The organism is Nostoc sp. PCC 9305 (assembly GCF_963920915.1).
In the GTDB taxonomy this organism is placed as follows: domain Bacteria; phylum Cyanobacteriota; class Cyanobacteriia; order Cyanobacteriales; family Nostocaceae; genus Nostoc.
This window is the reverse complement of record NZ_CAWUDN010000040.1, coordinates 1-57671: the sequence shown is the minus strand read 5'-3', so window position 1 is coordinate 57671 and position 57671 is coordinate 1. Positions and strand designations below refer to the sequence as shown.

Here is a 57671-nt window from a genome sequence, read left to right as displayed (position 1 = left end):
CGTTTAAATTTCAACCCTCAATTCATCACAATTTTAGACCAAACTGTACTAACTCCCATAGTGTTAAATTATAGATATTATTTCTCAATTAATCTAGAGAAAGCACTCATACTTCAGCGTCAAAGCCACCAGTAATTATTAATTTCCCATGAACATTTTCAGTAACTTACTTTCTCAAGCTACTCAACCAGCACCAGCGAAAAAACAGCGCCGAGGAATTGAAATTAAATCGCCGCGTGAAATTGAAATTATGCGGCAATCATCGGCAATTGTCGCAACTGTCTTAAAAGAAATTGCCGAGCTTGTAAAGCCAGGAATGACCACGGCTGATTTGGATGCTTATGCAGAAAAACGTATCCGCGAAATGGGTGCAACCCCAAGTTTTAAAGGATATCACGGTTTTCCAGGTTCTATTTGCTCCAGCATTAATAATGAAGCAGTACATGGCATTCCTAGCCCCAAAAAAGTGATTCGCGTTGGGGATGTATTAAAAGTAGATACAGGCGCTTATTACCAAGGTTTTCATGGTGATTCTTGCATTTCAATTGCTGTCGGTGAAGTGACGCAAGAAGCTGCTAAATTAATTCGTGTAGCAGAAGAAGCTTTATATAAAGGCATTGAGCAAGTAAAGGCTGGTGTATACCTCCTTGACTTAGCTGGAGCAATTGAAGATCATGTAAAATCTAACGGCTTTAGTATAGTCGAAGAATTTACTGGACACGGTGTCGGTCGTAACCTGCATGAAGAACCTTCAGTATTCAACTATCGTACTCGTGAGATGCCAAATGTTAAACTCCGGGCGGGGATGACGCTAGCAATTGAACCAATTTTAAACGCAGGTTCTAGACACACGCGGACATTATCTGACCGTTGGACAGCAGTCACTATGGATAATTCTTTATCTGCTCAGTTTGAGCATACAGTTTTGGTAACGGAGACTGGTTATGAGATTTTGACTGACCGTTCTAAGGTGTAATTGTCAGTTGTAATTATCTGTTGTTGAGAGAGGTAAAGCGTTGAAAAAGGACGATTTACCTCTTTACTTTTTTAACGCATAGGCGCTTCTCTAAGAGACGCTACGCGAACGCTTTTTTGTAGTTTAGGTTTGCAGAGGTAAGCACAGAAAATATTAATACCGACGCAGATTCAAATCCTATCTTCTTTGCCTAATGAAGTTAGGTAAAATTATGCTGGACGATGAAATTTATAACGGATAAGCTAGAAAACAACACTTATATTTACTCAAAGATGGCAAGTTTTTTTGAACCCATACCTCAAATTTATTGTGCTGTATTTTATCTGTGGGTTTTTACTCTGAATTTGTTACCAATAGCAAGCGCTGTAACTCCTAAAAGTGCTAACAGACAAGTGACTTGTCAAGCCAAGAAACTAGGATATGATGAAGCACTTTTTTTATACCTCAGAAAACCGCAAGGAGAATTTGAAGATGGAGGCGCAATTAATTTATATGAAGATGCAAAGTTACAAATACTAGCTAAAGGTATTGAAAACTGGATTTACGTTAGCGTTATCGATGCAGATAATCCTAAAGAAAAAGGCTTAGAAGGTTGGATACGTAGTAACAGCTTAAAATGTAGCGGCAATGTCGCTCAGGTTAAGCCTGCACTCTGTGAAGTAACTGGGTTGCAATCGGGGCAATTAGCTTTACGTGCTACAGCTGGCGGAAAGCCAACAGCAGGTTTAGACAATGGCAACAATATCACATTACTCAAGCCCGATATTGTATCACTTCAAAGTCGCCCAACACCTTGGGTTAACGTGCGTGTTACTAATAGCCCAAACAACAGAATTGTCGGAAGGGAGGGGTGGATTAATTCTCAATATATAGATTGCTATAGTAAAGAAAGCAATGATGCAATAAATTATCCATAAAAATACTCTTTCACAAATGATTTAGGACTGCTGATTAGTTGCCGCATAATTAGTTTTATAAATAGAAAGCATCTCTTTAGCCTGTATAGACACAGACGTACTCTCTGGAATAGCTTCTAATAAATTAATTGCTTGCTGCCATTTATCATGTGCTTGCTTTCGACTTAGTTGTGAATGAGGTGAATTTTGGACAAATAAATTAGCTTCTGTTGCTAGATTGTGGGCTGATTCTAAGTTTCCTACAGCTTTCTTTTCAATTAGCACTCTTTGGCTGATAGATTTATAGTTAATTTGATAGTAAGCTAATTTCTTCTTTGCCCGGTCATACACTGATGTTTTAGCAGGAATTTTATCTAATAAAATTATTGCCTGATACCATTTATTTTCTGCTTGTTGCCAGACTTTTAGAGGATGCGGTGGCTTTTGAACTAGAGAAGCAGCTTCCATACCGAGTTTTTGAGCAGATTTAAAGTTGGCGATAGCTCCGCCATCGTCTGCGACAAACGCACTTCCTTCTTGAGTTAAACTTAGACTTTGTTCTCGAATTTTCAAACTAAAAAAAGTTAAGATTAATAAACTTGAGGCGATAATCAAAGCTGAACGTACTATTTTTGGTGTTGAAAACTTTGTTAATATTCCTACTTCCTGGCTATTAATTGCTTCTCTACTACTTTCCTGTTCAATCTTTTTTAGGGCTTCTTCTCCCTGTTGAGTTAAAGTATTAGCCTTAATAATTAAAGCAGCAATTTCCTCTTGGAAATAATCACAATCATTGAGAATATTTGTCAATTCTTGAAATTTTCCCTCACTCGATATAATTAATTCGTGGTCATCATCTAACCACTCTAAAGCGAAACTAGATTTTCCATAAAAAGCTGAGACACCTAATAAAATATTTAATAAACTGCGACTATTTTTAATAGTATCAAAAATATAATTTAATTTTTGCTGTAACTGTAATAGTTGTTTTTGAGAATCGCTAATTTTTTCAATTTGATGTCTTAAAATATTAGATTTAGCCAAGGCTAAGTCAATTTGTAAGCTGTCATTCAATATTTGAAATTCATTCGATATACTTAAATTAAGAATATCAGAATTTAGTTGATTTACTAATTGAACATCACTAAGAATATCAGCGGCGATCGCTTGCAAAAAATAACCCCATTCAATCCAATCATCAATTTTTGATTCTAAATCAATCAATGAAATTTTAGTTTCTGAGTTTCCAAACTTTTCTGCGATCGCTGGATCGACTAATCCCAAATTAGGTATAAATAAAGTAGCTGCTGCGTTCAATCGAGGAAGTGTAGCGATCGCAGAATTATTGATCCGATCAAATCTCAATTCTTGAGCGATTAATTTTTTAATATTTCGTAGCTGTTCTTGAGCATTATTAATTAAGATAATTTGTTCCATGATTTGATTAGAATCGCCAATAGTCAGTTTTAAACTCTGAATTAGTGTTGGCAATTCACTAACAAGTATTTCTAGGTTAGCCATAAATACCCCTTAGGGATTTGTCGAAAGTTTATGCGGAACAATTAAAATGGCTTGAGTAAGAATACAACCACGCCTATACATCTGAGCATCCTAAACAAGTCACAAATCTTAGGAGCTATAAAATGTATAATTCCCGGAAATCCTGCTAAAGTAACAATTTCAGTTTAAAAATCCCAGAGAAAGACAAAATTACCCATTCACTAACCTATGAATGAAGTTGATTTAGCATTTACCCCAGCACTAGAGTTGGCGCAATTAATTCGTCGCCGGGAAATATCACCGCTAGAGTTGGTAGAAGTATATTTAGAACGAATTGGGCAATTAAATCCCCAATTAGGAAGTTATTTTACAGTGACGGCAGAATTAGCGATCGCAGATGCCAAAGCCAAAACAGAATTATTAACAACTACCTCAGAACTACCGCCATTTTTTGGCGTGCCGATTTCCATTAAAGACCTCAATGCTGTAGCAGGTGTTACCTGTACTTATGGAAATCCGGCATTACTGAACAATATCCCTAACTATGATGATGGTGTTGTAACGAGAATTAAGCAAGCTGGATTTACTATTCTTGGTAAAACAGCCACTTCCGAATTAGGTTCTTTTCCCTACAGTGAACCTGCGGGTTTTCCCCCAGCACGAAATCCGTGGAATTTAGAATACACCCCTGGCGGTTCCAGTGGTGGCGCGGCGGCGGCGGTAGCAGCGGGATTGTGTGCGATCGCTCAAGGTTCTGATGGCGGTGGTTCGATTCGGGGGCCTGCGGCTTGTTGTGGTTTGGTGGGACTCAAACCATCCAGGGGCAGGGTAAGTAAAGCACCCGTAGGCGAACGCCTCGCTGGAATTGCCGTCAACGGGCCAATCGCCCGGACTGTCGCTGATGCTGCTGCCCTTTTGGATGCCATATCTGGTTATATAACAGGCGATCCTTACTGGTTGCCAGATCCCGAACCATCATTTCTCGCTGCAACTGGGACAAAACTTGGTGCTTTGCGAATTGCCTTTGACACTAGTATTTCTCCTTTGGGAGAAGCTGACGCCAACTGTCAGCAAGGTGTCCACCAAACAGTCCAGTTATTAGAAAAACTCGGACACCACGTTGAACAAAAATCCCCAGATTTCAGTGCTTTAGTTGAACCATTTCAAATCGTCTGGCAAGCTGGGGTAGCCGCATCAGGACTTCCTGCTGAAGCCTTGCAGCCATTGAATCGCTGGCTATTTGCACGTACAGGTTCCGTTGGAGAATACCTGCAAGCAGTTTCCCAAATGCAGGTAGTGGCACGGCAAATTGTGGCGTTTTTCGATACCGTGGATGTGCTGGTATTGCCAGTTTATCTACATTCACCCATCCGCGTTGGGGAATGGGCTTCGCTAAGTCCAGAAGAGACATTCCAAAATATTATTGAGTGGGTTGCCCCTTGTCCGCCTGCAAATGCAACTGGACAACCTGCGATCGCAATTCCTGTCGGCTTTGATAGTAAGGGTTTACCCATCAGTGTGCAGCTAATTGGTAAACCTGCCGCTGAAGCCACAATCATCAGCCTAGCAGCACAATTAGAAGCGGCTAATCCTTGGATTCATCATCGTCCAGCCTTTGCAATATCAGGCTAATCATGCAAGCGTCCCTGGAACAACTTTCGCAAATTATTGTGTTTGCAGGTTTAAAAACGGCAGAGAAGATCGGTTTGCAACCTTACACTCAGGTGCAAGGCTATCGCAAAGGAGAGATTATTCTCCATGAAGGCGATCGCTTACCAGCAAAACTCTACGCTGTTGTCAGTGGATTAATTCAAGTTACCAAAACAGCAACAACGGGGAAAGAAACAATTCTCCGTGCCTTAGCTGCTGGGGAAATTTTTGCGGCTCCTGCTTTGTTGGGAAATGGAATTTCTCCGGCAACTGTCACTGCTGAATCTGATTGTGAAATCCTCACTGTAGAGCGAGATGCTTTATTAACAGCTATTGGCGAAAACCCTGAAATCGCCTTACGAATGCTAATGGTTTTTAACAGTCGGATTCAGCAATTACATGAAACAGTCCACGGATTAGTTTCTGAAAGAGCGATTGTTCGCCTTGCGAGATTGATTCAATATTTTGCTGCTGAATCTGGAACTGAATCTAGTCCACAAGGCGAATGTTTAAAAGTCAAATTATCTTATTATCGGATGGCTAGAAGTAGCGGTATTACTTACGAAGAATGCGTGCGATTAATTAAAAGTCTCAAGTCAGTAATTGCTTATCGTCGGGGTGGGACGATTACGATCCTTGATGTTGAGAAATTAGATGCGATCGCATCTGGAGATATAGATTAGTAGTGGCGTACATCTGTGCGCCACTACACGCGGGGGACAGCAATTCAGACTGCTACAGATGCTCTATCTTGTTCGCGTGCAGCAACAACTAAAACTAGACATAGAGCTGCGATCGCTTTTTGCCATTCCTGCCGAACTTGCGCATCTTCGACACCTTCAAATATCCCTATCAAGCGGGGAATAGAAGCTTCTAAAGCTAGACGAGGTACTGGACGGTGTAACTCAACTAAATGAGTTAAACTTTCTTGATTATGGAGAAAACCAATTATCCATGTTGTTGTGTGATTGGGACTATCAGGAACCCGCTTGACTCCCAACTCATTTTTTAGCCAGTTATAAAAAGGTGGTAATTCCTTAGCTAAAACCCCTCCTACTGTGGGCAAGGTTTTTTTAAGTAAATTGGTATCTAAGCTGTTTAATTCTTGTTGCAATTCAGGTAAATTGAGAATTTCAGTTAAAGGTAGTGAAAATATTTTTTCCAACTGATTTTCAGAGAAATTTAAATTTTGAGCAAAAGCTGTTTGGAAATTGAGGATAGTATTGGTCATTTGTGCGACCCTCTGAACTTGTCTTATCCTCAATTTCTCAGTAATTTATGATATTGTCTCTGAGGTAGCTCATAGAAGCAGTATTACTTTGCTTTCCATTCGCGATCAAGGATGGCGTAAAGAAAGTTGTCGTACCATCTGCCTTTGATTAACTCTTTTTCCCGCAGATGACCTTCACGACGCATACGAATTTTTTCTAATACCTTTACAGAAGCAATATTCTCTGAAACACACCAAGACCAGATACGATGCATTCCCAATTCTTCAAAGCCAAACTTTAAAATTGCCTCTGCTGCTTCTGTTGCATAACCTTGTCCCCAATATTGAGTATTTAGTTCATAGCCGATGTTTGCTTCCCGCATTTCTGGGTCATTTACACGGATACCACAATTGCCAATAAGCTGATTTTCTTTCTTAAGGATAATAGCTAACTGAAACTTAGTCCGAGGTTGCTCTTTTTGCTGATCGATAAACATCTGGATAAACTCGCAAACATCGTTCTGTGTGCGTTGTGTCCAGTAGTTATAACGCAAATACAAAGGATCGGATTGATAGGCAAGAACCGTCTGCCAGTCTGTCTCTACAAAGTCACGCATTAGTAAGCGGTGTGTTTCTAATATCATGTCTTTTTTTATAGACAAGTTCTACCACATCTACGTTAGCCAGTAGAATAATTGGCGTTGCTGAATTCAGGTATGAAAATGATTTGGCATGATTTCAAAATCTTTGTAAAAATGTTACATGGCAACGTCTTTACACCCAGATTCATACATTGAATTAGCAACGCCGAATAATTAAGTTGCCCGATCGATTTTTTGCACTTCTTCGTCAGATAGTTTCACGTTGATAGCACGTGTTGAGTCTTCAATGCTGGAAACCTTGCTAGCACCAGGAATAGGCAAAATAGCGGGCGATTTGGAACGCAACCACGCTAGAACGATATTATACACCGACACGCCTTTTTCTTTAGCTAACTTAGCGATCGCAGAAATATCCTGCAAATCCTGATGGCGACGCCTACCACCAAAGGGACTCCAAGGTAAAAAGGTCAATCCTTGCTGTTCGCAATATTTTAATACGCCATCATTTTCTGGCTGTCGTTGCCAAGGGCTGTATTGATTCTGCACCGAGACAATATCCACCACATCCCGCGCCCGCTTAATTTGTTCAACGGAAAAGTTAGAAACTCCTATAAACCGAATTAAACCAGCCTCTACTGCTTCTTTAACTGGCGCAAGGGATTCTTCAATGGTGTAATTAGTATCGGGAGAATGATATTGCCAAACATCGATGGGTTTAGCACCACCCAATGCCTCAAAACTGTCGCGAATTGTTTGGCGTAAATGTTCTGGGTTGCCGTTGCTTGTCCAGTTGCCATTGGGGCGCATCAACCCGCCCTTCGTTGCTACAATTACTTGGCTAACATCGCCTTTGTAACTACTAAGTGCCTTGTGAATTAGCTGCTCATTGTGGTGCTTATCTGACTCATCTTTACAGTAAGAATCGGCAGTGTCAATAAATGTAATACCCAAATCCAAGGCACGATGAATAACTTGGATGGATTCCGATTCAGGAGGACGATTAGCAATTGACATGGGCATACCACCCAAACCAATCGCACTTACAAAGATACCAGTTTTTCCTAGTTGTTTGGTTTCCATGCTTTTAGCTATAGCTTTCTGCTCCAATTATCTATCAGTTAGTTATTCATCATAAATCCTCCCTAGTACTTAGACTTGAGGATACGTGAGTGTAATTCTTCTTTCTGATAGGTGTGAGAATACCACATTATTTGACAGACAACCGTCGTTGCCTCTAACTTCTACCTAATAATGACTACTAATCTAAGATTTATTATTTAATTTTATTCAAGTCATGTTTGATTGCAGTTTTGGAGAATTTAATTCTTATTCACGCTTGCTAATATTTAGATCCGTTTGCCATCTTAGTAGAGGAGGAATAGTTACAATCGAGTAGATTACTTGTTAATATTTACGCCCTGAAAACGGACGTAAATATCATTAAGTAATTCTGTTGGCTAATTTATTTTCTCTAAATTTTCTAATAAATTTAGAGAAAATAATTAATAGCCCTCTATAGTATAACCAGCAGATTGAACCATCTGTTTAATTGACTCTTCAGAAGCCGCAGCATCTACAGTTACAGTTTTAGCATCAACGTTTACATCTACTTTGGCATCAGATTCCATAGTCAGAATAGATTTAGTTATTTTCTTGGCGCACTCATCACCTTTAATATCTGGAACTTTTAATTGAATTGCCATTACTTACCTCATTACGTAAACTGAAAATTACCTTTAATAAATATAATATCGATTTGAAGAGTGAGCGCGCATCTTACTTGAGTTAGGGAATTGAACATCACGAAGATAGTAACAACTAATAGTTATATCTAAATCATTATTGACAAATTATTTAGGTAGCAAAACCAAAATAAAATACCAAAATATATAAAGTTATTTATGAAAATGCACTTAGTACTACTAACTTACAAAAAGCCGCTCGTTTACTTTCTTATGAAGACTCCACCAGACATTCTCTCTGTTTTTCTAGGCGTTACTGTTCGACATAGTTGTTCTTATAGCATTGCCCGATTGTACAAGCGTCTATGCGTAATTCACAAAACCTTTTTATCTGTAGTTTTGAATTTATTGTATACTTCAGGTACTTTTGCCCAACATTTGGAGTACATATAGATTCAAAAAACAGCTATCTTGCGGCATAAATATACTGTGGGTTCCCAACAAAGACTTTCAGCGACACAATTATGATAAGAATGTTAGACACTGCTAATTCGGGTATTTAAGCTAGAGAACGATTCCTGAAATGTACCAGTAGTTGAAATGCGATCGCTAGAAGCAACGAAAAAATTAGCATTTCTCGTTTGATTTATTTTCCAATCTTTATGACAAACTACGAGCCTCGAAATAAAACTCGCTAACGCAACTCTTGGAGACGCTACGCGTAGCTTGCTTACGCTATCGGTGGCACAACTTCAGGATGCTAAAGTCATCTTACTCATAAACACAACCTAGTTAACTAGAAATACCCACTTTGTCAGTTTGTCTAATTAAGATATGTTTGGTAAATAAAATAAGTAGCCTACATCATCGGCTGTTATTCCACACTTGACATAAAGCATTGTGAGTGCAAAACGTCTGCCAGAAACCATTGCCCATGTCAGAATTACCCGTCAATCCTGGCAACACGGCTTCCTAGAAGGCGAAGTGAATGCGGGTGAGTTTGAGTGGCATTTTCAGTGGCATTTTCGCCGGGGAGAACTTGCCGTCAAGCCTTCCCAAGGCCGCGCCTTAATCAAAGAACCCCTTGGTCGATTCTTGGAGCAACAAGATTATCAGCTAGAGCCTGGAGGAGACTATGCTTTTACGATTCGGGCGGAACTTTAAAAGTTAGGAGTTAGGAGTTAGGAGTTAGGAGTTAACGATCTAATTCCTCACTCCTGACTGCTTAGTGTTGATTCCGTGAGGCGATTTAGGTATCTTTCGATTAAGAGGATGGCAACAATGTCATCTATGGGTCTTGGAGGCTGTCGTAGACCCTGTGGCAATAGCTTGATTAGCCCTTTGGGCGGGAACATTTGCCAATAGCGATCGCGTGCTTCTAAGGTTGTGTAGCGCTCATCCACTAAAATAATACTCAGCGGTTCTGTCAATTCTTGATATAATTTCTGTCTCCACTGTTTGGCTGTAGTTTGGTCGCCCATGACCATCAAAGAGATCGGAAACCTTTGGCGCAGTGTCTCAATGCTAGCGATCGCCTCTTTTGCTAACACGACTTGATGATAATACAGTTGCCGATCCAGTCCCATCACCGCTAAACCACACTTATCTCGACCTGGATCAAACCCTAAGATGACTGGTTGCGTTGGTGAAAATTCACGGAAATTCATAATAAATTAAAAATAAAAAATTACAAATGTACCCTTACAGGGATCTTGCTACGCGTAGTGTCTGCTAAATAAAAAATGCAGCTACAGCAACTATTTTGACTGCTGTTCAATATGTTTAAATCTTACTAATAACAGCGTGCAAATAATTTTTTAAGTACTAAAAATAATTTTTCCGTTAACTATTGCCACCAATTTTACTCTCAATGGCCCGGCTGTATAAGTGTCCTCTGCTGCGATCGCTTTGATCTCTAAGAGTTGATTATACTGTCTTAATTGGCTGACAAAGCGCAGAAAAGTCCCCTCTACTTGCACATTTTCGACAATTCCAGCATTACGGGCACGAAATTGGGAAGCAGAAATCAGTATTTCTAGCCGCTGCTGTAACTGATAAGATGTCATGGTTTTGGAATCAGCAGTAGTGGTGGCTAGCACCGCGCCTCCCGAAAAAACTAGTTGATTCTGGGCTGTATCCGCGAAGAATTCTATCTGCTTTTCTCCCCTGACGTAATTACCAGCCGAGAAAATTCGCACAACGTATTCTTTACCATCTTCAATCTGCTTGCTTAATTGATCGACCCTATCCTGAGTTACGCGCAGTAGCTCTACATTTGCCGGATTTGCACCAGGCTCGCTTAATTCGAGGTTGGCATTGCGATTAGCTTCTTGTAAGAGTTGTACCACTGCCTGACGAGCAGCAGCAGGTTGAGTAACACGAATTACAGCAGCGGACAGAACTTGACCGCGAACTAAGGCCAGCTTACCCAAACGCAGGTCGCGGTAGGACTGATAATATTTTTCCAGTCTGGCAACTTCCTGTTCTAGTTCCTCCTGTTGTGCTTCCAATTCTTTAAGGCGCGATTCCCGTTTGGCAATCACTTGCTCTCGTGCTGCAACTTCTACATTACGTTTTTGAATTAGTTGATCCAGTTGGGCAATTTTTTGATCGCGCACTTCTATGGCTTCTTGACGGTTAGCTAGTTCGCGATCGCGTTTTTCAATTGCTGTTTTAGCTTCGTCAATGGCTTTTTTCGCTTCTGCATACAGTCTTTGGCGTTCTGTCTTCAGTAGTTCAACTGCCGCCTGTAGTTCCTTTCTCTGGTCGTAAACGCTTTGCAATTCAGCTATGGCTTTTTGATATTGAGTTACAACCCGATCTAGCTGACCTTGAGTGCGTTGGAGTTGAGTTTGGGTTTGGGCTTGTTGACTAATGGTGCGGTTCAGCTGGGCTTGCGTTTCCCTCTGTTTGGCATTTGCCGCCTGCAAGGATTGATTAATTGCCTGCAAGTCTTGTTGTGCCTTTGCTTGGGCAATTCTTGCTTGGTTTAGCTCGCTCTCTACCTGACTTTTCTGAGTTTCTGCGGTTTTTAGCTGTTCCCGCTTCTGTCTGAGGTCTGTTTGAATATCTTCTAACTCAAAGACTCCTTTGCGCAAACCTTCGTCGGCAGCGAATAAAATCCCTAAAGTTGATGCTGAAATTAAACCACCAGTAAAAATTGTTACTAGTACGGCGGTGTTTTTCGGACGAAGCTTAAAAAGTGAGAGGCGGGCTTTGCCAACTCGTGTGCCGATGCGATCGCCCACGGTGGCAATTACGCCTCCCAGAATCAAAATTGCTGCAATGAGGATGTATCCGGTGGTCATCTTTAGCTACCGAAATCCTTCCAGATACAGCCTACTACTTTTAAGCATTCTCTGTGGAGAAGTGGAAATTGGCAATAGCTGAAATTATTCAATTTTAGATTTACCTCTAGCTATTAGTGTCATTTTTCAAAATAGAACACGCGCCGATTCCCCTTTCTCCAATTGTTTTTATGTGAACTGTCTACTTAAGGTAACAGGTTTATGCACAGTAATCTTCTTTTTGTGGATGGAAATCATCTTTTTCTCACGCAAATCTCCTAGTAGCCTAGTAACGGTAACACGAGTTGAACCAATTGCCTCTGCGATCGCTTGATGAGATAATTTCAAATCAATAGTGATCCCATCTGCACAAGGAACGCCAAAATCTCGACAAAGAATTAACAAAAAACTCACCAACCTAGAACCCATATCTCGGTGGGCAAGAGTTTCAATCATCATCTCCGTTTGTAGAATTCGCGAAGACAGACCTCGCAGCATTAACATTGATAATTCTGGATTTTCCTTGAGTGCTAGCTCCACTTGTTCAATTGGGGCCGACAGTAATTCCACAGGAGTAAATGCAACCGCATGGTAAAAGCGATCCGACTTATTTCCTGTCAGCAATGACAATACACCAAAAACACTATTTTCCCGCAGCAACGCTACCGTTATTTCCTCTCCTGCCTCGTACACCCTGGAAAGTTTAACAGCACCTTTCAAAAGAAAATAAACTCGTTCGGCAGGATCGCCAGGAAAAAAGATCGTTTTATTGCGTTCAAACGTTTCCACAACTGGCGGAAACGCCCCGGTCGCCATCTGACGAAAAACATTTGCTAGGGCTTTATCTTGTGTCACGATCATCTCCCTTCCCCTACCCAATGCCGGAAAAACAAAAACTGATTACCTAAGAATACACCCGAAAAATGAATAAAGCACCGTCAACCTTTCTGTACTTTCCTATACTCAAACTAATCTCTTCATAACTCTTTGTTTATAATGATACATAATTGTTGATCCTTTCAGCTACTAATTGTTGATAAGTAGTTCCAATAGCTATATTCAAAAGGTTTTTTGAAGAACAAATAAAGATATCTTGAGAATATCTTTATAAAAAATCAAGATTTTTGTCACGGCAAACACCCTTAACAATATTCATTTTTGTCAATCCTGTATAAAACAAAGACAAAACGTGCATCAGATTCTAGTATGCTCCTAATGATCGATCGCATTAACAATTTCTATGCTAAATCTGACTGGAAAAAATGCCCTTGTTACAGGTATTGCCAATAACCGCTCGATCGCTTGGGGCATCGCCCAACAACTGCACAAAGCTGGAGCAAACCTGGGTATTACCTACCTGCCGGATGAACGCGGCAAGATGGAGAAAAAAGTCGCGGAGTTAGTAGAACCTCTTAACCCCAGCTTATTTCTTCCCTGTAATGTCCAAGATGAAGACCAAATTAAATCTACCTTTGAGACAATCCGCGAACAGTGGGGAAAGCTAGATATCCTCATCCATTGTTTGGCCTTTGCCAGCAAAGACGATTTAAGTGGAGATTTTAGCCAAACCTCTCGTTCTGGCTTCAACACCGCCTTAGAAATTAGTACCTACTCGCTGGTGCAGTTAAGTGGCGCAGCTAAACCTTTGATGACAGAGGGAGGTAGCATCGTCACCCTGACATATTTAGGTGGTGTTAGGGCAATTCCCAACTACAACGTTATGGGAATTGCCAAGGCGGGGTTAGAAATGAGTGTGCGTTACCTAGCTGCTGAACTAGGGCCGCAAAATATTCGCGTGAATGCCATCTCCGCAGGCCCCATACGCACTTTGGCATCTTCAGCAGTGGGTGGGATTTTGGATATGATTCATCATGTAGAAGAAGTAGCTCCCCTACGACGCACCGTCACTCAGTTAGAAGTGGGCAACGCTGCGGCTTTCTTATGTAGTGATTTGTCCAGCGGCATTACCGGACAAATTCTCTATGTAGATGCAGGATATGAAATTATGGGAATGTGACGCGATAAAGTTAGAAGTTAGGAGTGAGAAAGTTAGGAGTTAAGAGTTAAGAGTTAAAAATTTATAACTCATAACTCATAGTTCTTAATTCCCAACTCATAACTCCTAACTTTTAACTCTTGCCACTCCCCATGCAAACAACCAATCGCCAAGTTAATTCAAACTACGATCGCTTAACCCAAAACCCTCGGATTGCCACTGTTCACCGCACCACTGGTGAAACTAATGTGCAAGTTACCATCAACCTGGATGGTAGAGGAACTTGCACAGCAGCAACAGGTATTCCGTTTTTGGATCACATGTTGCATCAAATTGCCTCCCACGGGCTGATTGATATAGATGTCCAAGCCAAGGGAGATTGGGAAATTGACGATCATCACACCAACGAAGATGTAGGCATTACTTTAGGGCAAGCTTTTAACCAAGCACTAGGCGACAGAAAAGGTATTGTCCGCTTTGGTAATTTTCTTGCACCACTGGATGAAGCCTTAGTTCAGGTAGCGCTAGACTTTTCTGGACGGCCTCACCTCAGCTATGGCTTGCAAATTCCTACTCAGCGGGTAGGAACCTATGACACCCAACTGGTGCGAGAATTTTTTGTGGCTTTGGTAAACCATAGCCAGATGACACTGCACATTCGGCAACTGGATGGCATTAATTCCCACCACATCATTGAAGCGACATTTAAAGCTTTTGCAAGAGCAACACGACTAGCGGTGGAAATTGACCCCCGTCGTGCTGGCTTAATTCCCAGTTCTAAGGGCGTTCTATGAAAGGAGTCAAATTGGATATTGGATATTGGGCATTGGGCATTGGGCATTGGGCATTGAAAAGAGGCAGAGGTGGGGAGGTGAGAAAACTTACTACAACTTCTCTTCTCCTCTCTCCCCTGCCTCCCCTGCTCCCCTGCTCCCTTGCTTCTTCCCCAGTCCCCAATTTCGGATAATTGACACACAGCTTGGTGATGGTTATTATCAGCCTACCGGGTAATTTTTAATTAATATCAAGCTGATAAATAGTGATTTAACCGAGATGAAGTCTGTTGCAGATGACCCTAATTCTCAACTTAATACGACAGACACTCCGCCAGTAGTCCTAACTTCTGAGTTGCGAAAAGTCTATCGCACTGGTTTTTGGCTAAATCAAAAAGTCGTATCTCTCAAAAACTGTTCTTTAACGGTTTACAAAGGCGAAACCTTTGGTTTGCTGGGGCCAAATGGTGCTGGCAAAACCACCCTTTTAAAATTATTGCTGGGAATTATTCATCCCACCTCTGGACGAGGATCGTTGTTGGGTAAACCAATAGGCGATCGCAGTGTTAAGCAACATATCGGCTATCTACCAGAAAATTCCTATTTGTATGACTATCTCACTGGCTGGGAATTTTTGCAGCTAGCTGCTGGGCTATTTCAAATTCCCCAAAGTGTCCAACGCCAACGTATTCCCCAACTGCTGGAATTAGTGGGTTTATCGCAAGCCGACGCTCGTAAAAAGCTGCTGCGTCGCTATTCCAAAGGAATGCTACAGCGTGTTGGGATGGCACAGGCACTAATTAACGAGCCAGATTTAGTTTTTCTGGATGAACCGATGTCTGGCCTCGATCCGGTGGGGCGCTACCAAATGCGAGAAATTATCCTGGCGCTCAAAGCTGCTGGTAAGACGATTTTTTTCAACAGCCACGTTCTTAGTGAAGTAGAACAGATTTGCGATCGCATTGCCATCCTCGCTCAAGGTGAACTAATTTGCTCTGGTTCTCTCAATGAACTCTTAGGCGTAAGCAACACATATCAAGTAAAAGGTCAAGGTGGTGACTGGGAAATTCTCAAAAAATGGATACCCACTCTCATATTTGAGCCTGATGGTTCCTGGCACGGTACACTACAAGATGATTACTATGATTTTCTTGCCAGTCTTCGTCTTATGGAAGGTAAAATTATCGCCATTAACTTGTCACGTCAATCCCTAGAAGAATTTTTTATTCAACAGATCCAAGGAAAAAACAACCCCTTAAATTAGTCTTGTTGCCAAATAGTAAATTGTCGACTGGCTTGAAGAACAAATTGAGTTCTCTTTGCCCAACACAATCCACAAAAAATAAAATTCCGACATTTTTTCAAGGTTATTTGTATTTATTTAATGAACTTGTTCCTAACTTTAGTAGTCCCTTACTACTCATCACAGATTTTAAATGTCATCAAATTAACTTTGACAAGAAAACTTTATTCGTGACTACTTGATTGTTGGCTAAGAGACAATTTACTTTAGAAACTGGGTTTAGTTGCGTAAATCCTACATTTTTTGATATTGCTCTATTCAAGCAACATTAACTTTAAGCTAACTTCACTAAAAATTTAAGTTCAATAAACAAATTTCCTCCGGAAAATAACACTTTTCTAGGAAAATAAGAGTGTCGGGGAACTTGAATACTTAGGTATAGTCAAAATAAAAATGTTTAGACAGTACTTTATTGATCGTAGTTTCAGAGTCTCAGGTAAATATGCTTAACAAAAGTTTGTCTAAATTCCTAATTCAGCCAGCTGTAGGTATGGCTTTGTTAACTGCTGTCAATGCCGCTATGTCATCTGCCAGTTTAGCTCAGGGACAACCATTACCACCAACTACACAACCACCAATCACACAAACACAATTAGATACTAATTATTCATTAGGAGGCGGCGATCTCATCCGTGTAAATGTATTTGAAGTACCTGAATATACAGGTGAATACCAAATTCCCCCAGGTGGAGCAATCAACCTACCTTTAATTGGCAGTGTGTCGGTACTAGGGCTAACAACTGAACAAGCTTCTGACGAAATAGCTAGAAGATATGCTCGCTTCCTCAAACGCCCCTTAATCTCAGTCAATCTGTTGTCTCCTCGTCCCATCAATATTTTCGTTGCTGGAGAGGTGACACGTCCTGGAGCTTACACTCTAAGCTTGAGCGGAGGTGCCGGGAACAATCCAGGCGTACAATACCCCACTGTATTAGCCGCATTAACAACAGCGCAGGGGGTGACTTTAGCAGCGGATGTGACTCAAGTTCAATTACGGCGTAGAATAGGACGTTCTTCAGAGCAAGCTGTCACCCTCAATTTGAAGGAACTCATTCAAACAGGCAAATTATCACAGGATATTACCTTGCGGGATGGAGACACCATAGTTGTGCCAACAGCAACCAACTTCAACGTTGCAGAATCCCGCAATATATTTGCAGCTAACTTTGCTGCCAGTCAAACCACACCTCGCACAGTAACAATTATTGGTGAAGTTAACCGTCCTGGTTCGTATCTTGTCACCCCAGGTAACACAGATAGCCAAGTGGGCGCAACCCCTAACAGTGGCACTGCCAGTCCCACTGGTTTACCAAATGTGACACGGGTAATTCAATTAGCTGGTGGAATTACAGCACAAGCTGATGTGCGTAATCTCAAGCTACGCCGACCCACAAGAACTGGCTCAGAACAATCTATAGATATTAATCTTTGGCAACTATTACAGAGTGGTGATGCCAATCAAGACATCATTGTCCAAGACGGAGATACAATTGTTATTCCGACGGCAACTGAAATTAACCCCGCAGAAGCGACTCAATTAGCTACCACTACTTTGTCTCCTACACGGATTCAGGTTGGTGTGGTAGGCGAAGTTAAAAAACCAGGTCTAACAGACGTTCAACCAAATAGCTCTTTAAATCAAGCTATACTCGCTGCTGGCGGATTTAATGATGCTAGAGCTAGTAGTAGTGCTGTTGATTTGATTCGCCTCAACCCTAATGGTTCTGTTACTAAACGTATAGTAAAAGTGGATTTCTCCGCTGGTATTAATGAGCAAACTAATCCCATACTCCGCAATAATGACGTTGTAGTAGTTAACCGATCTGGTTCAGCTAAGACTGGCGATACCGTCAACACCATAACTGGGCCTTTAGGTGTTATCTTTAATCTTTTGAACTTATTCGGACTCTAGTTTAAGAGATAGATGCAAATTGGGGGCGTTGGCCAACCGTCTTCGTCCCTAAAATTGCACTATCCTTTAATCAAAAGCAAGTTAAGCATAGCAGATGTTCCACAAGGCATCGCTTCTTGCAAATTGTGTTCCATAGCAGCTTCATACTGTTACGACAAGTCTGCTATAAATACTCTGACAGCCGCTCTCTTCTGATTTGCCAATATAAGCTATCTGACCACTTTTATATATCCGTCATTATAATAATTTTAAGTAATATTACCCATAGATAAATACTGTAAACTTTAAAACTCTCACTGTAACTTCATAATGTGCATTGATAGACTTTTGAAATCTTTATTGTAGGTACTCGGATTTCTTATGATAATGAGAATATTTTAGAAAGCAGATTCTGTAAATACTCGTCAATAACTGCTTTTTAGTCATTTAGTGATTCTTATTATCATAAGAATTATTTAAGTAAATTAACTAATTGATGACAGATATACTATTTTAACCACAGATACCGCGTATACACAGTAGAATGATGTCGAATTGGAAATGACGCCATTTGTACGGTTGCTTGGTGTTCATGAATAGGGTAACTCTGGATACTGATATTTTTTATTCAGTGATTTTATCAGATGTTTGCAATTTTTTGGAACACAAGCTCAAAAGGTGGTTCAGCCATATTTACGCAAAAATGCGCAGGTTTAAACTTATAAAACCGTGTATAAACTTACAAGTGGCAGTGATACGACCGTATCCAATACTGGGTTATTAACTAAGGCTAGAGTTACTAACCGTTAACGATTGAGTTTTTGCAACATACCCTATTTTTTCCCTATGATGATTCATGGTTTCGGTTTTCTCAGTTTGAGCGCATCTCTTGTACTTCCCTGGGCATTAACAGGTCTGGTTCAAGGACAGAGAATAACAGAGTCTTTATTTAAAGATGTTCCTCGGCCATCCACTGTTCAGGAAATACCACTACCTAACCGCAAGCTGATCAGTCGTATTTCAACTGCAACAACATACTATGTTAGTGGTAACGGAAACGACAGAAATAGCGGACTCTCTACCTCATCGGCTTTTAGGACACTTCAAAGGGCAGCAAACCTTACTAATCCTGGCGACACAGTACTTATTATGAACGGGCAATACAAGAATGGGCCCAACAACGGTTCTGTACTAGGTATTAAACGTTCTGGAACTGCAAATGCATGGATTAAATATAAAGCATATCCTGGGCATTATCCAAAAATTCAGCACAATACATGGAATGGTATCTCGATTTCAAATGGAGCTTCATATATCGAGATTAACGGGCTGGAGGTTGTAGGGAACAATGCTAATATCACCCGTGATTATGCGTTAAGTCAGAAATATAACAGATCAAATCCGCTTACTAACGGAAGTTGCATAAGCATTGAAGGAGGAAACAAAGGCCGTTCTCATCACATAAATATTCTGAACAACAAAGTGCATGATTGTGGAGGAGCAGGTATCTCAGCAATCCAAGCTGATTATGTGAAGGTGGATAATAACACTGTTTTCAATAACGCTTGGTACACAGTTCATGGTTGCAGTGGCATTTCCATGCTTAATAATTGGAGTTCTGACAACAAACAGGGATACAAGATATTTGTAACCAATAACAGGAGCTACAACAATCGAATGTACGTTCCTTGGATTGGTTCCGGAACGATCTCAGATGGTAATGGCATTATTGTTGATGTTTCAAAAGGATATAGAGGGCGGGTTTTAGTTGCGAACAATCTCACCTACAATAATGGCGGTTCAGGTATTCATTCTCATGATAGTCAGCATATCGATATTATCAACAATACGGCATATTTTAATCAGCAAAGTCCAGAAGTTAGAAAAAAGGGAAAGGGCGAAATTTATGCGGGTTATTCGTCTGATGTCAAAATTTTCAATAACATTATGTATCCTTCCCCTGGTAATGCTGCGAATAGCAATATGAAAAATGTCAACGTCAATTATAACTACAATGTTTATCCTAGTAATTCGACGATCAAGATTACAGGATCTAACGATATGATTGCAGATCCACAGTTTGTTAATGCCTCAGCTCGTGACTTTAGATTGAAATCAACAAGTCCGGCAATTAATAGTGGTTTAAAGTGGAGTAGTTTGACAACCGATTTTCTAGGCAATCCTCGTATGTCCGGTTATGCAACCGATAGAGGAGCATACGAAAATCGGTAGTAGTTAAAAGTATGGCATTGGGTTGTATAGTAAAGTTCTTATTTATACAGATTTTTGTCTACAACCCAATTGGAAACGGGCGAGGAAGAGCTACAAAGGAAAAGAAGACCCCATAGTCAGACCGCAGAAACAAGCAAAGCAGAATACAGAAGCGGAAATTATGTGCGGCTACTGTAGAAATAGACCTGAAGTCTTTGGATGAATCAAGGTTTTGTGCATGGAGTTACTTTCGAGGCGAGAATTCTTCAGAAGTTTTATTTCTTCGCCAGTCCCTTAAGCTCTTTTGTCAACTCTCTTGGTTTAAAATATTCGTGAGAATGATATCGATAACTACTAGATTCATTTTTATCAATGACTCCATTGACTACTAAACCTAGAACGTTGTAACTGGATCTCTCTAATATCTCTTGAGCAGCATTAGCACTGTTGGAATCAATCACTCCGGGTCGGGCTACTAACAAAATACCATCAGTCATTTGGCTTAAAGTCAAAGCATCGGCTGCCAAAAGCAGTGGAGGGGCATCAATAATTACAAAGTCATACTTGTACTGAGATGAAAAATTCTCAATGAGTGATGCCATTCGTTTTGAGTCAAGCAAAGCAAGTGGGTTGGGAGGTCTAACTCCAGCAGTTAATACATCAAGGTTGTCCATAACCTTAGATACGGCAATTTCAAATTCAGTCTGGCCTACAAGAACCTCACTCAAACCAACTTCATTGGTTAGTTGCCAGAGATGATGCTGAGAAGGAACTCGCATATCTGCATCAATTAGTAAAACTTTACGTCCTAGTTGAGCGATCGCTGCTGCCAAATTAGCTGAAACTGTAGACTTGCCTTCTTTAGGAACTGCACTAGTGATCACAATGGTTTTGAGCAAATTATCTGAACTTAAGAATTTCAGATTTGCTTGAATCATCCGGTACATTTCGCTCGTTAAAGAGTGGGGAGTGTCCCTGACAGCAATCGTTTGAGATATTGATTCTGCATTTGAATAACGAGAACGAAGCTTTTTAACAGACAAAGGTACAATTCCTAGCAAAGTATATCCAAATACATCTCTAATTTCTTTAAGTGTTTTTAGAGATCTATCTCTCATTGCGAGAAAAAGTACAGTTGTGGTAGCAAAAAACAAACCGAACATGACTCCTAACACCAAAACAATTATTGGTTTGGTTAATGTAGGATCTTCAGGCACTAAAGCCTGAGCAATAATCCGGGAACTAGGTGTATTTGTATTTTCAACTAACTGTAGCTCTTGAACCTTTTTCAATAGAGTTTGATAGGTTGATTCTGCAACTTCAACTTTCCGTTCCAACTCTCGTTGGTTTTGTGCCAGCTGGGGTAAAAGTTTCACCCGCTGTTCGTACTTGACACGAGAATTATATAGAGAGGAGAGTCTTTGAGTTAAGCCAAAACGTTGTATTTCTGATTGCAGAAAGTTCTGTATCAGGCTTTGTCTGAGTTCTCCAATCTGCAATAGGCTTGGGGGAACTTGTGTTTGATTGCCAATAGTCTGACCAACTTGCTGTTGCAAGAGAGATTTTAAATTAGTTTTTTTTGCTTCTAAGTTAATAACTATAGGATTGTCATCTAAAAAACGGCTGCGCTCAACCGCTAACTGCCGATCGGTCTCTTGGAGTTGTGTAAGAATTCCCTGTACTGCTGGTGACTGACTAAGGGCACTCACTGCGATCGCTTCCTGAGAATTTAGCTCTACTTTCTGCCGCAGTTCATTGGTTTGGGCATTTACCTCATCCAGTTGAGCCTTGACAGTATTCATCTCATTGTCTAAATTTCCAATAGTCGCAACAGCTGACTTTGTCTCCTCTGATAAATCTGCAATCTGATGCTTTTGTTTAAATATACGTAGCGCTACTTCTGCATTATTAACAGCAGCTTGAGTTGTAGGAAGTTGCTTGGCCATAAACTGACGAGTTGCTCCTGCCTCAGAGCGATTTGTCAGAATATCATTTTCTAAATAAAACCTCATAATTGTGTTGACTACTGCCGCTGCTTCTTCAGGATCGTGACTTCTATAAGTAATACGCAATACATCTGTCCCACCAACAATTTTTAGGTTCAGGACTTTTAGTAGTTTTTTCACCTCCAGAGCTTCACCTTCATTGTCTTTGAGTTGTAGTTTGTCTATTGTCCGTTGCAACAAAGCTGGGGAAGAAATAACTTCTATCTGACTGCTTATGGGATTTTGAGTTGCTACCAATGGTTTCAAATCTCCTGAGTCTCCTCCTTCAGAGGTACTAGGGGAAAGATTATTGCCTGCTACTTTAAAACTGGGAACTCTGAATAACAGTTTTCCTTCTGCTTCATAGTCTGGCTTCAGAAATTTTGTAGATATAGCACTCAGAATAACTGTCGCCACAAATATACTGAAAGCAGGCACCCACCACCGTTTCAATATCAATAAGTAACGATTAAGGTCTAAATCAATAGATTCTCTAGATTCCATAGATTTTTCTGACATAAATCTTCCAAAGTACAGGTCTTAAGCAAGAAACTCAAAATTGACTTATAAAAGCCACAAACCAGTGCAATTTACAATACTGATTATATGTAATTTTACAATATAAAATATAGTATAGACCAAGTACGGTTCAGTTAAAGCTGAACTCTATATCAAAATCATTTTTTTAACGAACCGTCAAAGACGCAATAAGTGCTTAACTGAACTGTATTGTATATATTTAAGTTAAAATTTGAGTCCCCATGAGTACAAACTTGTAACGGTGGTGTGTTTACTTTTATTGAGCAAAACTTTTGTTAATTTTAGATTGGTGAGTTAAGTACCTCCTAACTATAACTGCCGTCCTATAAATCAACCCTTTAGTAACAGGACGCTCAATTAACAGTTTTTTGCATTGAGCCATAAACCATTCATATTCATTCAAGTTTATTTCTGGATGATCAAAGACTTGATTTTTTCTTTGGATATTGGATATTTATTATACGGCTATATTCCTTAGTCATATCAACGATCTTAGCCAAAAACAAAATTTCAAAGTCAAGTAAAAAACTTGATCTTTAGTCAGTTTGTAATTTTTGACCATAAACATCTACTTATTACTCAAATCACTTACTGAATATAATAATTCTGAAAGTTGAATTAGCTACCTACTTTGCCAAACTTTATTGTAAGCATCTAACAGTTTTGGAGCTTGATATTGCCATTCAAGAATCTCCTCCATTCTGCGTCGCCCCTCAGCTCCGATCTTTTGTCTGCGTTCAGGAGAATCTAGAAGTTCCAAAATTTTCTCGGCAAATTCTACCTCGTCGTTAGGCTTGGCATAAAGAGATGCTTCTTGTGCAGAACGTCTTCCCTCTCGCAAATCAAACTGGACAATTGCTTTTCCCATTGCCATGTATTCAAGGATTTTATTCATGGTGCAGTTTTCGTTATAAGCAGATGTTGGAGAAGGTTCTACACACACGTCACAGCTGGAAAGTCGCTCTAAAAGTTCTTCACCTTGCTTAAACCCTGTAAATTCTACAAACTCATTCACTTCTAATTCTTTAGATAAGTCCTTGAGCTTTTCTGCCATAGGTCCACTACCAATTAGCATAAAGTGAATATCAGAGCGATTTTTTTTGTGGACAATGTAATATACCATTCTCAAAAGATAATCAATACCTTCTGGTTCTCCCATGACACCCATGTAACCTATCAAATAGTTCCTATCTCTACGGTAATTGGGGTTTGGAGGCATTCGGCGAAAGCGCGAAAGATCCGGCGCACTACGAACTACAAATACTTTCTCTGGTTTCTTGTGCCCACGGTTAAGAGCTACCTCTCTGTGTGACTCGTTTGTTGAAATCACCATGTCTGCTGTGGCATAGGTCAAGCGTTCAGCCCAGCGTAATCCATGATAAAAAATATCGCGCCGCCGATACTTAGCTTCATACATTTCCGGACTGAGGTCATGATGATCGAAGATAATAGATATACCATGAAATAATTTAAACCATACTGCTACCAAGAAAAGTAAATCGGGCGGATTACAAATATGTATGACATCAAAACCTCGCTCTCGCCATACCCTTTGAGCTAGACGGAATTGCCAGTTAATCGCCCAACTGTACTCTCGGAGATAGCCAATGACAGAACTTTCTTCCGGTGGTAGAGGATGACGGTAAATGTGAATCTGCTCAATAATTTCGTAATCTTTATCAAAGCCATTACCTGTAGGTGAAATTACGCTAACTTCATACCCAGCTTTTTGCAAAGTAGTTGCTTCCATCCATACCCGTCTATCAAAGGGAACTGGGAGATTTTCTACGATAATTAGTACTTTCTTCGGTGATGCCATAATCATTTCAATTTTTAATTAGTTTCGCAAGTAATTATTCACTCACTCGGTAAAATGGTCAAAACCCACAATTTATGGGTGATGGGCAGGGGAAATATGAAACGTTCGTTACCTTAGTAAAACACTCACTTGTCAAGTCTAAAATATACCTTATTTATGTAACCTATAATCATCCTTGGCGAAACTGATTGAACAATAAATATGGATGTCTACATCATAATAGCTATCAAATTTGCGGTTACTAGCTGGTTAGAATTATGTTGATTAATCATCTGATTTTTACTTCATCTTTACATTCTGACTGAGAGAGATGCCGCCACATAGAGTATCCAAGTCAAACTATTTGATTCCATCAAATTAGACTCAGTCAGGCTAGATAAGAGTATAAATGTCATGTGTATAAGTGGCCAAATATCAAATGCTGTTTTACTACTACGCACCCAAGCAAATCCTTGCAAATAACTGCGCCAAAATCCTAAAAAGAATACTCCTAACCCTAAAAGACCCAAATCTAGGCAAAGAGCCAGATAACCATTGTGGGGGTGGGTTGGCATCCATCCAGCTGCAAGCCAAATATAGGCAGATTCGCCATTCCATCCTTGCCAGAATCCACCATAACCGTAACCAAGCCAAGGATGTTTCCAAATCATATCAATTACTAATGGCCACAACTCTGTTCGACCAGTCAGTGTCGCATCTTTCCCAATTGCACTGAATAGGATATCAGCATCATTAGACAACCAAAAATATAAACCTTGGCTGATAGTAGCTATCATTATTAAGGTTGGTACCATCAACTGGTATGACCAGCGCCAAATTTGAAAAGCAAAAAATGCCAATATTAGAATTAATAGATTAATTAGAGATGAACCTGAAGACGCAAGCAGTAAAAGTAGTACTGACAAGCAAAACCCACCCCAAAAAAGCCAATTACGTTTTTGATGTTGATAACCAAGGATCAAAAAAGTCATACTACTCGTTACCATTCTTGCTCCGAGACCGTTTTTGTGCGTGAATACTCCACGCCACTTTGGGCTACCCAAATCATGCTGTATCCCGTATTGAGGCAAGGCTATAGCAAAAACGCAACTAAGTATTATAATAATTGCAAAGTTCCAAGCAAGTAAATGTAATTGCTGTTTTAAGCTATATCGCGAAGCAAAATATAATCCAAATAAACTAGAATTAATCAGGGCAAAACTATTTTTTAATGTTGTTGATGGTTCAAAAGACCAAATAATAGAAACAGCTGACAATAAAATTAAAGAATAAAGCCAAAAGTCTTTATTAAAGAAATAAAGAGTTTTCTTCCAACGCAAAACTAGTAGTACTAAGGTAACTGCGTAGATTAAAGAATAAATAATCCGAATCAAAGAGCTATCATATTCTACTAAATCTTGTTGTCCTGCTCCTCCTGACAGTACAACAACAAAAATTGCCCCTGAATACATCAGCAAGCTCAGAATTGTGAATACCTGTTCAGCAAAAATTAGTATTTTCCTCATAATAAATTAACTAATATTTATTTTGCATATTCATTTCTTTATAATAAATTTGAGCTGTCTGAGCGGCAATATTTGACCAATTTAAATCTTCCTGACAACGAGCTAATGCCGCAGTTTGCATACGTTGTTGCAAGTCGCGATCGCTTAACAAATAAATAATAGCATCAGCTAAAGATTGGACATCACAAGGTGGAACTAACAACCCATCTTTTTTATGCTGAATTATCTCACTTAATCCCCCTACTTCAGAGGCTACAACCAGTGTTCCCATCCCATAAGATAAAGCTGCCACACCACTTTGAGAGGCTTCTATGTATGGTAGAACTGTTACCGTACTGCGTTGAAATAGATTACTTACTTCTTCAAGAGGGATAAAGTCATTGATAATTTCGTAGCGTTTCTCATCATAACCATTAGGGAAATATTGTTTGATGTTTTCTCCCCGTCCAGCGATAATCAGCTTGACTTCAGGTATCCGTTCAGCAATTAAAGGCATAGCCTGAAGTAAATATTTCAATCCTTTGTAGGGCCAGATACGTCCAAAAAATAGTAATGTATTTGGCTCACGAGTCTGACTATTCTGCTTACCCCGACGCTGATACAAACTACCAAGTTCTCCATGTGGCAAAACATTGACTCGCTCTTGAGGTATACGAAATTGTTCAGTTAGAATCTTTTTTAGTTGATGAGTATGGACAATCAATTGTTGGGAACGATAGAAGGCAATACGCCTGGTATACTCTGAACCGAATACAGCCATACTATCTCCTGGGTGACGGAATATGTCGTGGATAGTCGTCACCAGTGGCGGCATTTTGTTGAGTAACAGAGTCCAATCATACCAAGGATCGTTAGTTTCTTGCACGTGCAAGACATCCGGCTGTATATCTTTAATAATACGCATCATCGCGTACATAGACAATAGGTTGCGTGGGTCGCGAATCCGTGGTTTTTTAAAGCTAATTACGCGGATACTAGAATCAAGAACATTGCTACAGACATTTGAGACTTTTTCCGGATGAATTAGCGTTAAATCAACATGTTTAACCAGACTGTTTGCTAATTCAATGGTGTAATCTTCAAAACTAAAATGTAATAAAGCAACCTTAATCATAATTAAAATTATCCCCTAACCTTAAATTATTTCATCAATTTTTATGAGCTAATGATAAGAATTTATTCGGAAACTAATTACTGTGATTTTAATAATTTGAACCATAAAAAACGAAACCCTCCAAAGGCACGAATACCTAAAAAAATCACAAATAAAGCATAGGCACAAGTTGCAATAATTAGAGTTAATATAAAGTCTAAGTTCAGCTTTTGTAATAATATTAATATAGGTAGCATTAAAATAGTTATTATTAATGGTCGGCGGATAATTCGCCATAAATTTAATGGGAATAAGCGAGTATAGGTGAAATAAATATACTGGCTAAAACCAGAAATAGTCATTAATAATGCCATTAAAGCTGCACCTAGTAACTTATATTGCGAAACTAATACCACACCTCCTAAGCTACCTAATGTAGTGGTAATAACTACTTCACGTAGGTTCACTATCTCGAAACCATTGGCTACAAGTAAATAAGTCAGTGAGCGTGTAAATGGCAAAAAAACGAGTGATGCAGCGCTTATAATAAGAGCTATATTTGCTTCAGCAAAGCTAGCATTATAGAGAAAAACTAATAGTTCTTTGCCAAATAATAAGATTCCAAGAAATAAGGGTAATGCGATGATTAGTAGGATTTCGATAATATTTTCAGCTATCTGCCTCTGCCTTTCCCGTCCTTGCTCTACTGCCTTTGAAAGTCTTGGAAATATTGCTAAACCTATACTGTTAGCAATAATCATAAAGGGTTGTAATAATTGTGTTATACCGCCAAATAAACCTACTAAAATCTCATTTCCTAACAATGAAAGGATCAATATTTGAATTCTGCCACTTACTACAGCTATTGCTTCAATAGCAAAAAATGTACGTGCACTTTTGATTGTATTAAAGACAAAACTCCTATCAATTTGCCATTGCATTTTTACCAACCGAGCGATAAAAATCCATTCAATTACCAAAATTAGTGTTTCTGAAAAAACTAGGATCGCCCCCAAATATTCAATTCCATATTTTAGTTGCATCGCCCAAATCATGATTATTAGGCGTAAAATATAGACTGGCACTGTAGCGATCGCAATCAGATGCATCTTTTCTTTCGCTTGAAAAATTGCCTCTGTTATATTAGAAAGCGCAAAGGGAATGATCGTTAAACCCATTATGTAACAAACAGTCGAGGTTTTGGAACTATAGGGAAGTAAAAATACTACAATCACCAATGCCGCATAACTGAAAAAACTAAATATTAACTGTAGGCAAGTACCACTGATCAAATAGACTGGTGTTTTTTGTGGCTCACGAGCTAGTTCTCTAGTAAACAATGTTTTTAACCCTTGTGAAGCAATGCCCACAAAGATAAAATAGTAGCTATATGCTAGTAGATACTGCCCTAAAGCTTCAGCTCCTAGAGTACGAGCAATCGAAGCGGTTAACACAAAAGCTGTAACACTTTGTGCTAACCGATTGAGTATCATCGAGAAGGAATTACTTATGAATTTGTACTTTTCTACCATTCTTAATAATTCTTAATTCAGCTTAATTCTTTTATTTTGAGTCACCACAATTTTTTGTCGGATATATCCTTATAGATTTTTCGAGAGCATTCTCAAACAAAATAAGTAACTAATTACTCAGTTATGTAGAAAAATCTAAATTTAATCCGCTGTAAATTAAACTGAACACTGCAATAAATTTATTGATTGATACGGAAAGTAAATTCTATAATCCTAGCCTTCATGCTATGGATTTTTTCTATTAGTAAGCACCATCTTTTTTCAGAACCACCATAACTGTTTTAAGGAGAATTTCAAAGTCTAACCCAAGCGACCAATTTTCGATATAGCTAATATCTAGATGAATCACTTGTTCAAAATCTAAAATATCTGAACGACCTGAGACTTGCCAAAGACCTGTAATACCAGGTAAGATTTCATGTCGAATAAAATGGTGTTCAGAAAACTTTTCAACATCTCTGGTAGGTAAAGGTCGAGGTCCTACTATACTCATTTCTCCAAGGATAACGTTAAAAAGTTGAGGTAATTCGTCTAAACTATAACGACGGAGAAATTTTCCAACACGGGTAATGCGAGGATCATCTTTAATTTTAAAGATAATTCCATCTTTTGTTTCATTTAAAGCTTCTAATTCTTTTTGTAATTTTTCTGCATCAGACCTCATCGTTCTGAATTTCCATACTTTAAACTGTTGACCATGTAAACCTATACGGGTTTGTTTGTAAAATACTGTGCCTGGAGAGTCAAATTTTATAGCTATAGCTATAGCTATATAAACCGGGAATAATAACATTACAAATAAAGTCGCAAAACAAAAATCACAACTACGCTTGATCCAAAAATCTTTACCTGTAATTATCGGACAATCCAAACTCAGACAAGGCATTCCACCTATTTTGTTGAATTGTACGTTTTTATAAATTGGTTTTAATTCCATCGGTAAAATATGTACTTGTATCCCAGATGCTTGAAATAACCAGCACAAAAACATTCTATTTTTTAGCGCATCCCAAGATATAAAAACTTCTGTCACTCCTAGTTGATTAAGCTGAGACAATGTTTGCTGACGCTGATATCTGTCTAGTGAATTAGCATTCGCCGTTCCAGATATAATGTAATGCTTTTCTTTTTTTATAAAACTCGCAATCTGCTCGCGATCTTGAGGATCGCAAATAATGAAAACAGAAGAACGAACTATTTTTTTCTGCTTGCGTAGATATTCAAGAGTAATATTTACAGCGTATCTACCAGTACAAACAAAAAATATACTTAGCAACCAAGGCAATAATATTAATCTTGGACGTGTGATATCAACAACTGGTTTATACAAAAAACTAACTAAAACGATTAATCCATGAGCAAAAGTTAGCGATTTGATAATATTGAAATAGTCATAACGTTTTTGACCTTCTCGATAAATACCCTCAACAGCTAGCGATCCTATTTGAATCCCAATAGCTGTTAAGATTGGTAAATAATGAATTGGTATATACCAATAAAAATGTCCATAAGTAGATTGATATGCTGCTAAAACCCAAGCTAGAAATAAAAGAGTGCAGTCTACTAAAAATAATGTTGTTAATCTCAACCACCATGAACCCTTACGTACCGTGACAAATGTCGATGCACGTAAATCCAAAGGTACTTCACTGAATTTATTTGTTGTAATGCTTTGATTACTCATAGTTAGGAACACTTGGTGTAGGTAAAATTTGATAGGATATTAGATATACAAGACAATTTGGGTATCTCATTATTTTTATTTACAAAGAAAAATTGACTTTTTAGTCTATTCTTAAAAATTTTCTTGAGAGTAACTTTAAGTTTTTTATCAAAAGCATTCTCCAGGGTCGGTTTGAGTGCCGTTACTACCGAAATACCTAGGTTTGATTGCAGCCTATAATCACAATTTTAGTCTGTAAAAATTAATGAAAAAAAGTATTTGTTGTCCAATTTTAACTTGGCAATTAAACAAAACTGCTGATGTTAATAATCAAGCAAGCAAAATAAAAATATTATAATTTTTGAGGTTACTAATACATCAGCTAAATTAATTATGGATATCGCAGATATGTTAGAGAATTTTACTTATTCGAGGTATAGAATGATTGATATCACCTCAAATATTACTCTAGCATATTTATTTGGACTAATTCAGCTTTGAATATAAAGTTGTCTTGTTGTGTTTATTTTTTTACGCATAATTACTGATTAACAAAACTTACACATAATTTATAACAAAATGCATCAAAAATTTGATGTTTGTAATAAAAGTTTACATTGTTGAATATTTATGGTTAAACTTGAGTCAGTTTCATAGACATTTCTAAATCAAGTCTTAAAAGGGCAACAACCTTAACGACGAAACTGTAGTTTAGAGTAGAAGACTGATGTTACAAACGTAGTTGGGTTTTATGAGTTCGCCTAAATTCTTCAAAAAAATAATCTTACGGCTTTACATTAATTTTATATAATTAGAGACAAAATGAAGATTTTGTAAAAACTATTTTTCATTCAGTAGATTTTACTGATATAGGATAATGTACTTTTATAATTGCGTGTAAATGTTTGTGTTTGTTGGCTAAAACAGAAATTTGATTTTTTGGATTCAATTGTAATAATTTAGAGTTTCATTTCAATCAATAAAACACGGGGTGAAAGTATGGTTACTAGTAAATTAGATATATTAGATCGATTGGGTAGGTTTTTAACCAGTAAAAAGTGGAGTTTCCTGACAAACTTGCGTCTCAATAATTTAGAAGTTAATAAAATTTTACGAGCCACAGATGATTTGGAAATAGTAAAAGCACAGACAGAAATAAATAATTTATCTTTTTCTGAAAAAGATTATAGGAATTTTGTAAATTCAGATGTATTAAGTAAATATAATCAGCTTGATTACATCCATTCCAAGCCACTCGAATATTTGACGACAATGACTCTCTTAGAGTTGAAAGAAGGTGATAAAATACTCGATGCTGCTGGTGGTGAAAAAGCTGAATATATAAAGGCTTTAATGGCAGTTTCGGACTTCAAATTGAATGCTTACTGCCAAGACTCTTTATTGGATGGAAAAGTCACAGATGGAATTAAGTACATTGGTGGCTCTATTGATGCGATCCCTCTTCCAGATGAATCTTTAGATGGAATTAGCTGTCATCACTCTTTTGAGCATTTTCGAGATGATTTGGATATTAAGTTTATTAAAGAGGCAGTACGTTTATTGAAAGTTGGCAGAAAACTTGTCATTGCACCGCTATTTTTAACTAATGAATATGCAGAAATCTGGAACAATAAACGGATTCAAAAGTCTAATGTTGACGAAGCAATCACAATTTTTGACAATACTGCAAGCTTTGCTGGATGGGGTGCATATGAAGGCTTTGCTAGAACTTATAGTCCTGCTGCATTCAAAACAAGAATTATTGATAATTTACCGAGCAACTGCCATGCAAAAATCTACAAAGTTATTGTAGATGGAAAACCTGTGCCAGACCTACAAAAAAATTATCATCAACCTCTACTCAATGCTGAAATGAAGGCACTGGTAATAGTCAAAAGCTAAATAGCAACTTAGCAATTTTTGAGTTTGGTAAGTGTTATGGCAATTTGCAATTGCTTAGAGTCCAAACAATTAGTAGGGGTGCACAACGTATCTGTGTGCTCCTAGTGTGTATCATTCAAAATTGCTATTATGTTGGTTATCTGAGAGTTATTAATTGTATTGTTCTGATTTTCTATATACTAGGGGCTATATTTGCTCATATCTTTTTTAGTAATAAACCTTTAATTATTTACGTCTTCATAAACTTTAATTATTTATGCCTACTGGAACTTAATATAGAAAATGCAGATAAATAGTCAGACATCAGAATATAAGCAAAATATTACCTTAAATACCTTAAATAACACCATCAGCACTCAAGTTTTACAGGAATTGAATGACACCCAAGTAGTTCATAATCACGATCTGTGCATTCATCAAATGTTTGAGATGCAAGTGGAGCGATCGCCCCAAGCGATTGCGGTAGTATGTGGAAATACACAACTTACTTATCAACAATTAAACGAGCGGGCGAATCAACTAGCGCACCACCTACGTGCTTTAGGCGTTGGGCCGGAAGTACTTGTAGGTATATGCTTAGAGCGCTCCTTAGAGATGATTGTAGGACTACTGGGCATTCTCAAAGCTGGAGGCGCTTATGTGCCTTTAGATCCGGCATATCCCTCAGAACGTTTAGCTTTTATCTTGGAGGACACCCAGACGCCAGTATTGTTAACCCAAGAAAAATTGGTCAATAACTTACCACCGCATCAGGCGCAAGTGGTTTGTCTGGACTTAGACTGGCAAGGAAATATTCAAAATAGTCAAGAAAATCCTGTAAACCAAACTACGGCTGATAACCTCATCTACGTAATTTACACATCTGGTTCTACAGGACAGCCCAAGGGTGTAATGATCCCTCACCGTGGTATCTGTAATCAACTCTACTGGAAGCAAACAACTTTTGGATTAACTCACGCAGACAAAGTTTTACTGACTATTTCTTTTAGCTTTGATCCCTCAGTGTGGCAGATATTCTGGCCATTGTGCTTTGGGGGGCAATTATTTATGGCTCGCCCTGGCGGACATCAAGATACAGCCTATCTTGTGAAGGTGATTACCGAGCAGCAAATCACAGTTCTGGCTTTAGTACCTTCCATACTGCGTGTCTTATTAGAAGAGAAGGGAATTGAAAATTGCCGATTCATCAGACACATTACCTGCGGTGGTGAAGCTTTACCTGGCGAACTTATAGAACGCTTCTTTACCCAACTGAATTTGGACAATGTTTTACATAATTGTTACGGCCCGACAGAAGCTTCTATTGATACTACTTTCTGGAGTTGCCAGCGCGGTACTAATTATGCTATTGCACCTATTGGTCGTCCGATTACCAATGCAGAGATTCACATCCTCGATGAAAATTTGCAGCCAGTGCCTGTTGGTGAATCAGGTCAACTGCACATTGGCGGTATTGGTCTAGCGCGAGGCTATCTTAACCGTCCAGAATTGACCACAGAGAAGTTTATTTTCAACCCTTTTAGCTCTGAACCTGGGGCACGCCTTTACAAAACTGGGGACTTAGCGCGTTATTTGAGCGATGGTAATATCGAGTTCCTTGGTCGCATTGACGACCAAGTTAAAATACGTGGCTTCCGAATTGAATTAGGAGAAATTGCAGCTATATTAGCTCAACATCCGGCACTGACACAGACTTTAGTCATAGCCAGAGAGGATGTTCCTGGGGACAAGCGACTTGTAGCATATATTGTTGCCCATCCAGAGCAAATTCCTAGCCAGGCTGAATTGCGTCGCTTTTTGGAAACTCGGTTGCCTGAATACATGCTGCCTAGTTTCTTTGTATTTTTGGACACTCTACCATTAAATCCCAACGGTAAAATAGACCGCCGCGCTTTACCTGCACCGGATACATCTGATATTAAGCTGTCAACTAACTTTGTTCCACCTCAGAATTCGACAGAAGAAGTCTTGGCTGGCATTTGGGCGAAAGTTCTGCGTCTGGAACAAGTAGGAATCCACGACAATTTTTTTGAATTGGGAGGGCATTCACTGCTGGCCACTCAAGTGATGTCTAGAGTTCGCCAAGCTTTTCAAATAGAAATAGCGTTGCAACTCTTATTTGAGAATCCCACGATCGCCACTTTAGCTCAAGCGATTGCCCAAAACCAAACTCCAGAAAACGATCCCCAAAATCAGACTATTCCTCAAATAGCCAATCGGCAATCAGCACCTCTATCCTTTGCCCAGCAGCGAGTCTGGTTTTTGGAGCAGTTGGAACCCAATAGCCGAGCGTATATTGTCTCCAATGCACAGCGCTTAACGGGCCAGTTAAACCTGGGTATATTACAACAGTCACTAGATGCGATCGTTGTCCATCATGAGGCATTGCGAACCAACTTTATTACATCACTTGATGGTAGCCCCATACAAGTAATTGGCACGCCTCGGCCAGTGGAACTCAAAATCATTCAGGTAACAAAAGACCAAGTAGAATTTTTCCTCAATCAAGAGGTGCAACGCCCCTTCAACTTAGAATCTGACTTAATGCTGCGTGCTACTTTGCTGCAAGTAGACGAGCAGGAGCATATACTCTTGTTAATGATGCACCACATCGCCTCAGATGGCTGGTCAATCGGTATTCTCTGGCAGCAGTTAATAGCGCTTTATGAAGCTTTTTTGAACAGTAAGCCTTCCCCCTTGGCAAAATTGCCCATTCAGTATGCGGATTTTGCTGTGTGGCAGCACCAATGGCTATCAGGTGAAGTACTTTCCAGCCAAATTAACTATTGGAAAACCCAATTAGCAGGTGCTAATACTGTACTGGAATTGCCCACCGACCGACCACGGCCACCAGTGCAAACTTACCAAGGAGCAGCCGAATCTCTGATGCTACCACAGACTTTGAGTGCATCACTCACAGAACTCTCGCATCAGGAGGGTGTCACTCTATTCATGACATTGCTGGCAGCTTTTGGGACAATACTGCACCGCTATACTGGGCAAGAAGACATTCTTATCGGTTCTCCCATTGCCGGACGTAACCGTTCTGAGATTGAAGAGTTAATTGGATTTTTTATTAATACAGTTGTTTTACGGACTGATTTTGCCGACAACCCCAGTTTTCGTTCAGTGCTAAATCGAGTTCGCCAGATGGCATTAGCTGCTTATGCTCATCAAGATATGCCCTTCGAGAAACTGGTAGAAGAACTGCAACCAGAGCGAGATACCAGTCGCAACCCACTATTTCAAGTGTGGTTTAATATGCTCAACTTAAGGGACATCCAACTGGAACTACCTGGAGTGCCTATCGAACCAGTCTCGATCCTAGAAACAGCTTCTAAGTTCGACTTAACCCTTTACGTTACAGAACAAAATCAAGGAATCCAACTTGATTTAGTTTACAACACCGATCTGTTTACTTCAGAACGGATGATGGAAATGCTCGATCAATTCCATCACTTGCTGAATCAAATTGTTGCTGCTCCAGAGAGAAAAATTAGTTTGTATTCCTTGGTGACACCAAAAGCACGACCTTTGCTGCCGGAACCAAGGGCGATTTTAGCAGAACCACGGTATGACTTGACGACAACAATGTTTACCTCTTGGGTAAATTGTACCCCAGAACATTTATCACTTCGTCAAGGATTTCGTACTTGGAATTATGGGGAGTTGGGCAAAACCGCTCAAACCTTAGCACAGGTTTTGTTATCTCACGGAGTAGAGCGCGGAGATGTCGTAGCCGTGTTTGGGACACGCAGCTTTGGGCTAATTGCCAGTATGCTTGGCGTACTCTTGAGTGGCAGTGTGTTACTAACCCTCGATCCCAAACTTCCCAGCCAACGCCAGCGGCTGATGCTACAGGAAGCTAAAGCTAAATACATATTATATATTGATGGTCAGCGTCCAGAAGACGAAAAGATAGGGGAGTCTTTAACTAGCATCTGTGTCAACCCAGACACAGGAGAAGCCATAAATTCTCAAAAGAGCATTGAAGCAGTAAATCTACCTGAAATCGCTGCCGACGATGCAGCTTATATTTTCTTTACTTCCGGCACTACTGGTGTACCAAAAGGTGTGCTGGGGTGTCATAAAGGGTTGGCACATTTTCTAAACTGGCAGCGACAGACCTTTGAAATTAATCAGCAAGACCGCGTTGCCCAATTAACTGGTCTTTCTTTTGATGTCGTTCTTAGAGATATTTTCTTACCTTTAACTAGTGGTGCAACCCTATGCTTGCCAGAAGAAGAGGATAACTTAGAACCAACGAGAATTCTGCGTTATTTGGAAAATGAGCAAATTTCTGTACTGCATACAGTTCCTTCGCTGGCGCAATTATGGTTAGCGAATGTGCCGTCAGGAGTCTCTTTACGTAACTTACGCTGGTTATTCTTGGCTGGAGAACCTTTAAAAGAAACCCTTGTAGTTCGCTGGCGGGATGCTTTTCCAGAATCAGGTGAAATTATTAATCTCTACGGCCCGACAGAGACAACTTTGGCAAAGTGTTATTACCGAGTACCTGTTGACTGTAGCCCTGGTGTACAGCCAGTAGGATTACCGCTGCCGCAAACTCAAGCACTGGTTTTCACACCAAATCAACAACCGTGCGGTATCGGTGAACCGGGCGAGATTGTAATCCGAACTCCATTCCGGAGTTTAGGTTACATCAATGCCCAGCAAGAAAACCATTCTCGGTTTGTCAAGAATCCTTTTCGGAACGATCGCCACGATTGGCTTTATTATACAGGCGATCGCGGATGCTATCGTCCAGATGGCTCTCTAGAAATTCTCGGTCGCCAAGATCATCAAGTCAAGATCCGGGGGATACGCATTGAACCAGGGGAAATTGAAACGGTCTTAGCCCAACACCCAGATGTACTCCAGACTGTAGTGATTGCCCGTGAAGATATTCTTGGCGATCGACGTTTGGTGGCTTACATTATACCGAATCAAGACTCAGGAATTGCGATTACTGATATCCGGGGTTTCCTCTCGACAAAATTGCCACAGTACATGATACCTTCGGCTTTTGTCGTGCTGGACACCATGCCCTTAACCCCCAACGGCAAGGTAGACCGCCGCGCCCTACCAGCACCAGACTTATCGAGGCAAGAGCCAGAAGATACCTTTGTTGCTCCCCGCAATGAAGTGGAACATCAATTAACCCAGATTTGGGAACAAATTTTAGGTGTCCAGCCGATTGGTGTTAGGGATAACTTCTTCGAGCTAGGAGGACATTCTATCCTAGCGGTAAAACTGTTTTGGCAAATTGAAAAGACATTTAGTAAAAACCTGCCGCTTGCAATTCTTTTCCAGTCGGGGACTGTAGAGGCTCTAGCCAAAATAATTTCTCAAGAAGAAGATTTAACAACAAACTCGGTTTTAGTAAATACTTTAAATCAGTCAAAATCTAGCTGGTCATCCTTGGTAGAAATTCAACCCAACGGTTCCAAGCCACCTTTTTTCTGTATTCACGGGCTGGGTGGAGAAGTCTTATGTTTCCGTGAATTGGCATTGCATCTGGGGACAGAACAACCATTTTACGGATTACAACCACGAGGGCTAGATGAAAAATACCCTCTCCATACCCGCATTGAAGATATGGCAGCGCACTACATTCAAGAAATTCAAACCCTTCAACCTCATGGCCCTTATTTTCTCGGAGGTTATTCCTTTGGGGGTACAGTTGCCTTCGAGATGGCTCGGCAACTCCAAAAGCAAGGCGAACAAGTTGGCATTTTAGTTATGCTTGATAGTTGTCGTCTAGGTTATAGCTGGCAGTCGCCAGTTCTCAAGCGAGTTTTTTTGCATTTAAATAATATTGTTCAACAAGGGCCTAACTACCTTTGGCAAAAGGTTGTGAGATGGAGTTATTGGCGTAAGCAAGAATTACAAAATACATATAACCGTTACTTGGAAAACGTACTTCATGTACCTGAAACTGATAAGCATTTAAAGGTTATAGATACTAACACTCAAGCCCTCAATGACTATATTTTTTCACCTTACCTTGGTCGAGCTATTCTTTTGCGGACAGAGGATAAAAATCGGGACGAAGCTATAGGCATAGAATACGCTCCTCAATTTGGCTGGGACGAGGTAGTAGTTGGAGGATTGGATATCCATTACATTCCCGGATCTCACCTTGACATACTTAAAGAACCGCATGTACAAGTATTAGCTGAAAAATTGAAAACTTGCTTAACTCACGCGCAGTCTCAGATTGCAAAAAATTAATTTGAACTTTTTTGTTAGTTCACTTTCGCACAACTCAGCACTGCTGGGTTGTTTTGCCATTTCTTGATCTAAACTTAAGAAAGTGGTAACTACGATGAGATAATTATTCTGTGGAACTGGAATATTGGTAAAAATCCAATAAATAAAAGACCTGACCGATTTAAGAATGCGATGAATATTGCTAGTGTCACAGATTGAACAGAGGGAATGATTGTGGCACTGAAAGCTGGAATGACTATCGTTTTTAGATTTTAAGTTGGCAAGCAATCCACAATCCACTAATGCTATATAGAAGATTTGGGCGTACAGAATTACAGATGCCAGTGTTTTCCTGCGGTGGCATGAGATATCAGTTCAAATGGGAGGATGTTCCCAATCATGAAATTCCTGCTGATAACCAGGCGAATCTGGAAGCGACTATTAGAAGGGCAGTCGAGGTTGGGATTAATCATATTGAAACTGCCCGTGGTTATGGCACTTCTGAAATGCAATTGGGGAGAATATTGCCCAAGTTTCCCCGCGAAAAGTTAATTGTTCAGACAAAAATCAATCCAAAGGCAGATGCGAAAGAATTTCGGGAGACATTTGAACAATCCTTGAAAAATCTCCAGCTAGATTATGTTGACCTTTTAGGGTTGCACGGCATTAATCATCCTGAGTCGTTAGATGCAAGCATCCGTCCCGGCGGCTGTTTGGAAGTAGCGCAGCAGTTGCGAGCAGAGGGAAAAGTTAGATTTATTGGCTTTTCCACACACGGCTCGACAGATATAATCGTGCAGACAATTAATACCAATCAATTTGATTACGTCAACCTGCACTGGTACTACATTAATCAATGGAATTGGGCGGCAATCGAAGCAGCTAAACGCCACGATATGGGGGTGTTTATTATTAGCCCATCTAATAAAGGAGGTTTGTTGTATGAGCCTCCCCAAAAATTAGTAAATCTTTGCGCCCCGTTGAGTCCAATGGTGTTTAATGATTTGTTTTGTTTGAGCCATCAAGAGGTACATACCCTGAGCTTGGGAGCAGCAAAACCACAAGATTTTGACGAACATCTGAAGACTTTAGAATTAATAGATCGAGCATCAGAAATTTTGCCACCAATCTTAGCAAGATTGGAATCAGAAGCGATTGCTACTTTGGGAGAAGATTGGGTAAAATCCTGGGAAACAAATCTACCAACCTTTGACCAAACCCCTGGCGAGGTAAATATTCGGGTGATTTTGTGGCTGCGGAATTTAGCGATCGCCTACGATTTAGTAAACTACGCTAAAATGCGCTACAACCTGCTTGGCAATGGTGGTCACTGGTTCCCCGGCAATAAAGCCGACCGGCTAGATGAATTAAACTTGCGGCAATGTCTTACCCAGAATCCCCATGCCGATAAAATCCCCCAACTTTTGGAACAAGCTCATCAGATGTTAGCGGGTGAAGAGGTCAAACGTCTATCTCGCACTTAGGGACTTCCAAAAAAAAATATCCCAAAACTAACGCAAAAACCCTCTCTATTTCTTCTCTCTCTGTGTTCTCTGTGCCTCTGTGGTTCGTTTGTTCGTGGATAATTTATTTCCTGGAAGTCCCTTAAAGGGATTGGGAAGAGACAAGGGAGTGACTTTTTGAATAATTCCTCCTTTGCCTCCTTTTACTACTCAGATTTTTTCATATCTGCTGATTTAACTGCCTTCGGTACGACTAGCACCTTATCAACGCGATTACCATCCATATCCATCACTTCAATGCGCATACTTTGCCATTCAAAATGATCTGCTGCGGCAGGAATACGACCTAAATGGGTAATCACAAAACCGCCTAAAGTTTGATAACTGCCCCGTTCCTCAGATTCCCACTCTTCCATACCAAAAAGTTCCAAAAACTCCTCTACAGGTAACATCCCATCCAAAAGCCAGGAACCATCTTCGCGTTGTACAGCTTGTGGTTGATCCTGTCCATCCGTTGAAGGAACATCACCCACGATTTCACTCATGATGTCGTTGAGGGTAACTAATCCTTGAATTACGCCATATTCATCCACTACTAACGCCATGTGAGTGATGGTTTGCTTGAACAACTCCAAAACTTTCAAGCCACGGGTGCTTTCTGGCACAAATACAGGCTGTCGCAATCCGATTGTTAAATCCAGTGGTTCCCCTCGGAAACTCCTGGCTAATAAGTCGGTGACAGGGATAACACCCAGCACATTGTCAAGTCCCCCCTGACAAACTGGATACCGAGAATAAGCACTATCAACCATTTTTTGGCGATTTTCTTCGGCACTGTCATCTAAGTCTAGCCAAACAATATCGGGACGGGGTGTCATCAAGTAGCTGACAGGGCGATCGCCTAAACGAAAGACTCGCTCCACCATATCCTGTTCAGCTTCCTCAAAGGTTCCCGCCTCAGTGCCTTGCTCAATTAAGATTTTAATTTCTTCTTCGGTGACTTGCGGCTCAGTAGAAGCTGTAATTCCCAGCACTCGCAGGATCAAATCAGTAGAAGCACTTAATAAATATACCATTGGCGAAGCGATCGCCGATAAGGCACGCATTGGAATAGCTACATTCGATGCAATTCTTTCTGGGTTGTTTAATGCCAGACGCTTTGGTACTAATTCGCCAACAATCAGTGAGAAATAGGTAATGAGCAAAACCACTATTCCAAAAGATATCGGTTCGCTATAAGGTGCTAACAAAGGTACAAGTCGCACATAGACTGCCAGTCGGTTGGCAATTGTTGCTCCTCCAAAAGCACCAGTTAGGATACCGATCAAGGAAATACCCACTTGAACAGTTGACAGGAAATGATTTGGAGACTCCGCTAATTTCAATGCTGCCATCGCCTTGGCATCTCCTTGATTGGCAAGCTGCTGTAGCCTAACTTTCCGTGCCGAGACAATCGCCATCTCAGACATAGAAAACACGCCATTGGCAATAATTAGCACCAAAATGATTAAAATTTCAAAAGTGATGGAGGACATGTTTAAAATTGCCGCTTATCAGAGCAAACGTAGCTCAATCCTTAGTATCTAGTATTAAAGGTGCTTCGATAAATACTTTGACTATACACAAAGTAGTAGTTATAGTTCTGAAGTTTATTAGTCACTGTGCATTATTCTTCCACCGAAAGAATAAGAAAGCTGTTAACACTTTTAAAATAGTTGACATAAACTGCCTCAAGATTTGCTGACCCACAAAGACTCCCATCGCTAGTAGTACTTATGTCATTTTCTTCTATTGTGCGTGCCTTAGGCCGATCGCCGCTCACCACTGAATTTATTTCTAAGCTGAATCGACAACAAGAATTGCGGTTAAATGGCGTTCCCAGGCTGCCCAAGACTCTAGTGGCTTCGGCATTAGCGCAGTCTCAGGGCAAGGATTTGTTTGTGGTTTGCGCCACCCTAGAAGAAGCTGGACGCGTTTACGCACAACTGGAGGCAATGGGATGGCAAACAGTACATTTTTACCCCACCTCCGAGGCTTCTCCCTACGAACCTTTTGACCCGGAAACTGAAATGAGTTGGGGGCAAATGCAGGTTTTGGCAGATTTACTCAAAAATCAAGAGTCATTAGTCATTAGTCATTTGTCATTAGAAACAAACCAAAGACAAATGACAAATATGGCGATTGTGGCTACTCAAGGGGCGCTGCAACCTCATTTGCCTCCACCAGAAGTTTTTGGGCAATTCTGTCTTACTCTGAAAAAAGGGATGGAATTAGACCTGAATAGCTTCAGTGAGAAAATAACTATTTTGGGGTACGAAAGAGTTCCTTTGGTGGAAATGGAAGGGCAATGGAGTCGGCGGGGCGATATTGTTGATGTGTTCCCGGTTTCTTCGGAATTTCCAGTCAGGTTGGAATGGTTTGGTGATGAAATCGAGCAAATGCGGGAATTTGACCCAGCAACCCAACGTTCCGCACTCGACAAAGTTGACCAGTTAATTCTTACCCCTACTAGCTTTACTCCCATCGTGATGGCTGCACTGAAAAATAGTGCTGAGTTAGGAGTTATGAGTGATGAGTTAAATTCTGACTCAGAACTTAGCACTGCGAACTCATCAATGTTGGAGGGTAGCCGTCGCTTTTTGGGGTTGGCATTCGAGCAACCAGCATCTCTGCTAAACTACTTAGCAGAAAATACCTTGATTGCCATTGATGAGCCAGAACAGTGTCATGCTCATAGTGATCGCTGGGTAGAAAATGCCCAAGAACAATGGGGAATGGCGCATGGGGAAGAATCTACTCCTCTAAGATTGCCGAAAATCCACCGTTCGTTTGATGACTGTCTGCTTGATGTTGCCAAGTTTAAAACATTATATTTATCGGAACTGTCAGAGGAAAATAGTGGGATCAATCTTGCTAGCCGTCCTGTTCCAGCCACGCCACACCAGTTTGCTAAACTAGCTGAAACTATCCGCCAAGAACGCGATCGCAATTTCTCGATTTGGCTGCTTTCTGCTCAACCTTCCCGTTCTGTCTCGCTGTTGCAAGAACATGATTGTCCGGCTCAGTTTATCCCGAATCCCCGCGACTACCAAGCGATAGATAAGCTGCAAATTAACCATATTCCTATAGCTCTAAAATATTCTGGTCTGGCGGAATTAGAAGGTTTTATCCTGCCTACGTACCGAATAGTAATCGTTACAGATCGGGAATTTTTTGGACAGCATTCTTTGGCGACTCCGGGCTATATCCGCAAGCGCCACAAAGCTACTTCTAAACAAGTCGATCCCAATAAACTGCGTCCGGGCGATTATGTAGTTCACAGAAATCATGGTGTTGGCAAATTTGTCAAGCTGGAAAGTTTGACGATTAATGACGAAACCCGTGATTATTTGGTGGTGCAATATGCTGATGGGTTACTCAGAGTCGCAGCCGATCAAGTAGGGGCTTTATCGCGGTTCCGCGCTGGAGGTGATAAAGCACCGGAACTTAACAGAATGACCGGTAAAGCTTGGGAAAATACCAAGAATAAAGTCCGTAAAGCGATTAAAAAATTGGCAGTGGACTTGTTGAAACTGTATGCAGCGCGATCGCAACAACAAGGTTTTAGCTTCCCTGGTGATATGCCTTGGCAGGAAGAATTAGAAGATTCTTTCCCCTACCAACCCACGACGGATCAGCTTAAAGCTGTTCAAGATGTAAAACGCGACATGGAGAGCGATCGCCCAATGGATCGCTTAGTTTGTGGCGATGTCGGTTTTGGAAAGACGGAAGTGGCGATTCGTGCTGTTTTTAAAGCAGTCACCGCCGGTAAACAAGTGGCACTCCTTGCGCCAACGACTATTTTAACACAGCAGCATTACCATACACTCAAAGAACGTTTTGCACCGTATCCCGTAAATGTCGGTTTGCTCAACCGTTTTCGGTCTGCTGAAGAACGCCGCGATATTCAAAAGCGATTAGCAACGGGTGAATTAGATGTAGTGGTTGGTACGCACCAACTTTTAGGTAAGTCCGTGACATTCCGCGATTTAGGACTGTTGGTAGTAGATGAAGAACAGAGGTTTGGGGTAAACCAGAAAGAAAAAATTAAAAGCTTGAAAACTCAAGTGGACGTGCTTACCCTCTCCGCCACTCCCATTCCTCGAACTTTGTATATGTCTTTGTCGGGGATTCGGGAAATGAGTTTGATTACCACGCCACCTCCAACGAGACGACCGATTAAAACCCATCTTTCACCAATTAATTCCGAAAGTATCCGCACTGCAATTCGTCAAGAATTAGACAGAGGCGGGCAGGTATTTTATGTAGTTCCACGGGTAGATGGAATTGAAGAAACAACAGCCAATTTACGAGAGGTGATACCAGGAGCTAGGTTTGCGATCGCTCACGGTCAAATGGATGAAAGCGAGTTAGAATCAACCATGCTCACTTTCAGTAATGGCGATGCAGACATCCTTGTTTGTACAACAATTATTGAATCTGGCTTAGATATTCCACGAGTCAACACCATTTTGATTGAAGATGCTCACCGCTTTGGATTGGCACAGCTGTATCAATTACGCGGTCGTGTGGGGCGTGCAGGTATCCAAGCTCACGCTTGGTTATTTTATCCGAAGCAACGGGCATTATCTGATGCGGCTCGACAACGTTTACGAGCGATTCAGGAATTTACTCAGTTAGGTTCTGGGTATCAACTAGCGATGCGCGACATGGAAATCAGAGGTGTGGGTAACTTACTAGGTGCAGAACAATCCGGTCAAATGGATGCCATCGGTTTTGATTTATACATGGAAATGCTAGAAGAAGCAATTCGGGAAATCCGAGGACAAGAAATTCCGAAAGTGGAGGATACCCAGATTGACCTTAACCTGACGGCGTTTATTCCGGCAGATTATATCACCGATTTGGATCAAAAGATGAGTGCTTATCGGGCGGTGGCGACAGCTAAATCTAAATCAGAATTAAAACAGATTGCAGCCGAGTGGAGCGATCGCTATGGTACTTTACCAGTCCCCGCAAATCAACTTTTGCGAGTCATGGAACTCAAACAGCTAGCGAAAAAACTCGGATTTAGCCGCATTAAGCCAGAACAAAAGCAGCACGTTGTTTTAGAAACGCCGATGGAGGAACCCGCTTGGAATTTATTGGCGGCGAATTTACCAGACAATCTCAAGACGCGCTTTGTGTATTCTCCTGGTAAGGTGACGGTGCGCGGGTTAGGAGTTTTTAAGGCGGATCAACAATTGCAGAATTTGATTGATGCTTTTGGGAGAATGCAAGGTGCGATTCCAGAGGCGGTTGGTGTTTGATAAGTTTTGCTCAAGTTTCTATCAATTAATAACCAAACCTACAGAGGATAACCAGAGTGAGTATTAATCTTGATTTGCCACCAGAGCTAGAAAACGAGCTTTCTACTGAAGCTTCTCGGCTAAACCTTCCTATTTCTGAATACATTCTTCGGATTCTTTCTGTGAGACAGGTTTTAGCAAATCCTCCCAAGACAGGAGCCGAACTCGTTGCTTATTGGCAGAGCGAAGGTGTGATAAACTCACGACCTGATATTACAGATAGTCAAGCATACGCTCGCAAGTTACGCCAAGAGGCCCAAACCCGTGAGCGAGAATAGGTAAAGTTGATGTATTTGCTAGATACCGACGTTTTGATTGATATTCAACGAGGCCATGCTCCTGCAATAACTTGGTTTGCCAGTTTATCAGAGTTGCCCAGTGTGCCCGGCTTTGTAGTCATGGAACTGATTCAGGATTCTCAAAACAAACAACAATTGAGTAATGCTTTAAAACTGGTTGCGCCGCTACCTGTAGTCTGGGCTACTGAGGCTGACTTGACTCGCGCCTTGTCTGACTTTACGACCTACCATTTATCTCACAGTTTAGGGTTGTTAGATGCGCTAATAGCTTCTTGTGCTGTTGGGAAAGGTGCAACACTTTGTACATTCAATGTGAAACATTACCGTGTTGTTCCCGGTCTTGTTATGGCACAACCCTACACACGTTAACAGCCAATCAACACTGCGATGTTTTGAGTAAAAAATGCAAAGTGCGTAGGCATAGTTAGTCATAGACATCACTGTTATCTGTGTAATTTCGGTGGTGAGTTTAGTTTTGCCTGTGAAAGATTAGGCATCTAAGTTCTATAGCGCGGACAATCAACGATGAAAAAAGAAAAATTTTACATTGGCCCAACATACCTTGGTATTGAGGGTATTTTTGATAGCACGGATATGTACGGAAATCAAATTAAGCGTCCTGATTCTTGGGAGGATGAGGGAGAAGTTGTAGTTTGGGGATATCGAATATCTGGTTCAGCAGTTTCTTTTCGTTCTCAGATTGACTACTTTCCAAAAAATCGACTTGAGTATGTAGATATATGTCAGTTTGTTTGCGATCGTATGGCAGACTTACTTGATGAATGCATTCAGAGGATCAAACAACATAATAATTTAGAAGATTCATCTGTAGACCTAGCAAATTATGGATTTAGAATTTATCATTATTGTGAATATTTTTTGGGGGAAGAAGAAGAGACTTTATCTCTGAAGTTAAATAATCTTTCTAAAAGCGGGAAATTAAAGCAGGTAAACCGTAAAGGTGGGCTGTCTGAAAAAGTTGCTCAAATTGGAGAGATTGATTTCTGCCTCAGTGCTGGATCGATAACTTTGATGAAAAAAATTAACAGCGAGAAAAAAGGATTTGTTAGAGATGTTGAGCAACACAATCTCAAAACATATCAAGAATATTTAGATTTAAAAAAAGCGAGAATAAATGACTATAATCTGCTGGACATACTTGAACTTTAAAGAGAACTATAGGCAGTCAGTTAGCATAGTGTAACAATCTATAATACTCTGTTGGAGTGGAAAACATTAATTTGAGTAGCCACAGTTAAGAGCAAACAGGTATCGTCGTTAGAATATTCTCACAAACTAGCTCAACAAGTTTATGAAAATCAGAGCAATCATTCATCCAGCAGAAGAAGGCGGCTATTGGGCAGAGGTTCCCGCGCTTCCCGGTTGTATTACCGAAGGAGACACCATAGAAGAAGTAATGGCTAATTTAAAAGATGCTATTGAAGGTTGGCTTGAAATTGCTAACAGTCGTAATGCAATTGAGTCAACAGATCAAGTTGTCGAAATTGCTGTATGAAATCAATTTCTGGTAAGCAACTTTCTAAGATTGTGGAGCAAAAAGGTTGGGTTTTGCAAAGAATTACTGGCAGTCATTATATTTATGAAAACCCCGAAGTAGAAAAAATTCTGTCAATTCCTGTTCACCGCAATCAAGATTTGAAAGTTGGAACCTTGAAAGCCTTGATGAAAATAGCCCAGCTATCTGAAGAAGATTTACTTTAATTTCAAATTACTGCTCTGATTCATCTAGTAACTTGCTTGGTTCACCAGGGTAGAAATCATTGTCCACAATCTCTACCAAACTGTAAGGACACTCTACTGGAAAAGTCCGCTTGGGCAAATCTGTTTCTCCAACAGCCAATTCGACACCTTTAAGGTAGGCTTTGCGAAGTGCTTCTTCAAGGTAGGGCTTTAGGCTGGGATTGTCTTCGAGCAGTTCAGCAATATCTAAGCGTTGAATACGAAGTGTTGCTAACCAGCTACGGCTACGACGCCCTGACTGGTACTGCCATTTTAGTAAATGTCCAATCAACACACTAAGACGGTTTCGTAGTTCTTGACGTTGCTGTTTACCCAAAGATTGAATCTCCTCAATCAGATTTTGCAGATCAATCTGACTCCACTGCTCATTGCGAAGTAAAGTTACTTGTTCCTGTGTCCAAGCGTAAAAATCAGTTTCGTATAAGCTTGGTGAAAGCATTGGTATCTTTGGGTTTGTTTCAGGTACACCCATTAGGTTAGTTCAACCTCAACGTCTTTGCTTTTATTGTATAACTGTCTCAAACTCTACTACTTCTGCTATTGAGAGCGATCGCTATGACACTATACCAGTATCAGCAAATCAACTTTTGCCAGTCATGGAATTCAAACAGCTAGCAAAAAGACTCGGATTTAGGCGGATTAAACCAGAAAACAAGCAGCACGTCGTTTTAGAAACATTTCACAGAGAAGGCGTTCGATAAATTCAGCTTTTTGGCCATTTTTGCGTAAATACTGACGATATATCGCACAGTAACAGATGTTGAGTATCATCGGGACTTGCCCAATTTAAGTAATAGACCAAAACTCAAGGCAGCTAAACTAGCAAATCCAACGGTAGGTTCGGGAATAGATTTTGCAACTACAAGTGGTTGAATTTCAGAAGAGGTAATATAGTTGCTGAGAAAAGGCTTGCCAATATAATTTAGATAAGGTAAACCAACAATATTAGCAGTATACTCATCTAAATTTTCAGAAGTTGAGAAAGCTAATTTAGAATTACTAGAGTTAAATCCAAAAGAACTTAAACTAGATACACCCAACCATTCTTCTTGAGGAACTTTAGAGTTACCAGAAAATATCAAATCAAATGTATTTAACTCACCGATGTAAATCAACCCATCATTATTATGATCCACACCTGAAAATGAACCAGATAAGATACCTCCCCCTTCCCAGCCTGATTGTGTAAAAGCGTAGTCCAGAGATGCAGCTTGTACTTGCTTAACTGAACTTCCTAGCAAGCTGAAAATACTAAGAGTAGTTGTAAATGCTATTTTTGAGAACCATCTCATAGTTTTATGCCAGAGAATTGTTGAAGAAAATTTGATTTTCAAAAAGACAAAGTACTTGCTCAAAACTAGCTATACTAATTGTTCTAATCAACTTAGTACAGCACGGCGTAAATAAAGATACCATTCACAATCAGGGAAAAGCTGACAACACAAGCTTTTTGACTTTTGACACTTCGACTCCTTTCTCTACGAGAGGCTGCGCCAACGGCTGCGCTCAAGGCAAGTCGCTCAGTGTTAACTTTTGACTTCCGCCTTGCGGCACTAGCTTTTACTCACCCAAAGGCGCTCCTTCACGACGTGGGTCAGCACCACTAACTAGCCCCTGATTAGTTAGTACAATTCCGGTGGAACCACTGGTTAATTGGATAACGCTGACTGTATGACCCTTGGCTTCTAAAGCAGGTTTCAGGTTGGCAACATCTGTATCTGCTTCGAGTTCAGTTGGCCCATTACGACTACCAAAATTTGGCAAAGCTAGCGATCGCTGAATGTCCAATCCCCAGTCGAGATGCCCTACTATTGCCTTAGCGACATAATTAATAATTTGCGGCCCACCAGCTGAACCAATTACCATTACCAGCTTGCCATTGCGATCAAAGACCATCATGGGAGCCATTGAGCTTCTAGGGCGTTTCTTAGCTTCTATGCGATTAGCAACGGGCTTTCCTTCTGATATCGGCGAAAAAGAAAAATCTGTCAGTTGGTTGTTAAGTAAGAAGCCTCGCACCATTAATCTTGAACCAAAGGCATCTTCAATGCTAGTAGTCATTGAAATAGCGTTACCTGCCGCATCGACAATTGAAACATGACTAGTAGATGGCAAATCCTTAGATTGATCTTTACCCCAGCGACTTGCTTGCTGTAACAATGGATTGCCTGCTTGGGCTTGACCGATTGAACGTTCAGGATTGATTCTCGCTGCCCGTAACTTCAGGTAATTAGGGTTAATTAATTCTTTGACTGGTACTGGGACAAAATCTGTGTCAGCTATATATAAATTTCTGTCAGCATAGGCTAAACGTCCAGCTTCCGAAAATAAATGGACTGCTTCTAAAGAAGCTGGCTTTAAAGCTGGCAGATTAAATTGTTGAAGAATACCTAGAATTTGCAGTACGGTTAAACCACCAGAGCTTGGAGGCCCCATGCCGCAAACTTTGTAAATTCGATAAGCGCCACAAACTGGTTCTCGCAGTTTAGCTTGATATTGCACTAGATCGGTGGTAGTTAAGTCACCTGGTACAGCAGCTTGCTTCACTGTAGCTACTACGTCTTTAGCAATATTTCCTTGATAAAAGGCATTAGCGCCTCCTTTGGCAATCTGACGCAAGACCTCTGCCAAAGGCTGATTGACCAATCTTGTACCAATTGGCTTGGGTGTACCATCGGGTTGATAGAAATAGCTCTTAGCTGGCTCGTTGCGAGATAGATATAGATCCTTACTTAGCAGAGTGTACAAACGTGGTGAAAGTGGAAAACCTTGTTCAGAAAGTTGGATAGCTCCTTGAAACAGTTGAGACCAAGGTAACTTGCCATATTTTTTGTGTGCCAACTCTAGCATTCGTAACACCCCAGGCACACCTACAGATTTACCTCCGATAACAGCATCATAAAACTGTAATGGTTTGCCATTGGCATCAAGAAAGCGATCTGGTTTAGCCGCAGCCGGTGCAGTTTCTCGACCATCATAAGTGACCAACTTTTTCGTTTTGGCATCGTAGTAAACAAGGAAAGCACCACCACCAATACCTGAAGATTGCGGCTCTACTAACGTCAATACCATTTGGACTGCAATAGCAGCATCTATCGCACTACCTCCACGACGTAGAACATCACGTCCGGCTGCTGATGCTAGTGGATTTGCAGCTACTACCACATACTTATTTGTGCGAACAGCTTCACGCTCAACTCGACCACTCCCAGCCTCCGGTGGAGGAGGATTTTGGGCTTTGCCTATGATAGCTGGCAAGAGGGTGGCACTGAGTGTGAGGGGGAGCAAACAAGTACTTAATGCAAACTTAGATGCTGTAGTCAACGCAACTCTCCGAATTTAAATATTTTATTTATTGTCAATACTGTAATTACAAAAAAACTCATCAAAACTCTAGTGACATCGAGAGTCTTGCTTGTTGATTTCTTGTTTACTTCACAGATTCGCTTACAAGACATCAACTTACAGCATATTAAGAGGCTAGTCAACCATTTATTACTTTTAAAAATTTTGATTGTATATATTTAAAACATAAGCAAGTCGGCTTTAAAAAACTAACTTATCTCACGAAAGATACAATCATAAAACAGCTTATAAATTAGTCATCCCACAGTTTTTACAAAAGTAAATATACATTTGTTTTATCATGCTGACTTATTGATATCGGTCATTGGATGCCTAAATCAATCGCAGAAATGAAAGTTTACAAAAAGCTCTTTCAGAGAGTTGGTAGGGACAATACAGTTTATCAATCAGTGTTCAGAATCAACTTGCTGCTCTCATTCATCGCGCAACAAATAGCTCTGTTAAGCTGTTCCACATTTAAATTGCATAATTACGGCGGGCAAGATGCCCACCCCACAAGAGTTATATAAATTTTAGATATGCAAACTAGATGTGGTTTAGCTTATCGACTAACCAACGCGATCTACGCAGGCTGGCAATATAAAGCCCTTGAACTTGTCAGATTCAGATATAGATGAACGTATTGGTAATCTGTACGTACTTGTTGGAGACAGTCTTTACTCGCGCTTTTCGCACCCTGGAAACCCCAACAGAGTGCAAGCAGAGATAATTTATAGTATGACTCCGTAACGATTAACAGCTATGACTGAGCTACTTGAAGAAGCGATCGCCAAACTAAAAAACTTGCCTGCCAATGAACAAGATGCGTAGGCGTAGCCCGCCGCAGGCATCGCGGCAATGATTTTGGCAGAACTAGAAGATGAACGCTGTTGGGATGAAGCTTTTGCCCGTTCTCCAAATATGCTTGCCAAACTTGCAACTGAGGCAATGGCTGAATACCGTGCAGGTAAAACCCAAGAGTTAGATCCAGATACATTGTGAAGTCACATATAACCGCTCAGTTTCGTCAAGGGTTTAGCGATCTACCTGAGCAAGTTCAAGAGCAAACGCGTGAGGCATACCGCCTCTTCAAACAAGATCCGAGCCATCCAAGCTTGCGCTTCAAAAAAGTTCAACAGAACTACCAATTTATTCAGCACGGATTAGCAAAAATTATCGAGCGGTTGGACAGTTAGATGGAGATACCGTTATTTGGTTTTGGCTTGGTTCACACACAGAGTATAACAAGTTGCTTTCTCAGTTGTAGCGACACAATGCGATCGCATACCCAATTTTGATTCAAAGATGAGTGCTTACTGTGCGGGAACGGTGGCGAAATCTGAAGCAGAATTAACGATTGTGTCTTTGCTGAGTGCGGTAACATAATTAACAGCTAAGTAATCTTTGTAAACTTCCATATTCTTTATAAATAGTCAAAAAATACTTCAGGTACTAATCGGAATTCCCCAGATTTCAAGCGAGAGATATCTATCCATAATGCTCTATGTTTATGATGTGGTGATTCGCAAAAAACTAAACTTTCCAGTTGATAAAATTTAGAATCAACAAAGTCACATTGATAAAGCTGAATAATTTCATGACCTTGCCTACCATTAAATATAAACAGGTTCTCTATACAACCGAGATATTTAATATTCGTTAAGTCTGCTTGAATTTCCTCTTGAAACTCCCGTTCTAAGGCGGCGTGGCTGGTTTCACCAAATTCAACACCACCGCCTAAAGCACGATAAAATGTTTCTTGTTTTACAGGATCGTAGCCTTCAGAAAGAAATATGCGTTCGCCATTCCGAATTAACCCCAAGGCTATTACCCGAATTTCGCCAGCTTTACTCATTTTTATAACTAATTATCATAGATAGACTGAGGACGACTTTCGCTATCCTCAATAGGCCAATCTGGATTTTCACCACCGATGTACAATTCTTCAATGGTGACATACTCCTGACTTAGCTGTGTAAGGGCGTTGATTAAAATATCCAATGCGATCGCATCACTGGTTCCTAAGTCAAACCAACAACGTCCCCACTGTCCCTCATACTCAAACTCACCAATGTTGTGCATCAGTGCTAGCAAGCTTTTGTCATACCCTTGCTCATCATAATTCATGTAGCTGATATCGAGTCCAGTGTCCTGCACCTGAAGATTCTCTGCATTAAATGCACCCAATTTACCCAGATAAAACCAGGAATTGAAAACTTCTTCTACATACTGCTTTTCACGCGCAGAAGGGTTTGTGCTGAATTTCAGCCAAATCCACATATCAAAAGGATTAATTTCGCGGAACTGAATCTCCATTTTGGTCTAATATCTCAAGTACTCTTCTGCAAATAAGCATATCAAAGTAAGGAGTGGGGAATGGGGAATGGGGAATGGAGAATAGCAGTTAAGGATTCTTCAGGCTAGCAGCCCTGTTGCGTTCACCCTCAATTTGTTTGACTAAATCGCCGGGAAGTTGGGATTTTTTAGTCAATGCTTTGTCAAAATTAGCGATCGCTTCCTGGATTATCTGCTGGCTTTTTTCTTTTTGCCCCAGTTGTTTCAGTATTTGGGCTTTAAGATAATAAATTTCTGGATTATCAGATGTCGTTTTGATCGCTCGGTTGACATACTCTAGTGCCTGTGGATACCGTTTTAAATCTCGGTAAGCAAGAGCAATACCCCGATCCACGAGATACCCAGGAGCAGCATTTTTTTCTAAGCGTCCAATTGCCTGATCTGGGCTAGCAAAAGGCAAATTAACCGCCAATAATAAATCCATATAACCCTTGATTAAATTCAGTTCTGGATCGTTGGCAGAAATTGCTTCGGCTTTGTCTAAATATTCATAAACTTGTCGCAACCGACTAAAGGCTTGCGGCACACCGTTGACTGTACCCTCACGGGTGATAACTACTGCACCTTCTAAAAAATGACCAACAGCAGTGTATAAATTACCACGCAATGGATCGCTAGGAATCAGTTGTTGTCCTGTTTCTAGAGTTTTCTGACTGTAAGTGTCTAGTTTAGCCCAATCCTTATTTCCGTATGCTAAAGATGCCTTCATAGCATAAGCTAGAGGTTCATTTGGCTCTTTGGATATTGCTTGTTCCAGATAACGATCTGCTGCTGGATAGTTGCCCTGTTGGAAAATTGCTTTAAAAGCTGCTTCTGTTTGGTCGCCAATTTGATGAGGTTCGCTCTTGCGAAATGGATCGCCAGCCAGGGAAGGATTTACCCAGACATTAAGTGCGATCGCCCAAGGGGCAACGCCAAAGGCGAACGCAGCGGCAAAAGCAGTCTGAGCAAAGGTAGTGAGTTTAGCAGACACTACTAATTGAGGCAAAGAAAACCTTTTAGTCATTTTAACCCTCAGAATAATTGCGGTTGAAATAGTTGTATGTGTTACTTAGAATGCAAAAATGGTTAATTTCAACTTGCCTTTGCTTCAACTAAAATTTTCTTATATATTGGTAATCTTTCCATGTTTCCAGGCTTGCTCTAGCCATTATTTCAGGCTTAGTCTGCCACAATAGAGAAAAAGTGGATAATTCTTGCTGCTAAATTAAGGTGTTAATCCAGGTAATGCGCTGTAAATTTTTTCTAGAATTTTGCAGATACTCTCAGTGTAGCTAATTAGTAATTTGCTGACTTTTTGGTAATCTTAACAAATGCTTTATCTCCGAAATGTAAATTATCATCCCACAGCGTGCCCAACAGCGATTCTCAAATCGATCAATTTAGAATTAGCACCCCAGCAGCTAGGTCTGATTATTGGCCCGAGTGGTTCGGGTAAAAGTACCTTACTAGAAATTTTGTCAGGACTAGCCGAACCCACTACTGGCGCTCTCTTCTGGCGGGAACAAGAACTTATAGCAGAACAGCTACAACAATTAGCTGGGTTAGTATTTCAGTTTCCAGAGCGGCACTTTTGCGGTGGTTCAATTTTAGAAGAATTACGTTTAGGACATCCTGAGTTAGGGTCAGAACGAGTCAGACAGGCCCTTACTGAAGTGGGATTAGAGCATTTATCGCTTTCTGCTGCTCCCTATGCTTTGAGTGGTGGTCAGCAACGACGTTTAGCTTTGGCAGTCCAATTAATTCGCCAGCCAAATTTACTGTTGTTGGATGAACCTACAGCTGGTTTAGATTGGTCAATGCGTCGGCAACTGGTAAATTTATTAGCGAAACTCAAACAAGATTGGACATTGTTAATTGTGACACACGATGCTGGGGATCTGTTAGCGATCGCAGACCGTTGCTGGACACTCAATCACGGCGAACTAGAATCAGTAGACCCAAAGTCACTAGAATCCAAAGTTAAAGAACCTCTACCAACGGTGTGAGAGGAGAGCAGGGGAGCAGGGGAGCAGGGGAGCAGGGGGAGAAGGGAGAGAAGGAGAATAACTATGCTCAATGCCCCATGAAAAATGACAAATGATAAATGACAAATGACAAATGACAAACCTATTGCCTGAAATGGCAGAAATCTGGCAGCAAACTCTTAATTGGCAACCAACTGTCCAACAGCAAGCGCAATTCCAAAAGCTTTATGAGTTAATCCTAGAAGGTAATCGCCAACTAAATTTAACTCGGATCGTTGATCCCCAAGAGTTTTGGGAAAAACATCTCTGGGATTCTCTACGAGGAATTGCACCCCTGTTATCAGCAAATTTCTCTCCTGCTTCCCCTACTATCATCGATATTGGTACAGGTGCAGGTTTTCCAGGTATTCCAGTGACAATTACAATACCTAATTGCCCAATTACTCTTCTCGATTCCACTCGGAAAAAAATTACTTTTATCGACAATATATTAAGTGAACTTGCCCTTACCAATGCCAAAACTCTTGTTGGTAGGGCTGAAGAAATCGGTCAGCACTCCCAGCATCGACTAGCTTATGATATTGCATTGATCCGTGCTGTAGGGGCAGTTTCTGTCTGTGCAGAATATACTCTACCACTGCTCAAACAGGGAGGTTTAGCTATAATTTATCGTGGTAATTGGACAGAGGAAGAAACCACAGCTTTGCAAAATGCTGTTAACCAGCTAGGTGGTGTGATTGAATTAATTGAAGAATTTACTACTCCTCTAAGTAATAGCATCCGTCATTGCCTTTATGTACGTAAGGTAACAAACACACCAGCTAATTTTCCCCGTCCTATAGGTGTACCTTCTCAAAAACCTTTGTAAGGAGGAGTGCGAAAATATGTGTAGACTGTTTGCCAATTTTCACTAATAGGCGACATAGACAATGCCGCCTTTATCCTTATCCTTATTGAGTTAATGAACTCATCCTATCTAGCAGTGACAAGCTGACCTGTAAAGAAGAATGAACCTCCATTTTGTCCATTACCTTGTAGTGGATTTCCTTGTAGAGCAAACAAACGAAGCTCAATTGTCCCTTCTACCGTTTGAGTTCTTGGATTAAAAGTCGCTCTATAATCATTTCTTGCAATACCGCTACCGCCCTTGTTTGAAAGACTAAAGTTGAGTGCCCGACCTGTAATCGCCTTCTTTCCATTACACGCCCAAGTACCCTGAGAAGTGGTAAAAGGATCAAACTGACCCGTAACACCACCTTGGTTTGAGTCACTAGTAATCAAGTTGCCTTCTTCAGTAAGAACGATCAGCGCACGTGAAGCAAACTTTCCACTAGCATCTTTAATTGTCGTAAGGTATGTACCAGCGACAAATTTTCTACAAACTGACAGATCGGAATTGGTATCAATTACAGAGTCAGCCTTTACTTTTTGAATGTTCCAGATATCCAAAATGCTGACTGTAGAAAGTACACCAATTGTCAATCCAAGCAAAATTTTACGAATTTTCATGAGAAACAGTAGTAAAGAATTTATCGAACTCTACCTAAAACATATACATAAACAAGAAATATTTTTGGTAAATTTTAGTTAATTTTTAATTAAAAATATGCAATGCAGTGGCTTTGCTTGCTATAGGAATCAATATTTTATTTTTGAAATTATCTACTTGCTGCGCGAAGTGTAATAGGTAGGCAGTAGGGAGTAGGAAATATGGAATCAGTCTTTTCGAGTTTAGGGTGAGCTTTGTCAGAAATCAAATCATAGTCCTATACAAGCGAATCATTCTGAAAAAATGAATGGCGATTACCCGATCGCATCTAAAAAACTGGCAGCAGAATATTGTTTCTGTTGCCAGTTTTTAAGCGCCCATAACTCTAAATTATTGTCTGGTTTCAGGCAAATTTACTTGCTACTGCAAACCGCTTGTTAATCTCATCCCAATTAACCACGTTCCACCAAGCATCTAAATAATCAGCGCGGCGATTCTGGTAATTGAGATAATATGCATGTTCCCATACGTCATTACCCAGGATGGGATATTTACCTGCACTTAAGGGAGTATCTTGGTTAGCTGTAGTTGTCACTTCCAACTTGCCACCCTTGCTACGCACTAGCCAAACCCAACCACTACCAAAACGACCAGCACCAGCTTCATTAAACTGTTTTTTGAAGGCTGCAAAAGAGCCAAAACTTTGATTAATTGCAGAGGCGATATTTCCTGTAGGTTCTCCCCCACCTTTCGGCTTCATAATTTGCCAGAACATTGAGTGGTTGACATGACCGCCGCCATTATTGCGTACTGTTCTACGAATATCTTGTGGTACATTGTCAAGTTTTTGCAACAGTTCTTCAACAGTTTTACCTTTGAGTTCTGGATGTTTTTCTAAGGCTGCATTCAGGTTTTTCACATAAGTTGCGTGGTGTTTATCGTGGTGAAACTGCATCGTTTTGGCATCGATATGTGGTTCCAGTGCTTCGTAGGCGTAAGGTAAAGGCGGTAGTTGGATAGCCCCTGTTGTATTTGGAGTTGTATTTGCTGTTACGTTGGGAGTTGCAGTATTTCCATTAGGAGATTTCTCTGCCAATGCACAAGCGTCTAATGCAAAAGCACCCGCACCTGATGTAAGTAAAAACAAGAAATGGCGTCGATTAATAGTCATAGAAGTTTTTGCAGCTAATCCATTAAGTCTCTATTGCAGTTTTTATTTTCTTAGATTCTGGCTACAAAAAATTGGAACTTGGCGATTATTTCTGGCAGTTTAAGAAACTATTTACAAAACTTGTAATATTAAGTACTAACATTCAAAACATTGTGTATTTTTACTTAAACTATCTTTTTACAACTAATCATTAGACCTCTTGCATAAATCAAAAATAAGAAAGAACCCCACCCCGCCAAAGCTA

Annotated in this window: 45 protein-coding genes and 2 pseudogenes; 24 read left to right on the top strand and 23 right to left on the bottom strand. The window is 40.3% G+C overall.

What is annotated here, in order from left to right; all coding sequences use genetic code 11:
- The first annotated feature begins 148 nt into the window (after positions 1 to 148).
- Positions 149 to 976, top strand: coding sequence for a type I methionyl aminopeptidase (gene map, locus ACM0OX_RS16860; protein ID WP_414516263.1), 828 nt, complete (start codon positions 149 to 151; stop codon positions 974 to 976).
- A gap of 272 nt (positions 977 to 1248) precedes the next feature.
- Positions 1249 to 1893, top strand: a complete 645-nt coding sequence (locus ACM0OX_RS16855) for a hypothetical protein (RefSeq protein WP_414516262.1) — start codon at positions 1249 to 1251, stop codon at positions 1891 to 1893.
- Positions 1894 to 1914: 21 nt separating this feature from the next.
- Here ACM0OX_RS16855 and ACM0OX_RS16850 read toward each other — a convergent pair whose 3' ends face one another.
- Positions 1915 to 3393 (bottom strand): hypothetical protein, encoded by a 1479-nt coding sequence (locus ACM0OX_RS16850; protein ID WP_414516261.1) that lies wholly within the window; start codon positions 3391 to 3393, stop codon positions 1915 to 1917.
- Positions 3394 to 3600: 207 nt separating this feature from the next.
- On the opposite strand from ACM0OX_RS16850, the gene ACM0OX_RS16845 reads away from it, so the two are divergent.
- Together ACM0OX_RS16845 and ACM0OX_RS16840 are read left to right on the top strand one after the other, a co-directional pair.
- The gene (locus tag ACM0OX_RS16845) at positions 3601 to 5004 is read left to right on the top strand and encodes an amidase (protein ID WP_414516260.1); all 1404 of its coding nucleotides are present in this window, start codon (positions 3601 to 3603) and stop codon (positions 5002 to 5004) included.
- 2 nt (positions 5005 to 5006) lie between these two features.
- Positions 5007 to 5705, top strand: coding sequence for a Crp/Fnr family transcriptional regulator (locus ACM0OX_RS16840; protein ID WP_414516259.1), 699 nt, complete (start codon positions 5007 to 5009; stop codon positions 5703 to 5705).
- A 44-nt stretch (positions 5706 to 5749) separates the two neighbouring features.
- Here the strand turns inward: ACM0OX_RS16840 and ACM0OX_RS16835 are convergent, their stop codons facing one another.
- The 4 genes from ACM0OX_RS16835 to ACM0OX_RS16820 all read right to left on the bottom strand — a co-directional run bounded on the left by ACM0OX_RS16835 (position 5750) and on the right by ACM0OX_RS16820 (position 8537).
- On the bottom strand, positions 5750 to 6253 hold the full coding sequence (locus ACM0OX_RS16835; protein WP_414516258.1) for a hypothetical protein: 504 nt from the start codon (positions 6251 to 6253) through the stop codon (positions 5750 to 5752).
- A gap of 83 nt (positions 6254 to 6336) precedes the next feature.
- Positions 6337 to 6876, bottom strand: a complete 540-nt coding sequence (locus ACM0OX_RS16830; protein WP_414516257.1) for a GNAT family N-acetyltransferase — start codon at positions 6874 to 6876, stop codon at positions 6337 to 6339.
- 171 nt (positions 6877 to 7047) lie between these two features.
- Complete coding sequence (locus ACM0OX_RS16825; protein WP_414516256.1) at positions 7048 to 7914, bottom strand: aldo/keto reductase; 867 nt, start codon at positions 7912 to 7914, stop codon at positions 7048 to 7050.
- A 422-nt stretch (positions 7915 to 8336) separates the two neighbouring features.
- Complete coding sequence (locus tag ACM0OX_RS16820) at positions 8337 to 8537, bottom strand: heavy-metal-associated domain-containing protein (RefSeq protein ID WP_414516255.1); 201 nt, start codon at positions 8535 to 8537, stop codon at positions 8337 to 8339.
- 879 nt (positions 8538 to 9416) lie between these two features.
- Between ACM0OX_RS16820 and ACM0OX_RS16815 the strand changes: the two genes are divergently transcribed.
- Positions 9417 to 9680 (top strand): DUF3146 family protein, encoded by a 264-nt coding sequence (locus ACM0OX_RS16815; protein ID WP_118171445.1) that lies wholly within the window; start codon positions 9417 to 9419, stop codon positions 9678 to 9680.
- Between the two features lie 47 nt (positions 9681 to 9727).
- Here ACM0OX_RS16815 and ACM0OX_RS16810 read toward each other — a convergent pair whose 3' ends face one another.
- From ACM0OX_RS16810 to ntcA, 3 genes are all read right to left on the bottom strand, one after another.
- Positions 9728 to 10183 (bottom strand): pre-16S rRNA-processing nuclease YqgF, encoded by a 456-nt coding sequence (locus ACM0OX_RS16810; RefSeq protein WP_414516254.1) that lies wholly within the window; start codon positions 10181 to 10183, stop codon positions 9728 to 9730.
- Positions 10184 to 10333: 150 nt separating this feature from the next.
- The gene (locus ACM0OX_RS16805; protein ID WP_414516253.1) at positions 10334 to 11824 is read right to left on the bottom strand and encodes a DUF3084 domain-containing protein; all 1491 of its coding nucleotides are present in this window, start codon (positions 11822 to 11824) and stop codon (positions 10334 to 10336) included.
- A 168-nt stretch (positions 11825 to 11992) separates the two neighbouring features.
- Positions 11993 to 12664: a global nitrogen regulator NtcA gene (gene ntcA, locus ACM0OX_RS16800; RefSeq protein WP_094347373.1), complete on the bottom strand. Its 672-nt coding sequence runs from the start codon at positions 12662 to 12664 to the stop codon at positions 11993 to 11995.
- Between the two features lie 379 nt (positions 12665 to 13043).
- Here ntcA and fabI point away from each other — a divergent pair, with 379 nt between their 5' ends.
- The 5 genes from fabI to ACM0OX_RS16775 all read left to right on the top strand — a co-directional run bounded on the left by fabI (position 13044) and on the right by ACM0OX_RS16775 (position 19998).
- Positions 13044 to 13820: an enoyl-ACP reductase FabI gene (gene fabI / locus ACM0OX_RS16795; protein ID WP_322671731.1), complete on the top strand. Its 777-nt coding sequence runs from the start codon at positions 13044 to 13046 to the stop codon at positions 13818 to 13820.
- Between the two features lie 131 nt (positions 13821 to 13951).
- The gene (gene hisB / locus ACM0OX_RS16790) at positions 13952 to 14593 is read left to right on the top strand and encodes an imidazoleglycerol-phosphate dehydratase HisB (RefSeq protein ID WP_414516252.1); all 642 of its coding nucleotides are present in this window, start codon (positions 13952 to 13954) and stop codon (positions 14591 to 14593) included.
- 259 nt (positions 14594 to 14852) lie between these two features.
- Positions 14853 to 15836, top strand: coding sequence for an ABC transporter ATP-binding protein (locus ACM0OX_RS16785; protein WP_414516251.1), 984 nt, complete (start codon positions 14853 to 14855; stop codon positions 15834 to 15836).
- 481 nt (positions 15837 to 16317) lie between these two features.
- On the top strand, positions 16318 to 17787 hold the full coding sequence (locus ACM0OX_RS16780) for an SLBB domain-containing protein (protein ID WP_414516250.1): 1470 nt from the start codon (positions 16318 to 16320) through the stop codon (positions 17785 to 17787).
- Positions 17788 to 18612: 825 nt separating this feature from the next.
- Positions 18613 to 19998, top strand: coding sequence for a choice-of-anchor Q domain-containing protein (locus ACM0OX_RS16775; RefSeq protein WP_414516249.1), 1386 nt, complete (start codon positions 18613 to 18615; stop codon positions 19996 to 19998).
- 254 nt (positions 19999 to 20252) lie between these two features.
- Here the strand turns inward: ACM0OX_RS16775 and ACM0OX_RS16770 are convergent, their stop codons facing one another.
- The 6 genes from ACM0OX_RS16770 to ACM0OX_RS16745 form a co-directional block, all read right to left on the bottom strand.
- Entirely contained in the window at positions 20253 to 22481 is a 2229-nt protein-coding gene (locus tag ACM0OX_RS16770; protein WP_414516248.1) for a GumC family protein, read from the bottom strand.
- Between the two features lie 643 nt (positions 22482 to 23124).
- Positions 23125 to 24321 carry a glycosyltransferase family 4 protein gene (locus ACM0OX_RS16765; RefSeq protein ID WP_414516247.1) on the bottom strand — a complete coding sequence of 399 codons (1197 nt, stop codon included), beginning with the start codon at positions 24319 to 24321 and terminating at the stop codon, positions 23125 to 23127.
- Positions 24322 to 24611: 290 nt separating this feature from the next.
- Complete coding sequence (locus tag ACM0OX_RS16760; protein ID WP_414516246.1) at positions 24612 to 25826, bottom strand: O-antigen ligase family protein; 1215 nt, start codon at positions 25824 to 25826, stop codon at positions 24612 to 24614.
- Positions 25827 to 25836: 10 nt separating this feature from the next.
- Positions 25837 to 26940 (bottom strand): glycosyltransferase family 4 protein, encoded by a 1104-nt coding sequence (locus tag ACM0OX_RS16755; RefSeq protein WP_414516245.1) that lies wholly within the window; start codon positions 26938 to 26940, stop codon positions 25837 to 25839.
- 77 nt (positions 26941 to 27017) lie between these two features.
- A complete protein-coding gene (locus tag ACM0OX_RS16750; protein ID WP_414516244.1) occupies positions 27018 to 28451 on the bottom strand; it encodes an oligosaccharide flippase family protein in 1434 nt (477 codons plus the stop codon).
- A gap of 241 nt (positions 28452 to 28692) precedes the next feature.
- Positions 28693 to 30135: a sugar transferase gene (locus ACM0OX_RS16745; protein WP_414516243.1), complete on the bottom strand. Its 1443-nt coding sequence runs from the start codon at positions 30133 to 30135 to the stop codon at positions 28693 to 28695.
- Between the two features lie 978 nt (positions 30136 to 31113).
- On the opposite strand from ACM0OX_RS16745, the gene ACM0OX_RS16740 reads away from it, so the two are divergent.
- The 3 genes from ACM0OX_RS16740 to ACM0OX_RS16730 all read left to right on the top strand — a co-directional run bounded on the left by ACM0OX_RS16740 (position 31114) and on the right by ACM0OX_RS16730 (position 39713).
- Positions 31114 to 32016, top strand: coding sequence for a methyltransferase domain-containing protein (locus ACM0OX_RS16740; RefSeq protein ID WP_414516242.1), 903 nt, complete (start codon positions 31114 to 31116; stop codon positions 32014 to 32016).
- Between the two features lie 282 nt (positions 32017 to 32298).
- Positions 32299 to 38250: an amino acid adenylation domain-containing protein gene (locus ACM0OX_RS16735; RefSeq protein ID WP_414516241.1), complete on the top strand. Its 5952-nt coding sequence runs from the start codon at positions 32299 to 32301 to the stop codon at positions 38248 to 38250.
- A gap of 281 nt (positions 38251 to 38531) precedes the next feature.
- Positions 38532 to 39713, top strand: a complete 1182-nt coding sequence (locus ACM0OX_RS16730) for an aldo/keto reductase (RefSeq protein ID WP_414516240.1) — start codon at positions 38532 to 38534, stop codon at positions 39711 to 39713.
- Between the two features lie 185 nt (positions 39714 to 39898).
- Here ACM0OX_RS16730 and ACM0OX_RS16725 read toward each other — a convergent pair whose 3' ends face one another.
- Positions 39899 to 41227, bottom strand: a complete 1329-nt coding sequence (locus ACM0OX_RS16725) for a hemolysin family protein (RefSeq protein ID WP_414516239.1) — start codon at positions 41225 to 41227, stop codon at positions 39899 to 39901.
- Positions 41228 to 41467: 240 nt separating this feature from the next.
- On the opposite strand from ACM0OX_RS16725, the gene mfd reads away from it, so the two are divergent.
- The 6 genes from mfd (at position 41468) to ACM0OX_RS16695 (ending at position 47061) form a co-directional block, all read left to right on the top strand.
- On the top strand, positions 41468 to 45001 hold the full coding sequence (gene mfd, locus ACM0OX_RS16720; RefSeq protein WP_414516238.1) for a transcription-repair coupling factor: 3534 nt from the start codon (positions 41468 to 41470) through the stop codon (positions 44999 to 45001).
- A 56-nt stretch (positions 45002 to 45057) separates the two neighbouring features.
- Positions 45058 to 45318, top strand: coding sequence for a hypothetical protein (locus ACM0OX_RS16715; protein ID WP_414516237.1), 261 nt, complete (start codon positions 45058 to 45060; stop codon positions 45316 to 45318).
- Between the two features lie 9 nt (positions 45319 to 45327).
- Positions 45328 to 45708 (top strand): PIN domain-containing protein, encoded by a 381-nt coding sequence (locus ACM0OX_RS16710; RefSeq protein WP_414516236.1) that lies wholly within the window; start codon positions 45328 to 45330, stop codon positions 45706 to 45708.
- Between the two features lie 156 nt (positions 45709 to 45864).
- Entirely contained in the window at positions 45865 to 46509 is a 645-nt protein-coding gene (locus ACM0OX_RS16705) for a hypothetical protein (protein WP_414516235.1), read from the top strand.
- 142 nt (positions 46510 to 46651) lie between these two features.
- Positions 46652 to 46855 (top strand): type II toxin-antitoxin system HicB family antitoxin, encoded by a 204-nt coding sequence (locus ACM0OX_RS16700; RefSeq protein ID WP_414516234.1) that lies wholly within the window; start codon positions 46652 to 46654, stop codon positions 46853 to 46855.
- The gene (locus ACM0OX_RS16695; RefSeq protein WP_414516233.1) at positions 46852 to 47061 is read left to right on the top strand and encodes a type II toxin-antitoxin system HicA family toxin; all 210 of its coding nucleotides are present in this window, start codon (positions 46852 to 46854) and stop codon (positions 47059 to 47061) included. The genes ACM0OX_RS16700 and ACM0OX_RS16695 overlap by 4 nt, the downstream gene beginning before the upstream one ends.
- Before the next feature lie 7 nt (positions 47062 to 47068).
- Here ACM0OX_RS16695 and ACM0OX_RS16690 read toward each other — a convergent pair whose 3' ends face one another.
- The gene (locus tag ACM0OX_RS16690) at positions 47069 to 47539 is read right to left on the bottom strand and encodes a DUF29 domain-containing protein (protein ID WP_414516232.1); all 471 of its coding nucleotides are present in this window, start codon (positions 47537 to 47539) and stop codon (positions 47069 to 47071) included.
- Between the two features lie 106 nt (positions 47540 to 47645).
- Between ACM0OX_RS16690 and ACM0OX_RS16685 the strand changes: the two are divergent.
- Positions 47646 to 47777: pseudogene (locus ACM0OX_RS16685) on the top strand (TRCF domain-containing protein); the annotation flags it as partial.
- Positions 47778 to 47867: 90 nt separating this feature from the next.
- Here the strand turns inward: ACM0OX_RS16685 and ACM0OX_RS16680 are convergent.
- On the bottom strand, positions 47868 to 48392 hold the full coding sequence (locus ACM0OX_RS16680; RefSeq protein ID WP_414516231.1) for a hypothetical protein: 525 nt from the start codon (positions 48390 to 48392) through the stop codon (positions 47868 to 47870).
- A gap of 268 nt (positions 48393 to 48660) precedes the next feature.
- On the bottom strand, positions 48661 to 50424 hold the full coding sequence (gene ggt / locus ACM0OX_RS16675; RefSeq protein ID WP_414516230.1) for a gamma-glutamyltransferase: 1764 nt from the start codon (positions 50422 to 50424) through the stop codon (positions 48661 to 48663).
- Between the two features lie 783 nt (positions 50425 to 51207).
- Between ggt and ACM0OX_RS16670 the strand changes: the two are divergent.
- Together ACM0OX_RS16670 and ACM0OX_RS16665 are read left to right on the top strand one after the other, a co-directional pair.
- Positions 51208 to 51447: pseudogene (locus ACM0OX_RS16670) on the top strand (hypothetical protein).
- Positions 51444 to 51641 (top strand): hypothetical protein, encoded by a 198-nt coding sequence (locus tag ACM0OX_RS16665; protein ID WP_414516229.1) that lies wholly within the window; start codon positions 51444 to 51446, stop codon positions 51639 to 51641. Before ACM0OX_RS16670 ends, ACM0OX_RS16665 begins: the two are co-directional and overlap by 4 nt.
- A gap of 227 nt (positions 51642 to 51868) precedes the next feature.
- On the opposite strand, the gene ACM0OX_RS16660 is transcribed toward ACM0OX_RS16665, so the two are convergent.
- The 3 genes from ACM0OX_RS16660 to ACM0OX_RS16650 form a co-directional block, all read right to left on the bottom strand.
- Positions 51869 to 52300: an NUDIX hydrolase gene (locus ACM0OX_RS16660; RefSeq protein ID WP_414516228.1), complete on the bottom strand. Its 432-nt coding sequence runs from the start codon at positions 52298 to 52300 to the stop codon at positions 51869 to 51871.
- An 8-nt stretch (positions 52301 to 52308) separates the two neighbouring features.
- Positions 52309 to 52761, bottom strand: coding sequence for a DUF3531 family protein (locus ACM0OX_RS16655; protein ID WP_069070833.1), 453 nt, complete (start codon positions 52759 to 52761; stop codon positions 52309 to 52311).
- An 88-nt stretch (positions 52762 to 52849) separates the two neighbouring features.
- A complete protein-coding gene (locus tag ACM0OX_RS16650) occupies positions 52850 to 53806 on the bottom strand; it encodes a Sll0314/Alr1548 family TPR repeat-containing protein (RefSeq protein WP_414516227.1) in 957 nt (318 codons plus the stop codon).
- 307 nt (positions 53807 to 54113) lie between these two features.
- Between ACM0OX_RS16650 and ACM0OX_RS16645 the strand changes: the two genes are divergently transcribed.
- A complete protein-coding gene (locus ACM0OX_RS16645) occupies positions 54114 to 54788 on the top strand; it encodes an ABC transporter ATP-binding protein (protein ID WP_414516226.1) in 675 nt (224 codons plus the stop codon).
- A gap of 112 nt (positions 54789 to 54900) precedes the next feature.
- Positions 54901 to 55635 (top strand): 16S rRNA (guanine(527)-N(7))-methyltransferase RsmG, encoded by a 735-nt coding sequence (rsmG, locus tag ACM0OX_RS16640; protein WP_414516225.1) that lies wholly within the window; start codon positions 54901 to 54903, stop codon positions 55633 to 55635.
- 104 nt (positions 55636 to 55739) lie between these two features.
- Here the strand turns inward: rsmG and ACM0OX_RS16635 are convergent, their stop codons facing one another.
- Positions 55740 to 56276: a hypothetical protein gene (locus tag ACM0OX_RS16635; RefSeq protein ID WP_414516224.1), complete on the bottom strand. Its 537-nt coding sequence runs from the start codon at positions 56274 to 56276 to the stop codon at positions 55740 to 55742.
- Positions 56277 to 56659: 383 nt separating this feature from the next.
- Positions 56660 to 57427, bottom strand: a complete 768-nt coding sequence (locus tag ACM0OX_RS16630; RefSeq protein ID WP_414516223.1) for a superoxide dismutase — start codon at positions 57425 to 57427, stop codon at positions 56660 to 56662.
- Positions 57428 to 57671 lie beyond the last annotated feature (244 nt).

Coding starts and splice junctions, on each gene's coding strand:
- map (WP_414516263.1), top strand. CDS start 149: ATGAACATTTTCAGTAACTTACTTTCTCAAGCTACTCAACCAGCACCA.
- ACM0OX_RS16855 (WP_414516262.1), top strand. CDS start 1,249: ATGGCAAGTTTTTTTGAACCCATACCTCAAATTTATTGTGCTGTATTT.
- ACM0OX_RS16850 (WP_414516261.1), bottom strand. CDS start 3,393: ATGGCTAACCTAGAAATACTTGTTAGTGAATTGCCAACACTAATTCAG.
- ACM0OX_RS16845 (WP_414516260.1), top strand. CDS start 3,601: ATGAATGAAGTTGATTTAGCATTTACCCCAGCACTAGAGTTGGCGCAA.
- ACM0OX_RS16840 (WP_414516259.1), top strand. CDS start 5,007: ATGCAAGCGTCCCTGGAACAACTTTCGCAAATTATTGTGTTTGCAGGT.
- ACM0OX_RS16835 (WP_414516258.1), bottom strand. CDS start 6,253: ATGACCAATACTATCCTCAATTTCCAAACAGCTTTTGCTCAAAATTTA.
- ACM0OX_RS16830 (WP_414516257.1), bottom strand. CDS start 6,876: ATGATATTAGAAACACACCGCTTACTAATGCGTGACTTTGTAGAGACA.
- ACM0OX_RS16825 (WP_414516256.1), bottom strand. CDS start 7,914: ATGGAAACCAAACAACTAGGAAAAACTGGTATCTTTGTAAGTGCGATT.
- ACM0OX_RS16820 (WP_414516255.1), bottom strand. CDS start 8,537: ATGGCAATTCAATTAAAAGTTCCAGATATTAAAGGTGATGAGTGCGCC.
- ACM0OX_RS16810 (WP_414516254.1), bottom strand. CDS start 10,183: ATGAATTTCCGTGAATTTTCACCAACGCAACCAGTCATCTTAGGGTTT.
- ACM0OX_RS16805 (WP_414516253.1), bottom strand. CDS start 11,824: ATGACCACCGGATACATCCTCATTGCAGCAATTTTGATTCTGGGAGGC.
- ntcA (WP_094347373.1), bottom strand. CDS start 12,664: ATGATCGTGACACAAGATAAAGCCCTAGCAAATGTTTTTCGTCAGATG.
- fabI (WP_322671731.1), top strand. CDS start 13,044: ATGCTAAATCTGACTGGAAAAAATGCCCTTGTTACAGGTATTGCCAAT.
- hisB (WP_414516252.1), top strand. CDS start 13,952: ATGCAAACAACCAATCGCCAAGTTAATTCAAACTACGATCGCTTAACC.
- ACM0OX_RS16785 (WP_414516251.1), top strand. CDS start 14,853: ATGAAGTCTGTTGCAGATGACCCTAATTCTCAACTTAATACGACAGAC.
- ACM0OX_RS16780 (WP_414516250.1), top strand. CDS start 16,318: ATGCTTAACAAAAGTTTGTCTAAATTCCTAATTCAGCCAGCTGTAGGT.
- ACM0OX_RS16775 (WP_414516249.1), top strand. CDS start 18,613: ATGATGATTCATGGTTTCGGTTTTCTCAGTTTGAGCGCATCTCTTGTA.
- ACM0OX_RS16770 (WP_414516248.1), bottom strand. CDS start 22,481: ATGTCAGAAAAATCTATGGAATCTAGAGAATCTATTGATTTAGACCTT.
- ACM0OX_RS16765 (WP_414516247.1), bottom strand. CDS start 24,321: ATGGCATCACCGAAGAAAGTACTAATTATCGTAGAAAATCTCCCAGTT.
- ACM0OX_RS16760 (WP_414516246.1), bottom strand. CDS start 25,826: ATGAGGAAAATACTAATTTTTGCTGAACAGGTATTCACAATTCTGAGC.
- ACM0OX_RS16755 (WP_414516245.1), bottom strand. CDS start 26,940: ATGATTAAGGTTGCTTTATTACATTTTAGTTTTGAAGATTACACCATT.
- ACM0OX_RS16750 (WP_414516244.1), bottom strand. CDS start 28,451: ATGGTAGAAAAGTACAAATTCATAAGTAATTCCTTCTCGATGATACTC.
- ACM0OX_RS16745 (WP_414516243.1), bottom strand. CDS start 30,135: ATGAGTAATCAAAGCATTACAACAAATAAATTCAGTGAAGTACCTTTG.
- ACM0OX_RS16740 (WP_414516242.1), top strand. CDS start 31,114: ATGGTTACTAGTAAATTAGATATATTAGATCGATTGGGTAGGTTTTTA.
- ACM0OX_RS16735 (WP_414516241.1), top strand. CDS start 32,299: ATGCAGATAAATAGTCAGACATCAGAATATAAGCAAAATATTACCTTA.
- ACM0OX_RS16730 (WP_414516240.1), top strand. CDS start 38,532: ATGCTATATAGAAGATTTGGGCGTACAGAATTACAGATGCCAGTGTTT.
- ACM0OX_RS16725 (WP_414516239.1), bottom strand. CDS start 41,227: ATGTCCTCCATCACTTTTGAAATTTTAATCATTTTGGTGCTAATTATT.
- mfd (WP_414516238.1), top strand. CDS start 41,468: ATGTCATTTTCTTCTATTGTGCGTGCCTTAGGCCGATCGCCGCTCACC.
- ACM0OX_RS16710 (WP_414516236.1), top strand. CDS start 45,328: ATGTATTTGCTAGATACCGACGTTTTGATTGATATTCAACGAGGCCAT.
- ACM0OX_RS16705 (WP_414516235.1), top strand. CDS start 45,865: ATGAAAAAAGAAAAATTTTACATTGGCCCAACATACCTTGGTATTGAG.
- ACM0OX_RS16700 (WP_414516234.1), top strand. CDS start 46,652: ATGAAAATCAGAGCAATCATTCATCCAGCAGAAGAAGGCGGCTATTGG.
- ACM0OX_RS16695 (WP_414516233.1), top strand. CDS start 46,852: ATGAAATCAATTTCTGGTAAGCAACTTTCTAAGATTGTGGAGCAAAAA.
- ACM0OX_RS16690 (WP_414516232.1), bottom strand. CDS start 47,539: ATGCTTTCACCAAGCTTATACGAAACTGATTTTTACGCTTGGACACAG.
- ACM0OX_RS16680 (WP_414516231.1), bottom strand. CDS start 48,392: ATGAGATGGTTCTCAAAAATAGCATTTACAACTACTCTTAGTATTTTC.
- ACM0OX_RS16660 (WP_414516228.1), bottom strand. CDS start 52,300: ATGAGTAAAGCTGGCGAAATTCGGGTAATAGCCTTGGGGTTAATTCGG.
- ACM0OX_RS16655 (WP_069070833.1), bottom strand. CDS start 52,761: ATGGAGATTCAGTTCCGCGAAATTAATCCTTTTGATATGTGGATTTGG.
- ACM0OX_RS16650 (WP_414516227.1), bottom strand. CDS start 53,806: ATGACTAAAAGGTTTTCTTTGCCTCAATTAGTAGTGTCTGCTAAACTC.
- ACM0OX_RS16645 (WP_414516226.1), top strand. CDS start 54,114: ATGCTTTATCTCCGAAATGTAAATTATCATCCCACAGCGTGCCCAACA.
- rsmG (WP_414516225.1), top strand. CDS start 54,901: ATGACAAACCTATTGCCTGAAATGGCAGAAATCTGGCAGCAAACTCTT.
- ACM0OX_RS16635 (WP_414516224.1), bottom strand. CDS start 56,276: ATGAAAATTCGTAAAATTTTGCTTGGATTGACAATTGGTGTACTTTCT.
- ACM0OX_RS16630 (WP_414516223.1), bottom strand. CDS start 57,427: ATGACTATTAATCGACGCCATTTCTTGTTTTTACTTACATCAGGTGCG.